This window comes from Solirubrobacter deserti, from assembly GCF_027587175.1.
Taxonomy (GTDB): Bacteria; Actinomycetota; Thermoleophilia; order Solirubrobacterales; family Solirubrobacteraceae; genus Solirubrobacter; species Solirubrobacter deserti.
Genome location: NZ_JAPCID010000025.1, coordinates 1 through 57198 on the forward strand (window position 1 = coordinate 1; position 57198 = coordinate 57198).

Annotated in this window: 51 protein-coding genes, 1 pseudogene and 1 other annotated feature (1 of these 53 only partly in view); of the genes and pseudogenes, 18 read left to right on the forward strand and 34 right to left on the reverse strand. The window is 69.5% G+C overall.

Translation table 11 applies throughout. The annotated features are described in order from the left end of the window. Positions 1-139: 139 nt before the first annotated feature. Both OJ962_RS17835 and OJ962_RS17840 read right to left on the reverse strand, forming a co-directional pair. Entirely contained in the window at positions 140-901 is a 762-nt protein-coding gene (locus tag OJ962_RS17835) for a hypothetical protein (RefSeq protein WP_202958070.1), read from the reverse strand. 37 nt (positions 902-938) lie between these two features. Further along, entirely contained in the window at positions 939-1376 is a 438-nt protein-coding gene (locus OJ962_RS17840) for a MarR family winged helix-turn-helix transcriptional regulator (protein WP_270006505.1), read from the reverse strand. 88 nt (positions 1377-1464) lie between these two features. Between OJ962_RS17840 and OJ962_RS17845 the strand changes: the two genes are divergently transcribed. Next, the gene (locus OJ962_RS17845; RefSeq protein WP_202958069.1) at positions 1465-1884 is read left to right on the forward strand and encodes a nuclear transport factor 2 family protein; all 420 of its coding nucleotides are present in this window, start codon (positions 1465-1467) and stop codon (positions 1882-1884) included. On the opposite strand, the gene OJ962_RS17850 is transcribed toward OJ962_RS17845, so the two are convergent. From OJ962_RS17850 to OJ962_RS17870, 5 genes are all read right to left on the reverse strand, one after another. Further along, complete coding sequence (locus OJ962_RS17850; protein ID WP_270006506.1) at positions 1865-2188, reverse strand: LPXTG cell wall anchor domain-containing protein; 324 nt, start codon at positions 2186-2188, stop codon at positions 1865-1867. The genes OJ962_RS17845 and OJ962_RS17850 overlap by 20 nt on opposite strands. A gap of 56 nt (positions 2189-2244) precedes the next feature. Beyond that, positions 2245-2592, reverse strand: coding sequence for a PadR family transcriptional regulator (locus OJ962_RS17855; protein WP_202958067.1), 348 nt, complete (start codon positions 2590-2592; stop codon positions 2245-2247). Between the two features lie 31 nt (positions 2593-2623). After that, positions 2624-3415, reverse strand: a complete 792-nt coding sequence (locus OJ962_RS17860) for an alpha/beta fold hydrolase (protein WP_202958066.1) — start codon at positions 3413-3415, stop codon at positions 2624-2626. Positions 3416-3485: 70 nt separating this feature from the next. Beyond that, a complete protein-coding gene (locus OJ962_RS17865) occupies positions 3486-7172 on the reverse strand; it encodes an alpha-L-rhamnosidase-related protein (RefSeq protein ID WP_202958065.1) in 3687 nt (1228 codons plus the stop codon). 179 nt (positions 7173-7351) lie between these two features. Beyond that, the gene (locus tag OJ962_RS17870; protein ID WP_202958064.1) at positions 7352-8899 is read right to left on the reverse strand and encodes an RICIN domain-containing protein; all 1548 of its coding nucleotides are present in this window, start codon (positions 8897-8899) and stop codon (positions 7352-7354) included. Positions 8900-9234: 335 nt separating this feature from the next. Here OJ962_RS17870 and OJ962_RS17875 point away from each other — a divergent pair, with 335 nt between their 5' ends. The 4 genes from OJ962_RS17875 (at position 9235) to OJ962_RS17890 (ending at position 13123) form a co-directional block, all read left to right on the forward strand. Further along, a complete protein-coding gene (locus OJ962_RS17875; protein WP_270006507.1) occupies positions 9235-10239 on the forward strand; it encodes a GHMP family kinase ATP-binding protein in 1005 nt (334 codons plus the stop codon). Continuing rightward, positions 10232-10843, forward strand: coding sequence for a D-sedoheptulose-7-phosphate isomerase (locus OJ962_RS17880; protein ID WP_202958063.1), 612 nt, complete (start codon positions 10232-10234; stop codon positions 10841-10843). The genes OJ962_RS17875 and OJ962_RS17880 overlap by 8 nt, the downstream gene beginning before the upstream one ends. After that, complete coding sequence (locus OJ962_RS17885; RefSeq protein WP_202958062.1) at positions 10840-11391, forward strand: D-glycero-alpha-D-manno-heptose-1,7-bisphosphate 7-phosphatase; 552 nt, start codon at positions 10840-10842, stop codon at positions 11389-11391. The genes OJ962_RS17880 and OJ962_RS17885 overlap by 4 nt, the downstream gene beginning before the upstream one ends. A 127-nt stretch (positions 11392-11518) precedes the next feature. Further along, positions 11519-13123 (forward strand): hypothetical protein, encoded by a 1605-nt coding sequence (locus tag OJ962_RS17890; RefSeq protein WP_202958061.1) that lies wholly within the window; start codon positions 11519-11521, stop codon positions 13121-13123. Here the strand turns inward: OJ962_RS17890 and OJ962_RS17895 are convergent. From OJ962_RS17895 to OJ962_RS17915, 5 genes are read right to left on the reverse strand one after another with little or no spacing between them, the layout of a single operon-like run. Next, a complete protein-coding gene (locus OJ962_RS17895) occupies positions 13090-14565 on the reverse strand; it encodes an ArnT family glycosyltransferase (RefSeq protein WP_202958060.1) in 1476 nt (491 codons plus the stop codon). The two genes, OJ962_RS17890 and OJ962_RS17895, sit on opposite strands and share 34 nt — an antisense overlap. Further along, the gene (locus tag OJ962_RS17900) at positions 14546-15664 is read right to left on the reverse strand and encodes a glycosyltransferase family 4 protein (RefSeq protein ID WP_202958059.1); all 1119 of its coding nucleotides are present in this window, start codon (positions 15662-15664) and stop codon (positions 14546-14548) included. Before OJ962_RS17900 ends, OJ962_RS17895 begins: the two co-directional genes overlap by 20 nt. Further along, positions 15661-17019, reverse strand: coding sequence for an oligosaccharide flippase family protein (locus OJ962_RS17905; protein ID WP_202958058.1), 1359 nt, complete (start codon positions 17017-17019; stop codon positions 15661-15663). The genes OJ962_RS17900 and OJ962_RS17905 overlap by 4 nt, the downstream gene beginning before the upstream one ends. 19 nt (positions 17020-17038) lie before the next feature. Further along, positions 17039-18448, reverse strand: coding sequence for a glycosyltransferase family 4 protein (locus tag OJ962_RS17910; protein WP_202958057.1), 1410 nt, complete (start codon positions 18446-18448; stop codon positions 17039-17041). Then, positions 18445-19155, reverse strand: a complete 711-nt coding sequence (locus OJ962_RS17915; RefSeq protein ID WP_270006508.1) for a glycosyltransferase — start codon at positions 19153-19155, stop codon at positions 18445-18447. Before OJ962_RS17915 ends, OJ962_RS17910 begins: the two co-directional genes overlap by 4 nt. A 561-nt stretch (positions 19156-19716) precedes the next feature. On the opposite strand from OJ962_RS17915, the gene OJ962_RS17920 reads away from it, so the two are divergent. From OJ962_RS17920 to OJ962_RS17935, 4 genes are all read left to right on the forward strand, one after another. Then, the gene (locus OJ962_RS17920; protein ID WP_202958055.1) at positions 19717-20433 is read left to right on the forward strand and encodes an STAS domain-containing protein; all 717 of its coding nucleotides are present in this window, start codon (positions 19717-19719) and stop codon (positions 20431-20433) included. Further along, complete coding sequence (locus OJ962_RS17925; RefSeq protein ID WP_202958054.1) at positions 20426-20836, forward strand: hypothetical protein; 411 nt, start codon at positions 20426-20428, stop codon at positions 20834-20836. The genes OJ962_RS17920 and OJ962_RS17925 overlap by 8 nt, the downstream gene beginning before the upstream one ends. Positions 20837-22396: 1560 nt before the next feature. Then, positions 22397-22900 (forward strand): tyrosine-type recombinase/integrase, encoded by a 504-nt coding sequence (locus OJ962_RS17930; RefSeq protein ID WP_202958052.1) that lies wholly within the window; start codon positions 22397-22399, stop codon positions 22898-22900. Continuing rightward, complete coding sequence (locus OJ962_RS17935; protein ID WP_202958051.1) at positions 22870-23325, forward strand: site-specific integrase; 456 nt, start codon at positions 22870-22872, stop codon at positions 23323-23325. The genes OJ962_RS17930 and OJ962_RS17935 overlap by 31 nt, the downstream gene beginning before the upstream one ends. 291 nt (positions 23326-23616) lie before the next feature. Here OJ962_RS17935 and OJ962_RS17940 read toward each other — a convergent pair whose 3' ends face one another. Together OJ962_RS17940 and OJ962_RS34450 are read right to left on the reverse strand one after the other, a co-directional pair. Next, positions 23617-24600 (reverse strand): tyrosine-type recombinase/integrase, encoded by a 984-nt coding sequence (locus tag OJ962_RS17940; protein WP_202958050.1) that lies wholly within the window; start codon positions 24598-24600, stop codon positions 23617-23619. 218 nt (positions 24601-24818) lie between these two features. Beyond that, positions 24819-25082 (reverse strand): helix-turn-helix domain-containing protein, encoded by a 264-nt coding sequence (locus OJ962_RS34450; RefSeq protein WP_407697518.1) that lies wholly within the window; start codon positions 25080-25082, stop codon positions 24819-24821. Positions 25083-25725: 643 nt separating this feature from the next. On the opposite strand from OJ962_RS34450, the gene OJ962_RS17945 reads away from it, so the two are divergent. The 3 genes from OJ962_RS17945 (at position 25726) to OJ962_RS17955 (ending at position 29079) form a co-directional block, all read left to right on the forward strand. After that, a complete protein-coding gene (locus OJ962_RS17945; RefSeq protein WP_202958047.1) occupies positions 25726-26862 on the forward strand; it encodes a hypothetical protein in 1137 nt (378 codons plus the stop codon). Positions 26863-27466: 604 nt separating this feature from the next. After that, on the forward strand, positions 27467-28624 hold the full coding sequence (locus OJ962_RS17950; protein ID WP_202958045.1) for an ImmA/IrrE family metallo-endopeptidase: 1158 nt from the start codon (positions 27467-27469) through the stop codon (positions 28622-28624). Next, a complete protein-coding gene (locus OJ962_RS17955; RefSeq protein ID WP_270006509.1) occupies positions 28621-29079 on the forward strand; it encodes a hypothetical protein in 459 nt (152 codons plus the stop codon). Before OJ962_RS17950 ends, OJ962_RS17955 begins: the two co-directional genes overlap by 4 nt. On the opposite strand, the gene OJ962_RS17960 is transcribed toward OJ962_RS17955, so the two are convergent. Continuing rightward, on the reverse strand, positions 29059-29928 hold the full coding sequence (locus OJ962_RS17960; RefSeq protein WP_202958043.1) for a DUF6602 domain-containing protein: 870 nt from the start codon (positions 29926-29928) through the stop codon (positions 29059-29061). The genes OJ962_RS17955 and OJ962_RS17960 overlap by 21 nt on opposite strands. A 76-nt stretch (positions 29929-30004) precedes the next feature. Beyond that, positions 30005-30835 (reverse strand): abortive infection family protein, encoded by an 831-nt coding sequence (locus OJ962_RS17965; protein ID WP_202958042.1) that lies wholly within the window; start codon positions 30833-30835, stop codon positions 30005-30007. A 204-nt stretch (positions 30836-31039) separates the two neighbouring features. Here OJ962_RS17965 and OJ962_RS17970 point away from each other — a divergent pair, with 204 nt between their 5' ends. Beyond that, the gene (locus tag OJ962_RS17970) at positions 31040-32404 is read left to right on the forward strand and encodes a hypothetical protein (protein WP_202958041.1); all 1365 of its coding nucleotides are present in this window, start codon (positions 31040-31042) and stop codon (positions 32402-32404) included. 676 nt (positions 32405-33080) lie between these two features. Here OJ962_RS17970 and OJ962_RS17975 read toward each other — a convergent pair. Further along, positions 33081-34250: pseudogene (locus tag OJ962_RS17975) on the reverse strand (IS3 family transposase). After that, positions 33902-34016 (reverse strand) — a sequence feature (AL1L pseudoknot). Its footprint overlaps the pseudogene before it by 115 nt. 335 nt (positions 34251-34585) lie before the next feature. On the opposite strand from OJ962_RS17975, the gene OJ962_RS17980 reads away from it, so the two are divergent. Both OJ962_RS17980 and OJ962_RS17985 read left to right on the forward strand, forming a co-directional pair. Next, complete coding sequence (locus OJ962_RS17980) at positions 34586-36829, forward strand: DNRLRE domain-containing protein (RefSeq protein ID WP_202958040.1); 2244 nt, start codon at positions 34586-34588, stop codon at positions 36827-36829. Between the two features lie 79 nt (positions 36830-36908). After that, positions 36909-37466, forward strand: coding sequence for a hypothetical protein (locus OJ962_RS17985; protein WP_202958039.1), 558 nt, complete (start codon positions 36909-36911; stop codon positions 37464-37466). A 195-nt stretch (positions 37467-37661) separates the two neighbouring features. Here the strand turns inward: OJ962_RS17985 and OJ962_RS17990 are convergent, their stop codons facing one another. Both OJ962_RS17990 and OJ962_RS17995 read right to left on the reverse strand, forming a co-directional pair. Beyond that, the gene (locus OJ962_RS17990) at positions 37662-37862 is read right to left on the reverse strand and encodes a hypothetical protein (RefSeq protein WP_202958038.1); all 201 of its coding nucleotides are present in this window, start codon (positions 37860-37862) and stop codon (positions 37662-37664) included. A gap of 495 nt (positions 37863-38357) precedes the next feature. After that, the gene (locus OJ962_RS17995; protein WP_202958037.1) at positions 38358-38765 is read right to left on the reverse strand and encodes a hypothetical protein; all 408 of its coding nucleotides are present in this window, start codon (positions 38763-38765) and stop codon (positions 38358-38360) included. A gap of 278 nt (positions 38766-39043) precedes the next feature. On the opposite strand from OJ962_RS17995, the gene OJ962_RS18000 reads away from it, so the two are divergent. Then, a complete protein-coding gene (locus tag OJ962_RS18000; RefSeq protein WP_202958036.1) occupies positions 39044-39388 on the forward strand; it encodes a hypothetical protein in 345 nt (114 codons plus the stop codon). A gap of 261 nt (positions 39389-39649) precedes the next feature. On the opposite strand, the gene OJ962_RS18005 is transcribed toward OJ962_RS18000, so the two are convergent. Next, positions 39650-41926 (reverse strand): hypothetical protein, encoded by a 2277-nt coding sequence (locus OJ962_RS18005; RefSeq protein ID WP_202958035.1) that lies wholly within the window; start codon positions 41924-41926, stop codon positions 39650-39652. A gap of 543 nt (positions 41927-42469) precedes the next feature. On the opposite strand from OJ962_RS18005, the gene OJ962_RS18010 reads away from it, so the two are divergent. Further along, entirely contained in the window at positions 42470-43525 is a 1056-nt protein-coding gene (locus tag OJ962_RS18010; RefSeq protein WP_202958034.1) for an IS110 family RNA-guided transposase, read from the forward strand. A 191-nt stretch (positions 43526-43716) separates the two neighbouring features. Continuing rightward, a complete protein-coding gene (locus OJ962_RS18015; protein ID WP_202958033.1) occupies positions 43717-44100 on the forward strand; it encodes a hypothetical protein in 384 nt (127 codons plus the stop codon). A 5-nt stretch (positions 44101-44105) separates the two neighbouring features. Here OJ962_RS18015 and OJ962_RS18020 read toward each other — a convergent pair whose 3' ends face one another. The 14 genes from OJ962_RS18020 to OJ962_RS18085 form a co-directional block, all read right to left on the reverse strand. Then, the gene (locus OJ962_RS18020; RefSeq protein WP_270006510.1) at positions 44106-44450 is read right to left on the reverse strand and encodes a hypothetical protein; all 345 of its coding nucleotides are present in this window, start codon (positions 44448-44450) and stop codon (positions 44106-44108) included. Positions 44451-44467: 17 nt separating this feature from the next. After that, entirely contained in the window at positions 44468-45013 is a 546-nt protein-coding gene (locus OJ962_RS18025) for an RNA polymerase sigma factor (protein WP_202958031.1), read from the reverse strand. Further along, a complete protein-coding gene (locus OJ962_RS18030) occupies positions 45010-45276 on the reverse strand; it encodes a hypothetical protein (protein WP_202958030.1) in 267 nt (88 codons plus the stop codon). Before OJ962_RS18030 ends, OJ962_RS18025 begins: the two co-directional genes overlap by 4 nt. After that, positions 45273-45596, reverse strand: coding sequence for a hypothetical protein (locus tag OJ962_RS18035; protein WP_202958029.1), 324 nt, complete (start codon positions 45594-45596; stop codon positions 45273-45275). The genes OJ962_RS18030 and OJ962_RS18035 overlap by 4 nt, the downstream gene beginning before the upstream one ends. 192 nt (positions 45597-45788) lie before the next feature. Next, on the reverse strand, positions 45789-46697 hold the full coding sequence (locus tag OJ962_RS18040; RefSeq protein WP_202958028.1) for an ArdC-like ssDNA-binding domain-containing protein: 909 nt from the start codon (positions 46695-46697) through the stop codon (positions 45789-45791). An 87-nt stretch (positions 46698-46784) separates the two neighbouring features. Then, the gene (locus OJ962_RS18045) at positions 46785-48551 is read right to left on the reverse strand and encodes a ParB/RepB/Spo0J family partition protein (protein WP_202958027.1); all 1767 of its coding nucleotides are present in this window, start codon (positions 48549-48551) and stop codon (positions 46785-46787) included. A 514-nt stretch (positions 48552-49065) separates the two neighbouring features. Continuing rightward, on the reverse strand, positions 49066-50340 hold the full coding sequence (locus OJ962_RS18050) for an AlbA family DNA-binding domain-containing protein (protein ID WP_202958026.1): 1275 nt from the start codon (positions 50338-50340) through the stop codon (positions 49066-49068). 319 nt (positions 50341-50659) lie between these two features. Then, a complete protein-coding gene (locus tag OJ962_RS18055; RefSeq protein WP_202958025.1) occupies positions 50660-51136 on the reverse strand; it encodes a hypothetical protein in 477 nt (158 codons plus the stop codon). Positions 51137-51395: 259 nt separating this feature from the next. Next, on the reverse strand, positions 51396-52307 hold the full coding sequence (locus OJ962_RS18060) for a bifunctional DNA primase/polymerase (RefSeq protein ID WP_202958024.1): 912 nt from the start codon (positions 52305-52307) through the stop codon (positions 51396-51398). Positions 52308-52407: 100 nt separating this feature from the next. After that, entirely contained in the window at positions 52408-52821 is a 414-nt protein-coding gene (locus OJ962_RS18065; protein WP_202958023.1) for a single-stranded DNA-binding protein, read from the reverse strand. 296 nt (positions 52822-53117) lie between these two features. After that, complete coding sequence (locus OJ962_RS18070) at positions 53118-53609, reverse strand: hypothetical protein (RefSeq protein WP_202958022.1); 492 nt, start codon at positions 53607-53609, stop codon at positions 53118-53120. Continuing rightward, complete coding sequence (locus tag OJ962_RS18075) at positions 53606-54127, reverse strand: hypothetical protein (RefSeq protein WP_202958021.1); 522 nt, start codon at positions 54125-54127, stop codon at positions 53606-53608. Before OJ962_RS18075 ends, OJ962_RS18070 begins: the two co-directional genes overlap by 4 nt. Then, positions 54127-55311, reverse strand: coding sequence for a 3D domain-containing protein (locus tag OJ962_RS18080; protein WP_202958020.1), 1185 nt, complete (start codon positions 55309-55311; stop codon positions 54127-54129). The genes OJ962_RS18075 and OJ962_RS18080 overlap by 1 nt, the downstream gene beginning before the upstream one ends. Further along, positions 55308-57198: the 3' portion of a VirB4 family type IV secretion system protein gene (locus tag OJ962_RS18085; RefSeq protein WP_270006511.1), read on the reverse strand. 692 nt of this gene lie beyond the right edge of the window; only the last 1891 of its 2583 coding nucleotides appear in the window; its start codon lies beyond the right edge, outside the window — the gene reads right to left on this strand; it ends in the stop codon at positions 55308-55310. The genes OJ962_RS18080 and OJ962_RS18085 overlap by 4 nt, the downstream gene beginning before the upstream one ends.

The following is a 57198-nucleotide window of genomic DNA, read 5'->3' on the forward strand; positions in this document are numbered from 1 at the left end:
CCCCGCGGGGGCGCCGCCCCCCGTCCCCCGGGGGCCGCGGGTCCGCGCGGGGCGCCCCGCCGGGGGGGCGGGGGCCGGGGAGGCCCACGCCGCCACGAGCACGCACGCCGAGGCGATGGTGAGCCTGAGCTTCACCCGCTTACCGGCGCGTCTTCTTCTTGGCCTTCTTCTTGGCGACGGCCTTCTTCTTCTTGGCCGCCTTCGGCTTGCTCGCCTGCTCGCGGCCCTCGAGGATGCGCCGCGCCTGCTCGCTGAAGGTCACGCGCTCGGCGTTCGCCCCGGCGTCGCTCATCGCGAGCAGGTGCTCGTTGCCGGCCAGCGGGAGCGTCTCGACCGACTCGACCGTCATGGTCTGCGTGTAGCTGAGGCCGTCCTGCGTGCCGGTCGTGACGCGCTGGTAGGGCGCGAGGTTCTGCGCGTCGACGATCATCGTCGTGCGCGTGCGGCCCTCGGCGGGCGCGCCGGCCGAGGTCGCGAGCGTCAGCGCCGGGCGGCCGAGGAACGTCGTCTCGCCCGTCTGGACCAGCCAGCCCTTGCTCATCATGGCCCTGATGTCGCCGCCCTCCGACGACAGGGTGCGCACGAACGTGCCGCGCGGGGAGTTGGCGCTTTCGCCCGTGAGCGTCCCGATCTCGTCGCGCACGGCGTCGAAGGCGGTGAACTTCAGCGGCTCCTGCGCGGCTTCGGCGCGCAGCGTGCCGTCGGCGGCGGTGACGACCTGGCGCGCACGGTCGGCGCTGATCCAGCGCTCGAACCGCTCCATGCGGGGGACGACGCCCTCGATCGAGTAGTTGCCCTCGAAGCTGATCGTCGTGACGCTGTGCTCGATGGTCGAGGCCTGTGCGGCGGCCGGGACGGCGAGGAGCGTGGCGGCCGCGAGGCCTGCGAGTTTCAGTCTCATATGAAGGGAGACTCCGCTGGGCGCGGAGCGTCCCGGACTATCTCGCGTGATGCTCGAGCAGCCGCGCGAGAAGGTGTGTGAGCGTCGCGCGCTCCGCGGCCCCGAGCGGGCCGAGCAGTTGGTCCTGCACGGCGTCGAGCGCTTCGTCCAGGCGGCGCAGCTGCTGGTGGCCCGCCGCGGTGAGGCTCACGATGTTGCGCCGGCGGTCACCCGGGTCCGGCGCGCGCTCGACGAAGCCGCGTTCCGACAGCTCGTTGATCGCCGCCACGACGTCGCTGCGGTCCATGGTGCAGCGCCGGCCCAGCTGCACCTGGGAGGCCGGCCCGAACTCGCCCAGCGCGGCGAGGATCCGGTAGTGGTAGCCGCGCGCGCCGGCCTCGGCGAAGCCCTCGGACGCCAACCGGTGCGCGTGCACCGCGAGCTGCGTGAGCAGCCAGCTCGGCCGTGCGCTCAACCGCTCAGGTGTCTCCGCCACGACGCACAGACTACATCGTTGGTATCACCAATGGATCGGTGTATAGTTGGCGCTGCCAATGTTGGACCCGCCAACCAAGGAGCCCCTTATGACTTCCGATCGTGTCGAGGTCGCCTCGCTGTTCACCCGCCTCTCGCGCCTGCTCGACGACAAGCGCTGGGACGACGCGGGGACGATTTACACCGAAGACGCCACGGTGCAGTCGCCGCGCGGCGGCGAGCTCCGCGGCCTCGACGCCCTCACCGCCTTCTTGAAGCAGTCGGACGTCGAGGGCGTAAACACCCAGCACGTCGACACGAACGTCGTGGTCCACGTGGACGGCGACGAGGCGACGGCCGAGGCCAACTCGCTCGTGTTCTTCTACCGCGAGGGCGAGGCGCCGCACCGCGAGAGCGGGCTGCGCCTCAGCTGGACCGCGGCGCGCACGCCCGCCGGCTGGCGAATCACCACGTCCCGGATCGTGCCCGCCTGGATCCGGGAGCGTGAGGTCATCGGCGCTGGCGCCTGAGGCCGAACACCGCCGCCCCGCCGATCAGCATGAAACCGATGAGCCCGAGGCCGGGTGCGTCGTCGGCCTGCGCGAGGTTCAGCGTCGCGACGCCGAGCCCCACGCCCAGCGCCGCAACGATCAGCCGCCGCACGCGCAGCCGCTGCCGCCACTGGACGTCCGCGGCGACGCCGCGCACCAGGCGCGAGAGCAGGCCGAGAGCGATCCGCCGCTCGCTGTGGCCCGCGTCGCGCTCGTGAGCGATCTGATCGTGCACATCGGCGTCGAGCTCGCCGATCCGGCGTTCCGCGAGCGCGCGCGGCAACCCGCGCGTGTAGAGGCGGACCCACCACGCGACAAGCCGCGCGACGCGGTCCGGCGTCATGCCGGCCTCGGGGCGATCCGGGGCGCCGGCGCCGGGGTGCGTTCGTCCCGCGCCGCCACCTCCGCGCCCTTGCCCGTGAGCTCGTACAGGCGCCGGCGCGGCCGGCCGTCGGCCGCGCTCGCGTCCTCCCAGCTCGAGGTCAGCAGCCCGAACTCCTCGAGCCGGCCGAGCGCCTTGTAGAGGGTCCCGTGGCCCGTCAGCGACCCGCCACCGCTCTCATCGCGCAGGGCGGTGGCGAGGCCGAACCCGTGGAAGCTCGGCTGTCCCGCGCGACGCAGGCGCAGCGCGGCGGTGAGGATCTCGGACTCGAGCGGGAGCAGGGTCCCGGGCTTGCGCCGTGGCATGACGCAAGAATAGGAAGATATCTTCCTATTGTCAATCCAGGAACGTGCGCACGGCCGGCAGCACCAGATCCGTACGCGCGATGCCGGAGAAGTGGGTGCTGCCGGGGAACACGGCGAGCTGGGACTCCGGCACACCCTCGAAGTCGCCGTTGACGTCGCCCCCGCGCAGGCGCAGGAAGTGCGCCGCGTGCTCGATCTTGACCATGTCGCAGTCGCCGATCGTGATCAGCGTCGGCGCCGTGATCGCGCGGATCTCGTCCTCGGTCCACCCCGGCGTGTGCTCCATGATCCCGCCGAGCTTGTCGAGCAGCGTCTGCAGATGCTCGCGGTCCGGGTGCGGCGACTTGGCCATGTAGACCTGCTCCATCGGCGTGCCGGCGATCATGTCGACCGTCATCTCCATCACGACCTCGGTGTTGCCCCCGCGGTCGCCGTCCGGCGAGAACGACGTCGAGGAGACGACGATCCTGCGCACGAGCTGCGGGTGGTGAACCGCCAGCTCGATGGTCACGGCGCCGCCGACGCTGAAGCCGAACACGTCGACCTGCTCGAGGCCCAGGTGCTTGAGCACTTCCACGACGTCGTCCGCGAGCGCGGGGATCGCCAGCGGGCGGTCGATGTCGTTCGTACGCCCGTGCGCCTGGAAGTCGATCGCGATCACGCGCCGATCCGCCGCCAGCCCCGGGATGAGCGCGGCCCACTGCTGCTCGATGTCGAACAGCCCACCGTGCAGGAGCAGCAGCGGGAAGCCGCCCTCGCCGTAGGTCTCGTAGTACACGTTCAGGTCGCCAACGGGGATGTAGCCGGTTTCGGAAGCGTTCATGTCCCCAGGACGCTAGGCGCTCGCGAAACTCATCGAAGGCGCCGGCACAGGGCCGGCGCCTCGAGTTCTCTTACGGCGACGTCGTCGACAGCGTGAACGTCAGCGTCTTGGAGTAGCTGCCGGTGCGCATCGGGTCCGTGCGCTTGATCAGCTGCTTGAAGCCGACGTCCACCGTGTCGTTGGAGACCGGCGCTGACCAGCTCGTCTTGCTGAGCTCGACGCGCAGCGGCTCGGGCAGGCTGAACGCGCCGTTGGTCAGATGGCCGGGCGCGGAGACGGCCAGCGTCGCGTCGCCCGCCGTCGAGACGACGCTAGCGGTCGTCGACGCGGTGTACTCCTGCGTCACGCCCGGCGTGAAGACCCCGAACGTGGGGGGCGTGCCGAGGCTGAGGCTCAGCGTGGCCGGCACGGTGCCGCCGACCGGCACGTCAGCCGTGGCGCCGAGGCTGAAGTGCGTCGCTCCCGAGCCCACCTCGAACACGGCGCGCCCGCCCTGCTCGCCCACGTAGCGCGGCGCGCCCGCCCCGACGCCGACGTACTTCACGCCGCCCGGGTTCGGGATCGCGACGGTCGCCTTGGTGTTGGCCGGGACGTCAACATCGAGAACGAACGTTCCGTTCACCTTCTTCCACGCCGTGCGGACCGTGCCGCGCTGCGTCCAGGCGGAACCGCTCGCGCGGTGCAGGTCGGCCCTGTCGACCGCGGGTGGCTCGATCCGGACCGTCGCCGCGCCCGGGCTCGTGACCTTGATCCCGAGCAGCGACTCGATCTGGTCGACGATGCCCCACGAGCCCCAGCCGTGCGACATCGACTCGTTGTTGGTCGGCGCGCACGGCCAGCCGTTGGCGCAGCCGGGGTTCCACTGCTCCCACATGTACGTGCCCTGCTGCGCGAGCGTCCGGGCCGGGCCGTCGGCGTTCGGGTCGGTCATGAGCTTGACCACCTGGTCGTAGCGACCCGCGTCGGTCAAGGCCTTGAGCAGCACGTGCCAGGTCATCGGGCCCTGCTTCATCCCCTGCGCGGTGATCGCGTCGGCCAGCCCCGCGACCTTGTCGGCCGGCGCGACGCCGTAGTAGATCGGGTACGTCTGGGCGTGCTGGGCCGTGTTGTCGATCTGCGGGTTGCCCGCCGCGGAGCTCAGCCCGTCCGTGTAGAGGCCGTCCGGGCGCAGCAGCTTGGCGTTGATCGCCGCGCTCAGGCTGTCAGCCCAGGCGTCGAAAGTGGCACCATCCTCGGGCTTGCCGAGCACGCGCGCCACCTTCGCGGACGCGCGCAGCGTCCCGACGGCGTGCGCGTTGTGGATCGTGCGCGCGGCGTTGTCGGCGAACGTGTAGCCGTAGCGCATCGGCGCCGGCCAGTCGATGATCCCGTACTGATAGGAGCTCGTCCCGCCCAACAGGTTGTAGACGAGCCCTTCGGCGTTGCCGGACGTGGCGATGTTCGTCTTGACGTAGGTGGCGATCGCCTTGAGGGCGTCGTAGCTGTCCGCGAGCACCGACGCGTCGCCCGACTGCTCGTAGTAACGCCACACCCAGTCCGGCATCATCAGCGTGTAGTCCGGGATGTCGCGCATGTTGTCGCCGTTCGGATAGACGGCGTTCACGCGGCCCGGCGTGCCGATGCTCGGGTACGAGCACGGCAGCTGCGCCGCGGTGCAGTAGCCGTTGGACGCCGCCTTCCACGAGTGCGTCGCGCTGTAGATGATCTCCCGGATTGCGCGCTTGGTGGCGTTACGGTCGCCCGCGGCGATCATGTTCGCGTATGAGATGTCCACCGTGTCGCCGGTGAACTGGCCCTTCTCGCGCGTCGGCGTGTCCAGGAAGACCTCCTGCGAGGAGTCGATGCCCGAGTGCTGCATGAGGTCGAAGACGGCGTCGAGCGTCTCGTTGTCGGAGTCGAACGTCGCGCGCCGCTCGTCGTGGACGGCGCTGAACTGGATCACGGCCGAGATGTCGTCGGCGGTCAGGTCCTCACCCGCGCCCGGCGGCAGGATCTGCAGGTAGCGCCACCCCCAGTACTGGAACGGTTGCGCGACCTGGGCGCCGTCCTTCTGCGTGTACCAGAAGCCGAGGTTGGAGCCCTGCGTGTCGTGTGTGCTCGTGCCGGCGCGTGAGCCCTCGACGAAGCGCGCGGTCGCATGGTCGCGCTCGAGCGGGGCGTCGAGCGTGATGCCCGTGCCGGTCGCGCCGGCGGTCCCGACCTCAGTGATCGTGCGCGTCTCCGGATCGCCCGCGCCGTAGCCGTTGGCGGCCTGGTCGACCGTGATCCGGTCGCCGGGCACGAAGTTGGAGACCGAAGCGACCTTGAGGTTGCTCTCGCCCTCGGCGGCCGGCGCCGCGAGCGTCGTGTTGTTCAGGCGGTAGCTCGTCTGGACGACGACCTGACGGCCGGCGACGCCGCTGGAGTAGGCGATGCGCGGCATCGCCGACTGGACCTTGCCGAAGTCGGCGACGATCGAGCCGTCGGCGAGCTTGGTGAGCGTCTTCGGCTTGACCGTCTCGTACTCGAGGCGGCTGATCGCCGGGTCCAGATGGCTGAACGTCTCGCGCAGAGGGTTCAGCGGCCGCGGGTGCGGGCCGATCGCGTACGCGGGCTGCCAGTTGGTGTCGTCGAAGCTTGTCGTGTCCCAGCCGGGCTGCTCGCCGCGGGCGTCGTAGCGCTCCGCGTTGTCGCCGGAGTCCCCGTTGCGCCGCGTGATCGTGGCGTTCGTGTACTCGCTGGCCTTGGAGACCTTCCAGGTGCCGTCGGTGACGAACGTCTCGCGCGTGCCGTCCTGATGGTCGACGACGGCCTTGATGATCAGCCCGCTCGGGCCGGCGTGGTCGAGCACGGCCTGCCCGCTCGCGCGTGGGGTCTTGAGCGGCGTGCTCAGGTCGATGCCCGTGCCGTTCCCGCCGGCGGTCCCGATCTTCGTGACCGTCGCGGTCTCCGCCGCCGCACCGGTGCCGACCGTGATCTGGTCGCCCACGTCGAAGACTGAGACGGACGCGACCTTCAGGTTCGTCGCGTCTGCGGGTTGCGCCGCCGCCAGCGTCGTGTTCGAGATCGGGCCGTTCGCGCGGCCCTGGCAGGTGCACGTCCAGTAGTGGTAGAGCGCGCCGAGCGCGAGCGGCTCACCGGCCTTGACCGCGTCCGTCACGTCGAACGCGTAGTACTGCGCCTCGGTCGGGTGGTTGTAGTTGTCCCCGACCCCGACCGCCTTCCCGTTCACGTGGATGCGGTAGTTGCCCATCGCCGCCGCGTACACGCGGGCGCGCGCGACTGGGCTGGCGTTGAGCGCGGGGAACGTCCTGCGCGCGAGCGTCCAGTCGTCGGTCGAATCATTGCCCGTGGTCACGCGGCGGATCCAGTTCGCGCCCGACCAGCCGTCGTCGGTAAGGCTGGTCTCGAAGGACGCGGTCGCGGGCGGCGACTCGACGCCGTCCTTGTCCCAGGTGCGGACGCTCCACCGGTACGCCTCGCCGGGGGTGAGCGCGGGCCCTTGATAGCGCACGTACGACTGGCGGTCGGACGCGGTCTTCCCGCTGTCCCACACGGCCGTACCGTCGGCCTTGCTGACCGTGATCCGGTACGCCGTCTGCACGTCGTTGCCCTTGTCGCTGGAGGGCATCCAGCCGAACTGCGGTGTCCCCTCCACGTTCAGCGGCCGCGCCTCGTCGCCAACCGTGAGCTGCGTCGGCGGGCCAGCAGCCTTCGCGACTCCGGGAACACCCAGGCACAGCGCCACCACAACGCCGCCGACGGACCAGCGTCTCATCGTCTCTCCCCTCGCCTTACTGATCGAATTCGATCGTTCGAGGGAGTCCTACCGCTATAACGCGCAAAAGTCAACGCCAACCGCACGCGCGCGGACCATCGACGCCGCGTCGCATCAGACTCGACGACCGGACAGGCGATCAGCGGTGCGCGCTGCGGAGACGGGCGCGAGCCCGCGGCTCACACGTCCTCGCGCTGCACGGGCGTGATCACGAGGCGCTCGTTCAACGCCCCCGGCGTCTGCGGCCACTGGATCACGTCCCCGCCCCACGCGGTGGTGGCGCCCGACTGGTTGATCACCAGGCCGCTCGAGACGTTCTCGATGATGCTGTAGGACCCGTCGGCCGCGACGGAGTGGAACTCCCACCGCTGGCCGAGGCCTCCGTCGCACGGCCACTGGAGCAGCCCGCCCGGGCTCTCGGACCAGATGTCCAGGCACTGCCCGCTGAGACGGTTGACGATCTCGAAGCCCTGCGTTCCCCGGTGCACGAACTGCCACTGTGAGTTCACGTGCTCCGGCGCGTACGGCCACTGGATGATCTTCGCTCCCGGCGTGCTGGACGCGCCGTTGACGTTCATCGCCTGGCCGCTGTGCACGAAGGTGAGGGTCTGCCATCCCGTCGGGAGCGGCGGCTCCGCTTCGCACGGCGTCGCCGTGCCGTCGACGATCCGGTACACGGGTCCCGCGAGTGAGACCGCCAGGATCCTCCCGCACGCGTCCTCCCCGAACGAGCTCAGCGACGACACCGACAGTCCGACGGGCGCGTCGGTCGCCGGGTTCGACAGGTCGACGGAGCGCAGCCCGGATGCGCAGAAGTCGCCGTAGAGGTAGCGCCCCCGCAACGTGGGCAGCCCCGGGTCCCGGACGACGTACCCGCCGGTGATCGCGCAGTAGCCTTGCCCGCGGGTCTTCTCCAGCGCCGGCATCTTCGTGGAAGCGCCGTTGCAGCCCGAATCGCTCAGGTGCGGCAGCGACCCCTCGAAACACGGCCAGCCGTAGTTGCCGGCCACGCCGACGTTGACTTCCTCGACGCGACTCTGGCCGACGTCGGCGATCACGATCTCCCCGCTCGGGGCGAACGAGAAGCGCCACGGGTTCCGCAGCCCGCGCCCGAGGATCTCCGGCGACCCGCCCGGCTCGAACCGGATCAGCTTGCCGAGCAGGCTGTTCGGGTTCTGCGCATGCCCGTACTGGTTGTTGCCACCACCTCCGTCGCCGGTCGCGATCCACAGCTTCCCGTCGGGCCCGACCTCGACCTGGCCGCCGTTGTGGTTCGACGCCTGCGCATGCGGGATCGACAACAAGACGCGGCCGCTCGCCGGGTCGGCGGCATCCGGGTCGGTGGCCGAGCGCCGGTACTCGCGAACCTGGACGTCACCGCCCTGGCCCGACGTGCCTGCGGCGGCCGTGGCCGTCAGATACACGTAGAACCGTCCCGACGTGGCGTAATCACGCGCGAACGCGATGGACAGCAGCCCGCGCTCCGACGCCGTCGACAAGGTGATCGACGTCAGGTCCAAGAACGGCGTCGTGCGGACGGCGCCATCGACCAGCACGCGCACGACCCCGGCCCGCTCGGTCACATAGACGCGGCGCGGATCGTCCCGCGCGCCGGTCGCGTACGTCGGCTGCGCGAACGTCCCGAGCGTCACCAGGGACGGAGCGGCCGCCGCGGGAGCGGCGAACGCGAGCAGGGCAAGAAGGACCAATCCCGTGAGTCGCCGCATGGCCGCGCACGATCGCAGACGCGGCCCTCGGCCGTCGCGCTCGAGACTGCCGCGGCCGAGGCCACGACCTAGACGTATGTCTGACTGAACGTCCGGCTAGGTACACCTGTTACCTGAGCATCGGGACGCCACTCTGGACCGCGGGAGAGCAGAAGCGACTCGCGACAGGGGATTTGCAGGTGACGGGACAGACAGGGGTCACGGACGGCCGTTGGGCCGCGGGGCCGGATATGCGCGCGGGCCAGTCCGCGCACGGACGGCCGCGGGCGCATACCTCGGCGCCCTCGGGTGCCAGTGCGCGGGTCCGCCACTCCGCCGCGACGGGCAACGGACGCGTGATCCGCGCGAAGGCGCCGCTGCGCGTCAGCTTCGCCGGCGGCGGGACCGACGTCCCGCCGTTCCCGGCCGTGGAGGGCGGGCTCGTCCTCAGCGCCACGATCAACCGCTACGCCTACGGGGCGCTTCGCCCGCGCACGGACAACCAGATCGGCGTCGAGAGCGTCGACTTCGGCATGTCCGTCAACTACGAGCACGACGACGACCTGGCCTTCGACGGCAAGCTCGATCTCGTCAAGGCCGCGATCCGCAAGCTCGGGCGCGGCGGGTACGACCTGTTCCTGCACTCGAACGCGCCCCCAGGGTCGGGCCTCGGCTCGTCCTCGGCGGTCATGGTCACGCTCATCGGCCTGCTGCGCGAGTTCCACCGTGAGCCGCTGACCGACTATGAGGTCGCGCACCTCGCCTACCAGCTCGAGCGCGAGGACCTGGGCATCAAGGGCGGCCTGCAGGACCAGTACGCGGCGGCGTTCGGCGGCTTCAACTTCATCGAGTTCGAAGGCGACCGGGTGATCGTCAACCCGCTGCGCATCTCGGCCGACGTGATGCATGAGCTCGAGCACAACATGCTGCTCTGTTACACGGGCAAGACGCGCTCCGGCGACCACATCATCGAGGACCAGACCAAGCGCTACGAAGGCGGCGAGGAACGCGCCCTCGAAGGCCTGCGCAGCGGCAAGGCGCTGGCCGTCGAGATGAAGAACGCGCTGCTCAACCGCCGCCTGAACGAGTTCGGCGACCTCCTGGGCACGGCCTGGGAGGAGAAGAAGAAGATGTCGCCGCGGATCGCCAACGACTTCATCAACGAGCTGTACGAGACGGCCCGCGACCACGGCGCGCTGGGTGGCAAGGTCACCGGCGCCGGCGGCGGGGGCTACATGCTCTTCTACTGTCCGTTCCAGCGCAAGCACCACGTCGCGAATGCCTTGATCGCCCTCGGCGGAGAAGTGACGGAGTTCGAGTTCACCCCCGAGGGCCTGACGACCTGGAGCATCCATGAGTAACGTCCTCTCCCTCGACACGATCCGCCACCGGGTCCGCGAGAGCATCGCGCTCAAGGAGGCGCTGCTCGACGAGCGCCTCGTCGGCTCCCTGGCCACCGTGGCGGACATGATCATCGCAAGCGCGCGCGAGGGCGGGAAGGTCGTGCTGTTCGGCAACGGCGGCAGCGCCGCCGACGCGACGCACCTGGCGGCCGAGTTCGTCGGGCGCTTCAAGTTCGACCGCGACCCGCTGCCCGCGCTCTCGCTGTCGGACAACGGCTCGTCGGTGACGGCGATCGGCAACGACTACGCGTACGAGCTGACCTTCGCACGCCAGCTGAAGGCGCTCGGCCGCCCGGGCGACACCGCCATCGGCATCTCGACGAGCGGCACCTCGCCGAACGTCGTCGAGGCGCTGCGGACAGCGCGCGCGATGGACATGCGGACCGTCTCGTTCACGGGCGCGCGCGGCTTCAAGATGGCCGCACTCAGCGACGTGAGCATCATGATCCCGACGCAGGACACGGCGCGCGTGCAGGAGGGCTACATGCTGTACGCGCACATCATGTGCGAGCTCGTCGAGCAGGCGATCTTCGGCGCGACGCGCCTGCAGCAGGCTGCGTGAAGCCACTGCCGTTGCCGTCGGCCGTCCTGCTCGACCGGGACGGCACGATCAACGTCAAGGCGCCGGAAGGCGAGTACGTGACCGCCCCCGCCGGCCTGCGGCTGATCGCAGGCGCCGCGGGGGCGATCCGGGCCTTCAATCGGGCCGGCGTGCCCGTCGCCGTGGTTACCAACCAGCGGGGCATCGCGCGCGGGCTGATGTCCGAGCAGGACCTCGAGGCGGTGCACGCGCGGCTCGAGCAGCTGCTCGAGCAGGAGGGCGCGTTCGTCGACGCGATCTTCCACTGCCCGCACGAGAAGGGGACGTGCGCGTGCCGCAAGCCCGGCACCGAGTTGCTCGAGCGGGCGCGGCGCCGCTTCGGGCTGGCGACGCTCGCGGACGCCGTGATGATCGGCGACGCTGACTCCGACGTCCTGGCGGGTCACGCGGCCGGGGCCCGCACGGTGCTGCTGCGCGCCCCGGCCGCCCCGAGGCCGGTCGAGGCCGACGAGGTCGCGGTCACGCTCGCCGAAGCCGCCGAACGACTGCTGGCGCGCCATTTCGCATAGGGTCCTGCGGCGTGGATTGCACGCCGTGGTACTCAGTAATCCGGTTCTTCGGCAATAGACGCGCGTCCCGGGTTCGCGCGGGAACTTCAGGTTTTTGGACTCTCGGGCCGATAGGTACCGGAGTCCCATGACCCGCGCTCCCCGCCTGGTTCTCACGGCCCTCGGACTGGTGGGTCTACTCGCCGTCAGCTCCCCGGCCGCGGCGGCGGGCGCACCGCTGCGACTGCGGCCCGCCGAGCCGGTCACCACCAAGGTGACGGTCACGGCGCCGGCCACCGTGCGCCTGCGCGCGCGGGTCCGTGGCTGTGCCGAGGCGCGACTGCAGCTGCGAGCCGCCCGCAGCTCCACCGCCGTCCGCGTCAGCTCGTCCCGTTATCGCTCCTTCAGCGGCCTCGCGCTGGCTGAGAGCGGGCGGCTGCAGGCCGTGATCTCCGCGCGCTGCCCGCGCGCGCGGGTGGAGATCGCCTCCCTGGCGGCCACGAGCCGGGCCCGCATCTCGGTACGGCCGCCGAACGAGGCGCCCGCCCCGGCGGCGCCCGCGCCGACCCCCAGCGCCACGCCGACCCCCAGCGCCACGCCGGCCCCGGCGATCGTCGCCAGACCGACGGCGACGCCCAGCCCTCCCCCGTCGGCGAACGTCGCGCGCCGCTGGGGGCTGATCGGCAACCGCACCACGGGCGCCGCCGAGGTGCGCCGGGCCGGCGTGACCGTCAAGGTCGTGCGGCTCTCGTGGAAGGACCTCGAGCCCAAGGAGGGCCAGGTCTCGGCCGCGTACGTGAACGCCAAGAAGTCCGAGATCGCCACCTTGCGCGCTGCCGGTCTGGACGTGATCGTCGACAGCGGCCTGCACGACACGCCGCAGTGGATCCACAGCCGGGCCGACAGCTATCTCGTCAGCCAGTTCGGCGAGCGCTGGACGGCGAACACCGACGGCGACCTGGCGATCGACAAGAGCGACGCCAACCTGATTTTCAACCCCGCGCTGCGCACGATCGCCGCCACCTACCTGCGGCGGATCGGCGAGACGTTCGGCTCGACGATCCATGCCATCCGGATCGGCGGCGGCCGCTGGAACGAGCTCGGCTACCCGCCACCGAAGACCAGGACCAACAGCAACTCCTACTGGGCCTACGACGCGCTCGCGCAGCAGCAGAGCCCGGTACCCGGCTGGAAGCCCGGCGACGCGTCACCGAACGGCGAGGCCCAGAAGTTCTACAGCTGGTACCTGCGGGCGCTCGTCGACTTCCAGCAGTGGCAGATCGACACGGTGCGCACCACGTTCAAGGGTCCGCTGATGGTGCTCTATCCCGGCTGGGGCATCCGGCCCGGCCAGGCCGCCGCGGCGGTCGCCGACCGCCTGCGCAACCGCACGCCACCCGAGATCAACGCCGAGATCCAGCGCGGCTTCGACTGGACCAGCCAGGTCGCGGCCATCACCGACCCGCTCGTGTTCCCCGCGACGACCTGGGTCGACGCGCGCTTCGGCAGCGACACGGCGGACGCGACCCAGTGGCGCCCGCCGCACTTCCTGCGCTCGATCGCCGGCCCGCAGGCGACGCTCTGGGGCGAGAACACCGGTCAGGGCACGCGCGCGGACCTCGAGTTCGCGGTCGCTCAGACGGTCAAGTACGGCCTCGCGGGCATGGTCTGGTATCGCGAGGAGGAGCTCGGCCTCAACGGCTGGGCGACGCTCAACGACTACCGCGCGACCATCGCCGGGTCGAGCTCGTAGAGGCGTAGCTCGCCGAGCGTCCGGCCGCGGGCCGAGAAGATCACCTGGCCGTTGCGGTCGAGCCACTGCTGGAGGTGCTCGTCCGCGAGCCCGAAGCCGTCCTCGATCAGCCGCGTCGAGATCAGCGCGTAGCGGGCGTTCTGCTCCTGGATCTGCTGCGGCGTCGCCCACTCGCCGACGTCCGCGCCACGCTGGACGAACTGCGCGATCTCCTCGGTCACCGCCACGCGCGCGTGCCTGGGCAGGTGGCGTGCCGTCCACTGCTCGTACGCGAGGTAGGTGTCGTCGCTGCCGCTGCGCAGGGTCCCCCACGAGCCGGCCGAGGCCACGATCCAGAGGCCGCCGAGCGCGACGACGGCGGCCCGGACGACGACGGGCCGCGCGGCGATCGCCGGCACCAGGAGCGCGACGCACGCGAGCGACGGGACCGCCATGAAGTAGAACATCTGCTCCTCGAGCGTGCCGATGAAGACGCCGTAGACCAGGTACGCGGAGGCGCACAGCTGGATCGCGACGAGCACGGTCACGCCGGGGTGCGCCGGCCCCCGCCGGATCTCCCGCACCCGCGCCAGCGCGGCGAGCGTGCCGATCCCGCACAGCGCGTAGGACGCGCCGTAGTACGGCAGGTTGCGCCGCAGCGTCTCCACGAGCGTGACGCCACCGCCCTCCTGGTTGAAGCCGGTCTCCTGGCGCGCGCCGATCAACCGCAGGAAGCCTGACGCCTTCTCGTCGAGCAGCGCCGGCAGCCCGCCCGTGGCCAGCACCACGGCGAGGTAGGCGATGTAGGTGGCGCACGCCAGTAGGGCCGCGGTCAGCACGAGCCGGCGCAGGGAGGGCACGAACAGCGCGATCAGCAGCATCGGCAGCACGGTCAGGTACATCGCCGTGTCCTTGGACAGCATCGCGAGCCCGAACGCGACACCCGCGAGGGGCGCGCGATAGCGGTCACCGATCCCGCGCACGGTCAGCGCGGCCGCGCCGGCGACGACGAAGAACAGCGTCTGCGCCTCCAGGAACAGGCGCGTGTCGAAGCGGATCACGAACGGGTCGAGCGCGTACAGCACGCCCGCGACGATGCCGGGGATGAGCCCGGCCGTCCGCCAGACGAGCGTGAACAACATCGCGCACGTGCAGGTGCCGATGACGGCCGGGACCACGCGCAGCTCGGTGATCCGGCCGACGCTGTCCGGGCGCACGCCGAAGAGGTCGATGACGCCGCCCAGCAGGTAGAAGAAGCCCGGTGGGTGCAGGTTGAACGCCGCTCCGTGGAGCTCGACCCCGTTCCCGGAGGCGACCGACTCCGCGATGCGGCTGTAGGTCACCTCGTCGATGTGCAGCTCAGTGGCGGTGCGCAGGCCGATCAGCCGCAGCGCCAGCGCCAGGCCGGCGACGAACAGCAGCGCCGGCAGCCAGGTCCACGCGCTAGCCGATCGCTCGCGCATACACCTGCTCCTGCTGCACCGCCAGCTCCGCCCACGCGCTGGCCGACGCGATCGTGCGGCCCTGGCGACCCAGCTGTTCGCAGCGGCTCGGGTCAGCGAGCAGCGCCTGCAGCTCGGCGGCGTAGGCTTCGACGTCGAACGCCGGCACGAGCACCGCGGCGCCCTGTCCGACCGTCGTCCGCAGCCCGTCGATGTCGAACGCGAGCACCGGCGTTCCACACGCCATCGCCTCCAGGGCGGTGATCCCGAACGTCTCGTAGCGTGACGGGACGAGCGCCACCTGGGCGCGCGCGTACAGCTGCCACTTCTCGGCGCCGTCGATCCGTCCCAGCATCGAGATGCGCTCGGAGAGCCCCCGCTGGCGCACCATCGCCGCGAAGCGGTCGGCGTTCTTGCCGTCGCCGGCGACCACGAGCCGCGCCGGGCTCCCGGCGGGCAGCCGCTCGAACGCGTCGAGCATCAGGTCCAGGCCCTTCTGGTCGATCTCGAGGCGGCCCACGAACGCGATCAGCCCCGGCTCGCGGGTCACACCGGGCTCCAGCGCGGCGGCCACTTCCTCGCCGTCCACGCCGTTGCCGATCGTGTGGACGTCGGCTTCGGGCGCGGCCGCGCGCAGCTTGGCGGCGATCTCGGGCGAGACCGCGATCAAGTTCTCATGGCTGCGCGTGCCCCAGCGCTCGATGGCGGTGAGCAGCCGCGGCGGCAGGTGGTACTGGACGGCCTTCTCGCGCGCGAAGTAGCCCTGCACGAGCCCGACGGTCGGGCGCCGCGTCCAGTGCCCGACGCCCATGCTCGACCAGGGCGGAGCGAACTCCTCGACGACGAGGTCGGGACGCAGGCGGCGGATCGCGCGCCGCGTCCACAGCGGGAGGCTCGCCTGGTAGCTCAGGAGGCTGACCGCGTATCCGCGCGGCACGCCGATCTGCGAGTACGTGACGCCGTCCTCCTCCCGGGCGCTGAGCGCCTGGTGGGCGGCCGTCACGACGTGGACGTCGTGGCCGTTGGCGGCCAGCCGGCGATTGATCTCCCGGTTGCGCAGCGATCCGCCGCCGCTTCCAGGCCGGCGATGGTCCTCGAGGGCGAGGTGAAGGATTCTCATGGACGTCGGTACTCCGCAAGCAGGCGCTGGAGCGCGTAGGCCGCGACGACGGCCGCGGCGGCGCCCCACAGGAAGGTATGTCCGCGAGTGAGGACCAGCACACCGCACATCGCGATCGAGGGCAGAAGGTCGGGCAGCAGGTTCCAGCCGGCGCCGGGCCAGCGGCGCACGCTCTCCCAGGTGAACAGGGCCGCGGTGGTGACGGCGCCGGCGACCGCGCCGATCGCGAGACCCTGCGTCTCGGCGGCCAGCGCGCCGGCCGTGACGCCGGCGACGGTGACCAGCGCCCCGGCGAGGCCGAGCTGGAGGCTTCGCGCGAACGCGCCGACGGCCTTCAGCGCGCCGGCCAGCAGCGTGGCGACGGCGAACGCGAAGCCGCCGCACAGCGTGTACGGGAGCAGCTCGATCGCGCGTTCGTAGCCGGACGGGACGGCCAGCTCGAGCAGCGCGGCGGGCGCGGTGATCGCGATCAGCGCCGCCGGCGCGCCGACGATCAGCAGCCGGCGCAGGCTCTGGCTGACCACGCGCCCGTCGTGCGCGTCGCGGCTCAGGCGCGGGAAGATCGCGACGGACAGCGCGACGCCGAGGAACAGCGGGGCACGCCCGACGGTCGCGGCGAGCGTGTAGGCGGCGAGGTCGGCGTCGCCGGTCAGCAGCATCGCCGCGAGCACGACGTCCAGGACGCCCATGCCGGTGATCAGCGCCTGCACCGACGTCATGCCGAGCGTGCCGCGCAGCAGGCCGTGGACCGGACGCGCCTGCGGGGCGGCCCGCAGGTCATGGCGCATCACGTAGGCCGCGGCGGCGAGGACGATCAACGCGCCCGCGCTCGCACCCGCGAAGGCGCCCGCCGGGCCCGCGCCCAGCTGCACGAAAGCGGCGCCGAAGGCGATCTTGCCCGCCACCTCGCCGAGCACGATCGCCGCGAGCAGCCCGAAGCGCTCGAGCCCCTGCGCCCAGCCGACCGTCACCGTCGAGAGGAAGACCGAGAGCGTCGCCACGCCCAGCGCCACGAGCGTCGCGGCGTCGGCGAACGGCAGCGCGAGCGCGCACACGAGCGCCGTGGCGACGACGCCCTGGGCGGCGTTGGCGGCGAACGAGAAGCGCAGCAGGAACGACCGCTGCTGCGGCGCGCGGCCGTCGCGGGCGATGGCCTGCGCGAGGACCCATGGCACGCCCGCCGCGGCGACGGTGCCCGCGATCAGCAGCAGCGCCTGGCCCGCGGCGAACGCGGCGAAGTCGGCGCCGGTGAGCAGCACCGTCAGGACCAGCGTGAACGCGTAGTTCAGCCCGGCGGCGCCGACGGTCCCCAGTGTCACCCACGCCTCGGCGCCGCGCGCGCGGACCGGGCTCACAGCAGCAGCGGCCACAGCGTCAGACGACGACGAGGTCGTTGCCCAGCATGAAGTCGAGCGGACGCGCGACCTGCATCATCACATCCTCCGGCGGGAGGCCGAGCCGGTGCAGGACGGCCGTCGCGGTCGTCTCGTCCGCACCCGGCAGCAGCACCGTGACGGCGCGCGCGTCCGCCGTCCAGCGGTCCGTCCGGCGGGCGACCCGCGCGACCTGCTCGAGGTCCACGCGATGGCGCGGGATCTCGATCCGGATGCCGACGTCGGAGCCCCCGCGCCGGTCGGCGCCGGCACGGCCGAGGCGATCGCGCTCGGCCAGCAGGCAGCGGGCGAGCAGGTCGGACGTCGTCAGCCACGAGAAGCCGGCCGCCCAGCGCTCGGCGCGCTCGGAGATCCGCGCGCGCCGCTCGGGGTCGCCCATGCGCTCGAGCGCCTGCACGAGGGCCGGCGCCAGCGCGCTGGGGTCGCGGACCAACCAGCCCGTCTCGTCGTGGCGGATCGAGTCGCGCACGCCGGGCACGTCGAGGCCCACGGCGGGCACGCCGAGCGCCGCGGCCTCGATCACGGTCAGGCCCCAGCCCTCCGACGTCGAGGTGATCGCGGTCGCCCACGCGTCCGCGACCAGACGGCGCCGCTCCTGCTCGGAGACGAAGCCGTGGAAGGTGACGATGTCATCGACGCCGAGCTCGGACGCGCGCTGCTCGAGTGCCGGGCGAGCCGGGCCGTCGCCGACGACGTCGAGGCGCACCCCGGGCAGCGCGGCGCGGACCTCGGGCAGCGCCTCGAGCAGGATCTCGACGCGCTTGTGCGGGACGAGGCGGCCGACGGACACGAGCCGCGGCGCGGCCGCGCGCTGCTGCGCCGGGCGGTCGGGGCGCTCGATCCCGCTCGGCGTGACGTGGATCGAGCCGCGCAGCTGCAGCACGCGGCGCGCGTCGGTGCGCGTGGACGGCGACACGACCGCGAACGCGCGGCGACCGTACACGCGGCGCGTGAAGCGGCCCTCCAGCTGCCGTGCGAGCCAGGCCGCGGGCCGCGGGAGGTAGAGGCCGAACTGCTGCTGATGCACGTGGTGGATCACGCACACGATCGGGGTCCGCTTGGCGGCCGCCAGCGGCGTGAAGAAGGGAATGCCGTTCTGGCAATCGATGACCGCGTCGATCGACTGGCGGCGGCGCAGGATCCACAGCAGCGCGCGCGGGTACACCGTCAGCGCGTTGCCGAGCCGGTGGATCCGGACGCCGTTCATCGTCTCCTGCGCGGCGTTGCCTTCCGAGCCCGCGGTCAGCAGGTCGACCTGCGCGCCGGCGCGCGCGAAGTGCTCGGCCACCTGATGGCAGAACACCTCCGCGCCGCCCTTGCTCGGGTGCTTGAGGTCACGCCAGTTGCAGACGACGACACGTGCGCCGTCGAACCTGTCGAGCGCCGTCATGCCGGAAGGGTGGCCAGGCGGGAGCGGACGTTCATCAGCTCGCGGACCGCCCGCGGGCCGTCGACGAACGGGTTCAGCGAGGAGCCGTCGATATCCGTCCAGGCGACGGGGACCTCGGTGATGGTCAGGCCGTCGCGACGCGCCAGCGCGAGGATCTCGACGTCGAACGCGAAGCCGCTGGCCTCCGAGCGCGCGAACAGCGCCTTCGCCGCGTCGGCGTCGAAGAACTTGAACCCGCACTGCGTGTCGGCGATCCCGTCCACGACCAGCCCGGCGAGGCTCCGGAAGACCATGCCGCCTAAGCGGCGGACCACGGGCTGCGCGGTGACGTAGGACGCGCCCGCGACGCGGCGCGAGGCGATGACGATCGGGTGGCCGGCGGCCAGCAGCTCGACGACCGGGCCGATCGTCTCGATCGGCGTGGCCAGGTCGGCGTCGCAGAAGCCGATCCAGCGCGCCCGCGTGCTGACCATGGCGCGGCGGATGGCCGCGCCCTTGCCCTTGTTCGCGCACGCGATGACCCGGATCGGCACGCGCGTGGTCGCGATCTCGTCGATGCGATCGAGCGTGCGATCGGCGCAGCCGTTGTCGACGACCACGACGCACGAGTGCAGCGGCTGCCGCTCGAGGTAGGCGACGAGCGCTTCCAGCGTCTCGGCGATCCGCGCCTCTTCGTTGTAGACGGGCACGACGACTTCGAGATCCACCTGCTCCCGCGGGCTCCGGCTGCACGCCACCCGCCCGGCCCGCCCCGTCTGTGCTGCTCTACCGCTCGCGCGAAAGCGCGGCGTCTTGGGGAGCATCATGCTCTCCGACATCAAAGTCCTCCGAGAGTTCCTACGCGTGTGTGTCCGCGCGAGCCGGCTCTCCTCCAAGAGCGGTCCCCCGAGCTCGCGAGGTCCATCGCCAGGCAGGCTAGGTGTGCGTTTCGGAGGGCGTGATCGGCCGTTCGTCCAATCGTCGGCTTTCCTGGTCATCGGTTCAGGTTTGACCTGACGACCGGCTAGGGTCGTGGCGCGTTTGCAGGCAGGCTGGAACGCAATGGTCGACACCAACCGTGCTGGCGTCAGCCAGCCGGAAAGGAGTGTTTCGACGCGGCGGTACAGTGCTCGTGAGGGCTAGGTGGTGCGGTTCGGTCTTTGGACGGGGCACCCCAACCGGACTTCGGTTTCTTGCGATGCAACCTGGAGTCTCGAATGTCTTCTCACAGTGCGTCCGATGGGCCCGGGGGACCGACAGGCTTCGTCTGCGATTGGTCGCCGACCGGGATGGACGCCGCGACCGTTCGTGCTGCCGGGAGGTTGGACTCGGTCACCGCGCCGCAGCTGCGGCTGGTCCTGGACGCGGCGCTCCAGCACGCGCGACTCGTAGCGATCAACCTGCGCGAAGTGTCGTTCGTCGACAGCACTGGGCGGCGCCTGCTGGTCGACGCGACGCGCCGGGCGCACAAGAGGGGGTCGCGGCTGGTGGTGATGGACGCGTCAGCGGAGGTTGAACGCTCGTTCGCCTTGGCCGAGACCCGCGCACTCCTCGACGTGCTGCCAGGTGCTCTCGGCAGCACACCGAACGTCGCCCGCGAGCCGATCGATGGGGTTGATCCGCTCAGGAACCCCGTCAATGCCCGGATCGTCACCGCTCGGGTGATGGACACAGATGCTCGTGCACTGTGGACGCACGGTGCGGACGGCACGATCCGACGAGCATGGGCGCCTGATGCGTTTGACGGGACGCTGATGCCCCCGGGCGCCAGAGTTGAGATCTATCTCGATCAGCACGGCGCCGTCAACGGCTGGTGGCACACAAGCTCCAGACTGGCGATCAATCAGCGCCATCTGGCCGCCGTCGATGGCGGCCCGGAATTCGCCACAGGGGCGCTCGTCTGTCAAGGCTCGTGCGAACTCCTTTGGCAGGCGCCGGCCGCCGCGCAAGTACTCGGCCACGACGAGCGATGCCTGACCTGCGCAGGCCCTCTTGCCCTTGCCTGACTCTCGCACCCCGCTCTCCGGCGAGCAGTTGCTGGACGCCGCCTCTGACGCCATCCTGAGCCTACATGTGCGCGAGCACGGATACCTTCCGGCTACCGCCGAGACCGTCATGCTCGGCGAGGATCTGCTGGCGTGCACCATGGCCGGAACCTACGGGGACCCGGGCGACCCGTTGGCTGACTTCGGGCGAACCGCAGAGCTGCGCCGTACCGACGAGAACCTCAAACGCAACGCCGACCACACCTACGTCGACATCATTCAGCGCCTCTCCGGACGGACCGTCCTGGCATTTCTTCTCAACTACGATGCCGGACCTCACCGCTGGGTCGCGCTGTTCTGGCTCGCACCCTCAACGCCCAAGGGCCCCGGCGCGTCGTCTGTCTCCACCGACGGCCCTCGTTAGGGCACGGCGGCACCGTCGCAACGACCCACCGCCACGTCACTCGGGCGGCTGCGCGCACTGCGGTCGGCGCCGCACCGAGCGGTCGCGGACGCCTGTCCAGCCTCCGCGTCAAGGGCCGTCGAAGTCGATCCGTCGCTGGCGCTCCGCGTCCTGTGCAGCGACAGTCTCGCGGATCTGCCGCGAGATTCGGTCGAACTGGTCCGCGGTTTGTCGATGCGTCAGGTGGGGGCGCACTCGGAGCGCCCGGAGGCCGACGAGCTCGGAGAGGTCGGTGACCGCCTCGAGCTCGTCGCCGCAACCGGGACACAGATCGGCCGCGCGGCCGCTTGCGACGTTGTCGTGCCAGACACGGGACCGGCAGTGCAGGCACTTCGAGTGCGGCATCAGGCGCTGGTTCTCGGCGTCCGCACCCCGGACTCCCGCGTTGCGGGCCGCCGATCGCGGCGGACACCGTCGGCGCGTCTGCGAGCTCGCGTGCTGAGGACGTGCATCGTGCTTTCTTGCAGGGACCGGCGCTGCGTCCCCGCGGCTGCTCGTGGGCTGGCGGCATGGCAGCGCCAGCAGTCGTCCGACTGTCGGGCCATGGGGGCACGACATCCGTCGCACAAGCGCGGTTCGTGTCGGTCAAGCATCGGTGCTCCTATCTGAGCTCCTTCAGATTGACGCGAGACGCAGCGGGCGAAGGGGCGGTCCCAGAGCGTCCCACGAGCTTAGGCGTCCCAGCTTTCGCGCGGGTAAGCGCCTGACAGGGACCTAGTTCGCCCAAGATACGCTCGGTGCCGTCCAAGAGCCTGAGGGACGAATCGTCTGGACCCGAGCGACGCCCCGCCCCGTCCTTACGCCTCAACGTCGGATCAGTTCGCCGAGTCGCATGAGCACATGCGCAATACGGCCAGCCGGCGGGCCCCGATGCAGTAGTTCGGGCCTTGCCGTGGAAGCCTCCGCGGCATTGCAGACGACTCCGCCCAGCAAGCAACGAAATCGCCCGGGCGGCCGCCGTCCGCCGGCGGAGACCAAGGACGCCTAGTCGGTCGGTCGGTGAGGCCGTCGAACGCGCCCGCCGCGAGTTGAGCGACCTGCGCCGCAAGAGCACCGATGACGTCTGAAAGCAACATCACGGGCCCACGTGGCCACAGCCAGCAAGATCCCTACGGGTGGATCCGTGGGTCCTGCGCATGGGGATGCCGATGGAGGAGGTCGGTACCGCGCCGGCGGGCGCCGGGCTCCCGCGCGACGAATGGACTGACACGCGTGTGCAGACCCGCGTGCTCACCGTCGCTGCCGGCGCCGATCTCGAGTTTCACCGCGACGACGTCGGAGAGCCGATGCTGAGGCCGCTTTCAATAGGATCGCCGACCAGGCTGCCGAGCAGGCCCGAGAGGAGTGGGCCGGTCGAGTGCGAGGCGCGGCGGCATGACTCGTCAGCGGGGGCAGATCTACCGGCAGCCGAGCGGGCTGTGGGCGATACGCTACCCCGACGCCTAGGCCAACCGCCCGCAGCTGACGGGCTACCGGACCAAGGCGGAGGCGCGTCAGGTCCTCGAGGAGCTGCTGCGCGAGGTGCGGCTCGGTGCTTCCTACCGGCCGAACGCGAGGCTGCGGCAGCTCTACGAGGCGTACCTGGAGCAGTACGACGTGGCGCCGTCGACGGTGGCGTTCCTGAAGGACAACATGAAGCCCGCGCTCGCGACGTTCGGTGATCAGTCGGTGCGCGATCTGCGGGTCGACAAGATCGCGGCGTGGCGCAAAGGCCTGCCGGAGGGCAAGCGGTACCGGTCTCTCAGGAGTCTGCGTCAGGTGCTCGCCGGGGGTGTGCGTTGGAAGTGGCTGGAGGACAACCCGGCGGCGCTGATCAAGAATCCCGAGCCCTGGCCGGGCGAGATCGATCCGTTCGAGAGCTGGGCGGAGATCGACGCGATCTTCGACGAGGTGGGCGGCGCGTTGGTCCAGTTCCTGTGCGGGACCGGGGTCCGGCCCGAGGAGGCGTTCGGCGGTGAGTGGCGCGACGTCGACCTCGAGCGCCGCATGTCCGGGTGCAGCGCGCGTATTCGAAGGGCCGGCTGAAGGACTTCGCGAAGACGGCCGGCTCGACGCGGGCCGTGCCGCTCCGAGCGCGAACGGTGGCTGCGCTGGAGCAGATGCCCGGCAAGCGCCGCGGCATCCTCTTCCCCGCGCCCGAGGGCGGCAGGATCGACATCAACAACTGGCGCAACCGCTCTTGGACGCCGAGTCTGGAGGCCGCGGGCGTCAAGCATCGGCGGATCTACGACCTGCGGCACACGTACGCGACGTGGTCGCTGGCGGCTGGGATCGACATCTTCACGCTGGCTCGCCGGATGGGTACGAGCGTGAAGATGATCGACCGCACGTACGGCCACCTGGTGGCCGGCGCGGACGCCTACGAGCGCGAACTGCTGGACGCGTTTGATGCCGTTCCTGAGCGGCTTGGACGCTATTCGGACGCGGAGGCCGAGCAGGATGCGGCGTGAATCCGAGCCCAGGAACGAAAAAAGCCCTGCAGATGCAGGGCTCTTCGTTGCGACGGGAGCGACGGGGCTCGAACCCGCGACCTCCGGCGTGACAGAGTCGCGGCTACGGGCTCGAAACGCCTGCAAAGGGCGTCATTGAAGATCCGTGGCCTCATGCCTGCGTCACCTTTCTGCGCGCCCGCACGGCGCCGCAACCGTGCGCAACGGTCGCGTCGGGCTTCCTCAAGCGGGCGCAGGACTCGAGCGAGGAACGAAGCACCGTGCTGATTCTGTCCTGCCGAGCAGACGGACTCAAGCCGAACTCCGGTCCGCAGGAGCTGATCCTTGGCTGACGAGCGCGGAGAGTTCCGCCAACGCCTGAGCGCGGTATTCGCCGGTAGCGTGCGCATAGACCCGCGTCGTCGTGTTGGTGATGTCCTGGCCGCCGGCTCGGATCGAGTGGCCCATCCACGCTGAAACCTCGATCGCCGGTATCCCGGCTGCCAGCAGCCGGGACGCGAAGGTGTGGCGCAGGTCATACAGGGTGAACGCGACGCCGGCGCGCTCCTGCGCGGGCGTCCAGACGCTCCGATAGAAGTTCCGGATTGACCAGAGCTTGCCTCGCGGCGAAGGAAACAGGACCGTCGACAAGCCGGATATCGAGCCACCATGAAGCGCTAGCAGCGCCCGCGGGCAGAGGGTCCAACGGCCTCGCTTCTCGCGTTCGGGAACGTGATGGGTGCCCTTCAAGCCGTTCATGAGGTGGCCGTAGCGATCGACCGTCTGATGGAGATAGATCAGCTCGCGGTCAAGGTCCAGGGCGTCAGAGTTCATGGCGAATAGCTCGCCGGGTCGGCACCCGGTCAGCGCCGGCGCCCAGCAGACCGCGCGATAGTCGCCCGGGACTTCCGCCATGAACGCGTGAATTTCCGCCGGCGGGACCGCTCTCCGTTGAACCTGCCCGCGCAAGGGAGCCAGGCGCGGATCACCTGCTCGCACGCGAAGGCGCGCGGCAGGGTTGGCGTCGATCAGTTCGACATCGACGGCATCCCCAAGTACCGCGGATAGGGCCGAGAAGGCTCCATCGATCGTCGTTTTGGCTAGCCGCTGTCGTAGGAGAGCGTCCTGGACGTCACGGAGATCGCCGCGGCGCAGTTCGTCAAGCGGGACCTCGCCGGCAGTTGCCAGGTGCGGCAACACGTAGCGACGGATGCGCTCGAGATTGGTCGCTTGCGTCCTCGGATGACGCGGGAACCGCTCCGTCCACTCGTCCAGGAACGCGACCAGCGTCGGCACACGCGATCGCCCAGGACCTGTTCGGTTGAGTTCACTCACCAACGTCGCGGTATGGGCGACCGCGTCGCCCTTGCGTTCAAAGCGCCCTGCTTGCCGAACCGCTCCATCGAGATCGACGTATCGGGCACGCCACAGCCGCGACTCGCGGTCGCGAATGGGTTGGCGAACACGCGCGACGCCGTGCGGCTTGAACGAACGGCGTCGATCCGAGGGCGCCACTACGCAGCCGGGCCGAGTTGGCGATGATTCGCGATGAACGCCTCGACATCGTCGTTCGTGAAGCGCACCTGGCTTCCGATGCGTACGCATGGCAGCCGCCCCGCCTTGACGAGCCGGTCGATCGTGTCTGTCGACAGCCTCAGGTGGTTCGCCAGCGACTCTCGGTCAAACAGCGGCCGACAAGGGCTCGGGATCACCGGCCCTTGCCCAACCGAGGACCCCTGCGGGGTTGCGAACGCCTCGTCTTGCCCTACGTATGCCATTTCAACGCTCCTTCCGGCGGCCGGACGCGCGCTGATGAGGACTCAGGCGGCGCCTAGCAAGCTATCTCGTCACTCCTTAAGCCCGCTGAGAGACGGCGGCGCGCAAACGGATTCGCCGGGCGGGCCACCGGCGCGGGTGCATCGCACACCAGCTGAGGCAGTCGGGACCAACCATCGGCATGGGGACGGCAAGCGGCCAATCGGCCGAACACAACTGCGTCGAGGTCCTGGTTGGGGACACTCCGGAGCGCGAGGTCACGGCAGCAACGCCGAACCCGACGAAGCCGAAGAAGACTTCGAAGTGGAAGACAGACGCGGAGTACCTCCTCGCCCATGAGACGATCGCCGACGGCAAGTGGACCAACCAGCCCCGGCTCAAGAACGAGAAGCGCGCCGCCTTCATCCGCCGACTCCTGCCGGTCACGTTGCGCAGGACCAAGCCGTCGAGGCGGGCACGACCGGACCCGGCGAGTAGCGATCGCCCGTCGCGTCCGCGGAACGGTCACGAACGCGCATCTCCGGGGCGAACCGTTGGCGCGGGCCGCTCAGAACCCAGGTGCGACGCGTCACCGCGCGGACCGGCCCGGCTTGCGCGGACAGCCCGGCGGCGTGGTCGCCGCACATTTGAGACGCTGCGCCGATGATGCGTCGAGCGCTGGCCGTCACCGCCTGGGGGCCCGAACGGTTGGACATTTGGGCTGTCCACCCGATCAACAAGGGCGCGCTTCAGAAAACGTGGCAGCCGAGTCAATGGGAGCCGCGTGAACTGGAATGGCACGGGCGGCCTGCGCGATCCCAGTTCGCCTACTTGCTCACGGTCGTCTCGTGGGGCCGAGGGCGGCTGGATCTGTTCGGCGTCGGCCGTCGGCGCCTGGATCCCCCCGAGACGCAACACCAGCTTCTGCACAAGGCCTGGGTGGGCGGGCCGGACTGGTGGCCGCACCCCGAGTGGAATGCGCTGGGCGGGACGTTCTGGACCGCCCCCGCTGTGACGTCGTGGGGACAGAACCGGCTCGACATCTTCGCCCGAGCCGGTGGGGGCCACATCAAGCACAAAGCGTGGTACGGCGGCAAGGAGTGGGACCCGCCGGGCGAGGAGTGGCGGTTGCTCTTCGGCAGGACGATCGGCGAGCCAGCCGCGGTGTCCTGGGGTCCCGGCCGTCTGGACGTCTTCGCTCTGGGGCACCTGGGGCAGATGCAGCACAAGTGGTGGTCGCGGACGAACGGCTGGGGTCCGTCGCAGACCAGATGGGATGACTGGGGCGGGCGCTTCTTGAGCTCGCCGGCCGCGGTGTCCTGGGGTCCTGGCCGGCTCGATGTCTTTGTCGTGGGAGAGAACCGGCGGATGCTCCATCGCGCGTACGTCAACGGGGTCTGGTGGCCGTCCGAGCTGCCCAGCGGCGACGCCGACTGGGAAGACATCGGCGGCAGCTTCTCGAGCGCGCCGTCGGTCGCATCGTGGGCGCCCGACCGGCTCGACATTTTTGCCGTCGGGACCTCCGGGCAGATGCTGCACAAGGCTTGGGCGGGCGGACCGCACTGGTACAAGTCGCAGTACGAGTGGCATGAGCTCGGCGGCGAGTTCTCGTCCGCACCGTCGGCGGTTTCGTGGGGACGCGACCGCCTCGATATCTTCGGACTCGACCCGCAGAACCACGTGCTCCACAAAGCTTGGGACGGTCGCAACTGGCATCCGAACGAACTGAGCTGGGAGCGAATCGGCGGGCCGATGCTGAACGCCAACGAGGCGGCGCTCGCCGAAGCTCCGGCGCAGGCATAGAACCCGACCGGGGCGGCGACGACTCCGAACCTGCGAGTGCCGGAGAGGACATGCGGACGGTCCCACGCCCCGCCCCGCACGGGCAGGGCTTTGTTGCCGAAAGGTTCATCGAACGCGGTGCGTCGTCCTGGAGAACTCGCCCGGTGACACGCCGCGCAGCCGTAGGTCCGCAACGAAGGATGTTCGATCGATCGCCGTCGCGCCTCCAGCTTCCACGTCACCTTCCGCGATTTCGGCGATGCGGCCCGCGAAGGGCGCCACGGCGTTCGGTGACACGTCCGGGTGCCCACGATCGGGAAGCGCTAGATCGCGCATACACGGGGCCGAGGGCGAGTGGTTCGAACGCCGCACGGTCAGCCAGGACCTGCCCCAGCTCCCCACCTGGCCGGCGACTGCACCTAAGCATCTTGTCGGAACCACCGGACGGCCACCTCGAACACCGCCGAATCGCGTTGTCAGCCGTCCGCGGTGCCGGCGGTTCCGCCAATGGCGCCTTGTCGGAACCGTGCCAGTGTGTGAAGACGTCGGGCGCTACGAGTGCACAGCCAAGGCCGTTGCGCGCGGTCCGGCTTGACGTCCGACCGGGCGGCGTATCCTCACCGGCGTGGCGCGCGGCGAACTCGTCCCGATCCGGCCGGTAGTCCTTCAGTGGGCGATGGACGAAGCGGGCGTGTCCCGCCGCGGATTGGCCAACGCCCTGAAGGTCGATGTCGCGAAGGTGGATGCGTGGCTGGCGGGGACCGAGCAGCCGACGACGACGCAGTTCCGTGGGATCGCGACGCACGTCAAGCGCTCCACCTCCACGTTGCTTCTCGCGCAGCCACCGGCGGCCGGCGTGCCGCCGTCCTTCCGGCATCCGGCTGGCTCGACTCTCGGCCGAACAATCACCCGCGAGGAGTCCGCCGCCGTACGTTCCGCACGTCGCGTTCAGACCGTCGCGCACTGGATCCTGGAGCGCACCGAGCACGACGAGCAGCACGCCGCGGTGCCGACCCTGGAGGCGCTTAGCGACCCAGCGGAGGCCGCCAAGACTCTGCGTGCCTGGCTCGACTGGTCGGAGCAGGTGCAGTTCACCGCCCGGAATCAGTACGAGGCATTGAACGAGATGCGCACCCGGCTGGAAGAACGCGGTGTCCTCGTCCTGCACTTGCGGATGGGCAAGGACGGCTGTCGCGGGTTCTCTCTGCCCGACCCGCTCTCTCCCGTGATCGCGGTCAACCGCACGTACATTCCCGCGGCGCGGCTGTTCTCCTACGTGCACGAGCTCGTGCATCTAGCGACACGGACCGAAGCGATGTGCATGACGACCGTTGGCGGCAATCAGCTCGAGGCGTGGTGCGAGGCCGTCGCCGGGAACCTGCTGTTGCCCGAGGATGCGACCCGCCGATTCATCCAGAGGGAACTGGGCGTAGAGACAGTCTCGACCGTTACCCAGGTCGCACGTGTGGCCAATCGCTTCCGATTGAGCCAGCGCGGCACCGCATACCGACTCCAGCTCGCCGGACTCGGCGTGGGGAACCTGTTCGCGATGGTCCACGCCGCGACGGATCTTCCCGTGCCACGGGACGACGACAGCGGCCCCAGGGAGCGCACCGCAGTCCGCCAATACCGACAGCTTGGCGCCGCATTCTCGTCGTTGATGCTCGAAGCGGAATCGCGTCGGCTCCTGTCATCGCACGATGTCTTGGACTACCTCGAGATCCCTGCGGCACAGCTCAACGACTGGCGCACGCTCGCGCGCGGTGAGCCCACGGCAGCGTGATCTACGTCCTGGAGGCACGCGCCGTGGCGGAAGTGTTTGCGCTGCGGCCGGTGAACAACATCCTCGATCACCTCACGGACCTCGTAACCGGCGGGTCAGTGACGTTCGCCAACGACGTGATCGCCGATATGCGGCAGTCCTACGACGGCGACCACAGCCTGACGTGGACCGTGGCCGTGAAGGCGTCCCTCTTCGAACCAGCGGTGCCGTGGACGGAGAAGCAGGACGTTCAAGACGCCTACCCGGAGCTCGTCGACCCGAACACGGCGCGCGAGACCTGCCTGCCGGCCGTGCTAGCGCAGGCCCGTCGACTCGGCAGCCCCTCCACGCCGTGCTGCATAGTCACCGAGGACTTCGGCGAGAAACCCGGCCGGATGTCGCTCGCCGCAGCGTGCGCAGCGGAGGGCATCCGCTGCATCTCCGCGGCCGACTTCCTAGATGAAGTCGGTCTGTAGGTCGCCCTGCGCCTCGACCGCATGGAGAGCTCGCGCGTCGTCGCTGAGGTAGGCGCTCAATGTCGGGGCGGACGCCCCGCGCGCTTCGGCGCCCGCGCGCACTAACGCTTCAACGAACAGCAGCAGCGTGCGCCCCGGGTCGCCCAGATACCGCTTCCCGTCGCTGTGGCGGACGACGGGGTAGATCATGCCGCCAACCGCCCGTTCCTTCTCGCCCTTCTCGGCCTCGATATACGCGCCAGTCCATGCGCCTGCGGCGTCGCGCTCCTGAAGGAGGCAGTTCCCGACGGTGTACTCCTCGCTCGCGAATACGGTCGCCGTGCCCGCGAGCATGCACAGGTTCAGCACACAAGCAAGGTCTGGTGCGTCCGTCGATTCATGAGACCGGAGATGCCCGGCCAGGGTCTTCGGAGATGGCTCGCAGTCGTACGCGAGCAGCGCGAAGAGCGGCCGGGTCCCGGTAACCGGCTCGAGCTCGGCGAGCTTGGCCTTCTTCTCCCTGAAGTCCTTCGTAACGTCGGGCGTGGACAGCGTCGTCTTGACCTCGATCGATGCCACGACGGTCTCGACGGGGTACAGCAGCTCGGTGGCCTGCGCGAAGATCGCCGGTTCGTCCGACCGCTCCTGGATCACGATGTCCATCTGCGCGGAGTAGCGGCCGTGGCTGTCGATCAGCAGGCCACTTCCAACCTGCCACCTGGACGGCAGAAACGCCTCAAGGATGCGCGCCAAAGCAAGCTCGTTGGCGCGCCCTCGCTCGCCGGCATGGCGGACAAGTTCCGAGAGGACTTCCACCTCTGCGCGCAGACGTTGAAGTACCCCAGCCCAGTAGCGCTCAACTATCGACACGCAGGAAGCTTCTCACGCTGTGCGCGCGTAGGCGGGTTATGCCTATTTCGCGGCCAGCGATTGGGCCCGGGCGTGCTTACGGCTCCGTCTCGAGCTTGGCGCTCAGGTAGTTGAGCAACGAGTAGCCGACGTTGACGACTAACATCGCCTCGGGCTGGCCGAGGAGCTCGAGGTTGGGATGCGCGACGCTCGCCCGGTTCCGTAGAGGTCCAAGCGCGTCGAAGATGGCACTAGCAGCGTTTAGAACCTTCTCGATGTCCTGGCTCCGAGGCCCCAGATCCTGCAACTGCGGATGCCCTCGCCTAAGAGCCTTGAAGATCGCCGTCATCGACGCGTCTGGTGGCGTCACAACGCCACCCGCCTCGCAGAGAGCCAGGAGGTGGCCGTGCAGAGCCGTGTGGACTCGGTCGACGGCGCTCGTTGGCCGACCCGCCCGCACCAAGCTCTCGGCATCGGCGAGAGCGTGCAGGACCACGTCGCGCGTTACGCTCGGAGTGAGGGCGCTCACGGCTGCGCCGGACTCAAGGCGCCGGATCCACTCGAGCATCTCCGCGCCGACCCTCTCCCGTTGTGGCGGAGAGTCGCTGGCACCGACCGGAAAGCGCTCCAACACGCCTCGCAGGATCTTCGCCTGATCGATCGGGTGACGCGTCGAGAGGATCTCGATGAACCGTTCCCGGGTCGTCCCCTCGTAGCGGTAAGGGTCGACGTCGAGATCGCAGAACTCCGGGTAAAAGTCGGCGTGGGAACGGTAGCTGAAGTCCCCGAGGTATCCACCGCTGACGCCGATGTACTGGTTGACGACCTTCGTCACCTCACGCAGCGACAGGCCGTCGCGACGCGCGTCAGAGGCGCCGGCCTTCTGCTTCTCCGGCGCCGAGTCGTTGGGATCTGCGATGTAGCCCACGCTGAGATTCTGGCCGCGGGACCGGACTGCTCGCGCGTAAAACCTAATGGCTGGCCGATCGTCGTCCGCGCGCCTCCGAATGGGGCTTATGGCACGCGCCCAGCAACAGTCGTGTCTCGGCGCTTTTTGCGTACCACGTCCTTCGGGACAGCCGAGCGGCCCACAGGTGGCGAGCCCTTGAGTGCTCAGGAGTAGACTACCGACATGCTGACGCTTCGAATGCGGCGGGTTACGACCGAAGACCCACTCGACGGTATTGAGGAGCTGCTCGCTGAACTCGGAGACGCGTATCGGCCACTGCTGCGTGACACTCTTCGCTTTCAAGCGGATGGCCTTGGTATCGACGCTGAGCAGATCCAATCGACGGCGCGTACCGACCAGTATGGGGAAGAGACCGAGTTCGGTGAGGTGCTGGCTGTTCCGGAAGGCGTGGTGGCAGTGCAGATCAAGGCCGAAGCTCGGCGCTACCTGCCGGCGGTGCGAACAGGACGCAGCGGCAGGGCTCGTTCTCGCGAGCTCAGCCTTTTCGGCATTGGGCAACCTTCGGTCGTCGAACGCTTGGCAGAAGTCGCAGCTGCGTTCGAGCAACGGTTCTCGCTGGAGTTGGAGCCGTTCGCGTACGAGTCGGATCGTTTCACAGCGCTCAAAGAAGAAGGTATGACGCCTCCTGACGCGCCTTCGGATCGAGAGAAGGCGGGCGCGCAAGTCCTCGCGGATCCCGTCGTCAGACGCGCCGCCGTGTCCGTCGCGTCGTCCGGAGGGTTGCTGGTGGGCGACCTCCCTAAGCAGCTGCCGCAGGAGGACCGCCACCGAGCCGCTGACGTCCAGGAGACTTTGGAAAGCGAAGGCCTCGTCGACGTTGAGCTCGTAGTGATTTGCAAGAGGACTTCCGCGCAGGTCGCGCGCGTGCCTTCGCGCGACGCGCTCGAGCAAGCCGCAAGCGCGGGTCTCAGGTGTGCGTGCGGGAAGGCATTGCTGGACGAGCGTGTCGAGGAGGCCCTGAGCCTTGCAGCGCTCGGACGTCAACTGCTTGACGGCAGCTGGTGGCTCTCGGTGCTACTCATGGAGGAGCTCAGGGCGCTCGGCGTTAGCTACGAATCGATGCTGATCGAGGCTAAGGACGGCGGCGACGAGATGGATTGTTTCGCCGATATCAGCGGCGAACTGACGTTGTTCGAACTCAAGGACAAGGAGTTCAGCCTCGGCAACGCGTACTCATTCGGTGCAAAGATCGGCATCTACCGGCCCGAGCACGCGGTGATCGTCACGACCTCTCACGTCGGCGGAGATGCCAGGGAGCACTTCAAACGATCCCTCACGGCCGACACGTACGATGAGTTCGGACGAGCTCGCGGGGTACGTCGGATGCGATACGTCGAGGGCGTCCAAGACCTCGCGTCCGCGCTCGAAGAACTCGCCGATGAGATCTACGGAACGGACGCCCAGACCATACTTCGGCGTCTGCTTCCGATGGCTTCGGTCGACGCCGGGACAGTGATCTCTGCCATTCGCAGCAGGTCAAAAGACGATGAGAAGACGATCGAAGAACCTGCCCCCACGGACGGGTAGACAGTCAGGACGGTCCGCATCCTCTTGGACCGAGGCGATCGAGGCGATCGAGGCGATCGAGGACTTGTAGCGTCGCCACGCGACGGTACACGCTCGGCTCGCGAACTGGCCTTACGTCGAGTTGGGTGAGCCTCCTGGCTCCCGTACCGTCCCCCGCGGTGCAGGTTTCGCGTTCATTCCAGCTAGCCAACTGCATCGTGCTGCTCGTGGCCGCCGTGTCCCTCGCATGACGGATGGCCGAAGCTCTTTACGCGAACTGCCTCGCAGCCGCGAATGTGCGCGCTGCCTTCCCCACTGTGCCAGTCACCGACCTCGCGAAGATCAGCCGCACGTACGAAGACGAGGCGGACAAGGCGGCCGCTCGAGAAAGACGACTGGTCGCCGGTCACTCACGATTGCCGTGAGCCCGCGCGATATCCCGCACCCGTGAACACCGCGTTGTCTCGTGCGCTGCCGCTGACCGCCTGCAGTCTTGTCGACGCCTGCCTTCTGAATCTCGAGCGCTGGTCCTCGGCGCCCGTCGGTTCGGGCCTTGACCGTTCGTGTTCGTGGGCCGCGTCTTCTCAGTACGCGTCCACTCGACAATGTTCCCGTCAACGAGCCGGCGAGTTGTTGCCTCGCGCGTGGCGGGAGGCTTCACGATTCTGAACCGCCCCGGCTTTGATGGAGGCCGTTTCTATTGGGTTTGAAGTTGCTTGTAGGTACTGCTGTTCGAACTGCGCTGGGGCAAGTCTGCCGCAGGCAGAGTGCAATCGTGCGTTGTTGAACCAGTCGACCCACTCCAGGGTCGCGAGCTCGACGTCGGCGAGCGTCTTCCAGGGTCCTTCGCGGCGGATCTTCTCGGTCTTGAACAAGCCGATCGTGGTCTCGACGAGGGCGTTGTCGAGCGCGTCGCCGACACTGCCGACGGAGGCGTCCACGCCGGCGTGGATCAGGCGCTGGGTGAAGGCGAAACTGAGGTACTGGCTGCCGGCGTCGTTGTGGCAGATCAGGCCCGCGCCGGCCGGGATCCCGGCCCGCTCGCGGGTCCAGAGCGCCATCTCCAGCGTGTCGAGCACCAAGCTCGTGCGCATCGTGGTGTCGGCCTTCCAGCCCACGATCCGGCGTGAGAACGCGTCGATGACGAACGCGACGTAGACCACGCCCGACCGCATCGCCACGTACGCGAAGTCCGCGACCCAGAGCCGGTTTGGGGCGGTCGCGGTGAAGTCACGCTCGACCAGATCCATCGGTCGATCCCCTCGTCCGAGATCGTCGTGCGCCTTGCCTTGCCGCGGACGACGCCCGCCGAGCCGGCCCGGCGGATCAGCCGCTCGACCGTCAACGCGCCACCGGCACGCTCTCGGCCTGCAACGGCCACCACACCTTCCGGGCACCGTAGCGCCCGCGCGATGCCGCATGCACACGCTCGATCTCAGCCATCGGCTCGCGATCGCGCAGCGTCCGCGCGCTCGGCTCGGCCCGGCTCCGCGGGCTTTGACGGCGTAATACGTCGACCGGGCGATCGCAACACCCGGTAGATCGGCTCGGTCCCGAACATCTCGCGGTGCTCGTCGATGAACACCGCTAGCGCTTCGGCGGTTGCGGGTCGAGCTCCCGCGCGAAGAAAACCGACGCCGCCTTTGAGGATCTCGTTCGCCCGCCGCAGCTCGCGGTTCTCGCGCTCGAGCTCCTTCACGCGCTCGACCTCAGCGGTTGCTCACGCCCGGCCGCGCGCCGCCGTCGACCTCGGCCTGGCGGACCGCTTGCGCAGCGTCTCGTTCGTCAGCCCGAGCTTGCCGGCGAGCGAGGTGATCGCTGCCCACTGCGATTTGTAATCGCGCTCGCGCTCCGACACCACCCCCACCTCAGCTACCCAAACATTAAGTCTTCAATATGTCGTCATGCGAACAAGAGATGCTTCAAACATGAGAAATGATTGACTTGATACGCAGCAATCGCTTTGGTTCGCCATCGCTGAGCAAGTGAATTCCTCTGCGGACGGCGAACGAAAGGCGATGTATGTTAAAGGGTTCGGCAAGTCGGTCACTGTCGCAGATGAGAGCCGCCGAGCGATGGCGCAGGCGGTGTGCCGTAGCCGCTGTAGTCCTCACGGCCGCGTGCGGCCTCGTGAGTCCGGAAGCTCATGCCGCGCGTCAGACGGTCACGCTGAATCCCGCGCTGACGTGTGAGATCTCGACGATGAGCAGCCAGGCCTGCGCCAACCAGGCAACGCCGCTCGTCGGGAAGCTGGCTTGGTCACCGTGGAACGACCGCTACCGCGCGGTGGCGAAGTTCGACTTCAGCCAGATCCCCACTGGCAGCGAAATCGTCTCCGCCCACGTCGTGGTCGACTGGTCGTGGTACGACACGCCATCCTCGAGTTGGATCTACCTGCACGAGTTGACAGCGCCGTTCACCGCCGGCGCGACGTGGACCAAGCGGGACGGGGTCAACTCCTGGGCCAGTGCGGGCGGCGACTTCCTGGCGCAAGAGGCGGCGCCGCCGGACGCGGGCTACAGCGGCGAGGACACCGAGTGGGGATCGTTCGAGATCACCAACCTCGTGCGACGTTGGTACACCGGCACGTCGCCCAACCACGGTGTGCTCTTCAAAGCCGGGGAAGAGGGCCAGACCGCCAACGACGTCGTCGAGATGGAGAACCTCCGGCTGCTGCTCACGTATGCGCCCCCGGACACCGCCGCGCCGGGTGTCGACGCGGGCGGCGAGCTGGTTGGTCTCGACGGCCGGTACACGAAGCAGACCTCGGCCGTAGTGGCGGTCTCTGCCGAGGACGATTCGAGGGGTGTGTCAGAGCTCCGTGTCGTCGACGCCGGTGAGGCGAGCCTGGGCGGCGCGCTCCTGGATTGCGGCAGCCCCCGCGTGTGCGACACCGAGGTGAGTGAGGCGTTCGCGGTCAATCTGGCGGGTCTGTCCGGCGGCAAGCACGTGCTGCGTGCCACCGCACGCGACGACGCCAACAACGTCGGGACCTCGGAGAGCTGGGAGATCATCATCGACCGTCAGGCTCCGGGCATGGCGACCGACATCGACGCCTCCAAGCGCTCCGGCCAGCCAGCGCAGGTGCTGTGGGTCGAACCGGAGGATCCCGACTTGGCAGACGGGAGCCCGGGCTCCGGGACGTCGAGTTTCTCCTACCGCTACCGGTTGAACTCGGGCGCCTGGTCGGCGTGGACACAGACCACCGTGCCCCGGTTCGCCGTCGACCCGGCGGTGGTTGGTCATACGATCGCCGTCGAGATCAAGAGCATCGACGCTGCGGGCAACGAAGGCCCGGTGGCCTCCGCGACGACAAACGTCGTTGTCAACGACTCGACGGCAAGGTCCAAGTTCAGCATCGGTGAGCTCGTCACGGACGGGGCCCAGGCAAGGACCGCCGACGACCCCGAAGAGCCTCCGGTCGCCTACGAGTGGGACTTCGATCCCAATCAACCCGACGTCATCACCTTTTGCACCCCGAAGTTCGGGATGCGGCATTCCAAGATCGGGACCGGCGTGCGCAACCTGTACAACGCAGTCCGCTTCTACGGGACGATTCGCTGCTGGAACAACGGCCTGAACTCGAACGAGAAGAAGCTGTCCGCTCAGTCCGGCTACCGAGCCGAAGTGTGTCTGTACTCGGTGTCTCCTCGTCGCAGGCTCGGGGAATGCGTCACGGAGAAGGCCAGCCCTCGCAAGAACTCCGCGCTGCCCAAGGACGACGACATTCCCGGCATCATCGACGTCTGCACCGCGGGCAATCGCGACTACGTCATCGAGGTCGAGATGGTCGGGTTCGGTCCGACCATCGAGGCCGCCGAAGAGGACGAGCTCAAGCCGCCGGGATTCAAGACGCTGTGGCCGTTCAACTGCAACGAGCCGGGTGCCTGGCGCGCGATCGCCTACGAGGATCGCGACGACGAGAACAAGAATCCCGGGTACACGCTCGGGGGCCGGATCGTCGAGCCCCCGTGTTACAACAGTCCGAACTTCCCCGGCAACCCCTGCGACGACCATCCCACCGGTGGGAGCCGCAACGGCACCCTCGGATGGAACGCCCATCACATTATTCCCGCCAACGAGGGCGCCAACGTGACGAACGTCAAGGTCGTCCAAGCGGAGCGCGCGATGACCTACGCGTACTCCTGCGGGCTCTCGGCGAACAACGCGCCCAACGGCGTGTGGCTGCGCGGGTCATCGCTCTGGAGTCCCACGCACGGCTACAAGAATCTCCTCAAGAACCATCCCACGGCGGCCAAGCGCCCGAGGCACGCGCTGCACCGAGAGGATGTCTATGAGGCGGTCGCCGATGCGCTCGATGCACACGCCGACCTCAATGGCACCTGCCACGACGCAGCGGCGCTGTCCTCGAAGCTGCAGGGCATAAAGGACGGCATCGCCGACGCCTCGTGGCCCCATCTGCCGGCGACCGCGAACCAGCCGTGACCGAGCGCAACCGCTGACCGATGCGTCGTAGCCGGAGTCGTCGCGAGACGGCTTCGGCTACCGTGCGGTGACTCGTCCCATGAACCTGAACGAAGCAGCCATGCAAATGCGACGTCTGGTGCTTGACGGCGATGTCCCCCTGACGCCCGAAGGGCCGGAGGCAGCCCTTTACACCGGACCCGGAAACGGCGCGCAGATCGCCTGGAGAGCGTTCCGAGCCGTCGCGGTCCAACCGGCCTTCGACCCGATCGTCCAATGGGGAGAAATGCAGGCCGTTTCCGCCGGTGGCTTCATGTTCGAGGCCAAGTTCGCGGCCGCGACTCCGGCGCGCAACGCCGATCCCGCGCTCCCTGAACACTACGAACTGCTGTTCACACGCCAGTTCTACATCAGCGACATCGGCGACATGCTCGGTCTGCACCTGACCATCCGCGTCGACGCGTCGGACGAGTTGCGCGCGCTCTCGGCGTCGATCTTCGGGGAGAACGCACCGTCGTCGGACCCCAACGACGAAGCCGCGTTCATAGCGGGCGCCGAAGCTTGGGTGGCGCAGGTCGAAGCCAGCCGCGCCTTCTCCGTGCCGATGAGCCGCCACCCCGCGACCGACTTCATGTTCGGGCTCGATGCAATCGGATAGAGCTCTCCGGGCGGCCTCCGCCGCGCCGGAGCATGGGAGAAGCCGCGGCCGATGACCGTTCGCGAAACCGGGGACCTTTGCTGGCAACGCCGCTGACTGGCCTTTGGAATGAGCTACGGGCGACTAGCTCTGCTTGGTAGGTCTCGGCGGTAGACGAGCTGCGGAACAGCTACACGTTCGACGCGGGCGCGACGCTCAAGGCGTCGGGACGATCTCGCCGATGTCACTAGCTACCGGTCGCGGACGATCAGTGGCCATTTCCGTCGGCAGGCGCGATGCGGTGCTGTCCGGGGTGAGGACTCCCGAGCCGATCCGCTCGCCAATCCGCACCCGCTCCCGAACGACGACCACGCGGCCCTGCTGTCGGCCTGTCTCCTGCTGGGCCAGCAGACGCACGGGGTCACCTCGGTGAGCCTACGGTCGAATAACGCGCGAGCCGCCGGTGGCCGCGGTCGGCGCTAGCGTCGTGGCCGCCGCTCGATATCACGCAGTCGCCGGGATGCGATCGGGTTCGACGGCTCGGCTGCGAGCGCTTGACGGAAGCAGTCGATTGCCCGCTCGACGGCGCCAAGGGCGAATCCAAGCGACAGGATCCCTGGGAACTAGCTCAAGAATCGCCGTATTGACGGCGATCGCCTCCTCCGGGTGCCCGGACTGCGTGGCGCGGCCTCGGAGCTGCTCAAGATCCGCAGGTAGCTCGGCGCGTCGCGCTTCGATCCGCGCCCGAGTCGCCGCCTTCCGCGCTTCGATCGCCTTGATGTGCGGAGCCAATCGCGCACACGCGGCGGTCAGATCCGCATCTGTGAAAAGGTGCTTGTACGGCTTGCTCTCGTCGGCGACTAGCGCCTCGCAGGCGAGATCGAGCGAGTCAGCGCCGCAATCGCGTCACGCTCATCCACCGGGCGCCTCCGTTCCGATTTGCTCTAGCCGCGTCAGCCGTTCCTCGAGCGTGCGAATCCTCTCCGACAGGCTGGCCAGTGTCGGCAGAATCAGCCGACCCTCGGGCTGCGCCGCCAGCAGCGCGCGAACCTGCTCAACGAAGCCCGCGTCAGCGGCGAGCTCCAGAGCGGTTTGCCGCGGACGGCCGCGCGAGCGCAGTGCCGGGTCTAGAACGTCGAACGCCACGAGCTCCGCAGCATGTCGAGCGTCATCGTCATGGAACACTTCGGCAGTCCACCAGTCGATGTAGCGGACCAGCTCAATCTTCACGCCAACCGCCGAAGCGCCGGTGACCACGCTGGAATCCCGGCGGACGACATGTTGCTCGAGCCGTCGATGCAGGTTGCCCGCGATCCCCACGTAGGGACCCAGCCGCGTCCCACTCGCTCGCCGCCATACATCGCATAGATGCCCGGGGTCCGAGCGACCTCGGCGATTGTCTCGACCTCCCTCGTCATAGCGGCCAGCACACACTACGCACGAGCGCCGTGTGACGCGCAAGCATCCAGAGTCCGGCGATCCCCATCGTGACTGCCGCCGACCGATCGTAACAACCGCAACTTCAGTTATCACCCCGGGGGCGAAGTTTGTCGGAGCCGACCTATGACCCCTAACGAGTCGTTCGCTAGGAGGTTTCCATGCAGCGTCGCATCACCCGTACCGCCCTGCTCATCCTCGCCCTGGCCGCCGGCGTCGCCGGCTCCTCGGCCGCCCACCCGGTCAAGGACCGCTCCTGCGGCCTGATCCGCGACGCTGATCGCATCCAGATCGGCGTCGTCGTCCAGCGCGGCCCCGTCAAGTGCGCGCTCGCCAAGAAGGTCATCCGCGCCTACGCCCGCTCGAGCGCGCCGTGCGAAGGCTCGGCGTGCGTGCGCTCCCACCACGGCTTCACGTGCGCGAGCGCGAACGCCGCAGACTTCCCGCGCCTGTTCAGCTGCGGCAAGGGCCGCGCGCAGGTCGCGGCCATGTCGACCGCGGACTGAGCTCGGTCGGCGGCGGCCGGTCAGACTTTCAAGATCCGGCCGATCGGCATCACCCGGCCGGGGGACGTGCCTCGCGGCTAGTCGGGCCGCGCGCTAGTTCCGGACCATGCCCGTGGTGTGGTGCGGCGCCCCCTTGGTGGGGGCGCCGCCGGCCACCGTGTCCCCGTGGCCGCCGCTCTAGGGGCGGCTTGCCGTAGTCGCCGTATCGGGCGCGGGTTCAGTCCACCCGAGGTCCGCGACGTCGACGGCGCGAGCGGGCAGTCAGCGGTTCGCGACGACCGAATGCACGGTCGAGTCCCAGCGTCCATAAGTCGCGTGGTAGAGCCTCCCGCTCGGATCGCAGTTGACCCCGACATCCACCCACCCGGCGCAAAAATCCACGTCGAACCATCGGCTCATCGCCACTTGACCCTTTGGGTACACGGTGGATCCAACAGTCCAATTGCGAACGTCGTGGAACTCGCCGTCTTCGGGAGGCAGCTTCGTCACTTTGTAGCCGAGTGCCGTGTACTTAAGGTTCATGTCAGAATCGAGCGAGTTCTTGAAGTTCTCGCGATCCCAGCTCGTGGTCTGCTTGCGCCGGTTGTAGCACCAATGGATCGTGTGGGTGGTGGTTCCCATCTGTGGATCGTTGTCCCCAGGGGCGTCCATGAAGAACGGCCGGGTCCGCGTCGTCCGCACGCAGCGAACGTTCGGTGCGCCGCCGGCAGCCGTCGCTGTTAGGTCGTCATCCGTGATTTCAAGAGCCGTCTGGGTGAGCGGCCCGGGCATTCCCTCGTCCGTCGTTAGGGTCGTCCCGGCCCCGAAGATGACTGGGCGCTGGGCCATGTAGTCGTGAAACGCGAGCTGGTCGCTCGGGGCCATTCCACCCAGGAACGCCTCGGCGCCCGACCCTGCTACGGAGCCGAACGCATCGAAGGCTGTTCGTAGATCGTCGGTGGCGATCCGGTGATCGGCGCCGCCGTATGACCACGATGTGGGGTAGATGCGCGGCTGGTCGGACGGTGCGATGCCGTCCCAGACGGGCCCGTTGCGGTATCCGTTGTCGCCGAGGGCCGTGCGGACTGCGGCGATCTCGGCGTCGGTGTCGATGCTGTGGTTGGTGCCGCCGTAGACCCACGATGTGTGGTAGATGCCGAGGCGAGCGAACCAGGTGTCGGAGTACGGTCCTCGGGAGCGGACCAAGTAGTCCTGTTCGGCGTCGGTGAGCCGGGACCACTCGTGCTGGAAGTCGTTGCGTGTCGCGAGTCCGTAGCCGAGTTCAGCGACATCTTCGCTGTCGTTGATGACGCCGTCGAGCCCGCCGTAGGAGACGCCGATGTACACGCGCGTCTGCGAGGTACGGCCTTGGCCTTGCCCGTTCGGAGCGAGCACGGGCGCGGGCCGGCCGGATGAAGGCATCCCGTCCGCGAGGTTCGAGAGGTTGTACGCATTCCAAGGGCGACCGCCGACGCCATCTGGAAGCATCTCGATCAGCTGGTTGCCCGTGGCGGTGACGTGGATCCGGATGCGCCCCTGTCCGTCCAGGGCTGCCGCCGGCGCCGAGCGCAGCCGGCCGACGAAGGGCATAAGGTTGCTGAGGTTGTAGGCGTTCCAGGTCCGGTTGTCGGCGTGGTTCGGGACGACTTCAAACAGCGTTCCGTGCTCAGAAGAGACCGCGTAGACATGCGGCATGCCGTTGCTGTCGAGCACGGCCGTCGGCTGACGAACCGGTGGCATCGCCGGATTCGGGTTGCCGATGCCGTTGTAGTGCGCGGTGATGTTGGTGGCTTCCCACGAGCCTTGTAGCGATGTGAGCCGGACTTCGAACAGGTCGCCGCTGTTCGAGGTCGCATAGATCCGTGGCAGGCCTTGTGCGTCAACGATGGCTTTCGGGCTGCGCACCGGTGGCAGCCTCGGGGCGCGAGCTGTGAGGTTTGCTGCATGCCATCCCACACCCCAGTTAGGCAGCATCTCGTACAGGTCGCCGTTGGCCGCCGTCCCGTACACGCGATGGATCCCATTCGGCATCTGCACGACCGTGGGGTTGCGCACCGCGGGCAACCCATAGTTCTGCGTGAGATCGGCGTAGGTCGTGAGCCGGCCTCCGTTCTCGCCCGGCAGGACCTCGATGAGGTGGTCCTGCGCGGTGGTCGCGTAGACGCGCGACAGACCATCGCGGTCGACGAGCGCGGCGGGATCGCGCACCGCGGGGATCCCGGTCATCGCGGCCGAGATGTTGTAGGCGTTCCAGACCCGGTTGTTCGCCTGATCGGACGTGTACTCGATCAGGCTGCCGCCGTTTTGGCTTGTGGTGCCGTAGACGCTGATCCGGTTGTCGTGGAAGATCGCGGCTGGATTGCTGATCGGCGGCGAGCCAGGCACCTGCTGGGTTAGGTCGTACGCGTTCCACGGATTGCCGTTCTGGTCGTCCGGGATGTACTCGAACAGATCGGAGCTGAAGTTGGCGAGTGCCACGGCGGGCATGCCGAAGCCAGCGGCCATAGCCACCAGCCCCGTCGCTGCGACTGCGAGTCGTCGAACGAGCCGCCCGGTCATGCGGCTGGCCAGCCTCGACCGTGACGGAGCAGTGCTGTTCTCACGCGCCCGGACTGGGCGCGCGATCTGGGATTGGCGCAATTTTGTTCCTCGATGAGGCGCATGTGCACGCGCGGCATACGGACCTTTGCTCGGCCCGGGGACACCCTGCGGGCGGCAGGCTACACAGTTCTGAGCGCTAGACGAACGCCGATTGGTCTCGCAGCGAACAAACTAGACGCGCGTCGGACGTTGCGCGCGCTCGTGCTCAAGGTCTCCGTGGATGCCGTTGACCCAGGTAGTCGTAGTTCGCCTCAGTGAAAGGCTTCGCGAGCCGCTTGCGTGATGGGCGGCCGTTGATGGATGGTCCTGTCCGGCGATCGCTTGACTCACCTCTAGTCCCTGCCGTTCCGGCTCGTCCGGGTTGGCTTGATAACGATGTGTCAGCGCTCGCCGGTTCAGGACGCTCGAGCGTGGCTTGATAGGAACGTGGCAGCGCGCCCCGACTGAGGTCTGTCCGCTCGAGGTCCGCTTCGTCTGAGGTCTATCGAAGGGACGTCTTGGATGATCGTGATCGGCATCGACCCGCACAAGGCCACGCACACCGCGGTGGCGATCGATGGGTCGTCCGCCCGCCCGCGCGGCGAGCGGACCGCACGGGCGCGCCAGGACGGCTTCGGCGAGCTAATGGCCTGGGCGCGAGCGCTCGCCGATGAGCGCGTGTGGGCGCTGGAGGACTGCCGGCACGTCTCGGGCAGCCTCGAGCGCTTCTTGCTTGCGCACGGCGAGACCGTGATCCGCATCTCGCCGCAGCTCATGGGCGACGCGCGCCGTGGCCAGGCCCGCGAGCGCGGCAAGTCTGACCCGATCGACGCACTGGCCGTCGCGCGTGTAGCGGTACGCGACGGGATGGACTCGTTCCCGCACGCCCAGCTGGCCGGCCGCGAGCTCGAGATCCGTCTGCTGCACGACCACCGCGCGCGCCTGGTCGCCGATCGCACCGCGCTCACCAACGATCTGCGCTGGCACGTGTTCGACCTCTGGCCCGACTACGAGATCGCGCCCCGCACCTTGAGCCTGCTCGTCCATCAACAACGACTCGCCCGGCGCCTGCAGGCAGCGGAACCGACCGCACGAGTGCGCGTCGCACGCGACGAACTACGCCGCGTCCGCGAACTCACGCGCGCGATCAGCGAGCTCGGACGCGAGCTGGCCAAACTGGTCGCCACCGTCGCGCCCGCCCTGGCAGGCGACCGCGGCAGCGGACCGATCCTCACCGCCGCCTTCGTCGGCGAGATCGCCGGCATCACCCGCTTCGCGACCGCCGCCAAGCTCGCGCGGGCCGCCGGCGCCGCGCCCGTACCCGTCTGGTCAGGGCGAAGCGACGGTCGCCTCCGTCTGGACCGCGGCGGCAACCGACGCCTCAACCACGCGCTGCACCTCTACGCACTCAGCCGCATCCGCTTCGACCCCGCCACCGCCGCCTACATCGCCAGACAACGTGCCCACGGCAAGACCCAACGAGAAGCCGTCCGCCTCCTCAAGCGACACCTCGTCAACCGCGTCTGGCGGCTCCTTCAAGCCGACGCACCACCCGCCCCAGCCGCCGTGAACTGCTGATCCCTTGACATAGGAGCCTCGTTATCGCACGCACCGCCGGCCCGAGCGAGCACGGCTTGCAGGATCTCAGCGGCAGGCTCGTGGTGACCGGCGACATGCTGCCGCGTCTGCATAGCTGCGCACGCGCGCAGGTGAGCAACGGACGTTGAGATGGGCACGCCCTGCCGCAACGCGTGCGAACATGCGTTCGCATGACGAGCGACGGATCGCCTTACACCCGGCTGCAGCGCGCCATTCGCAGCGGGAACTTGCCGCTGATTCATGCGACGGCGGCGGAGCTGGGTTGGGTGCCGTTGCGCGACGCGCTGGCGATCTTGTTGGTGATCGACGCCAAGGACGAGGAGCGTTTTGAGGCCGCGGCGGTGCGCTGGGCGGGGCGGCTCGCGTTGGAGGCGAGAGAGCTGCGACTTGATGAGCTCCGCGGCGCGGTGCAATCGCTGGACGCGCTGCCGGACGAGAACGCCCAGCGCTCGCTGCTGATGCTAGCCGAGCGCGCGCAGCGTCCGTTTGGCGCCGGCGGGCCGGCCACGGCGACGCGCCGGTCACAGCAGGGGCGACGGCGCGGCCTGGGTTGACGCGGCTACGGCGCGCGGCGCGCGCGGCTTTCGCATCCGCGGCGGCGTTGCGCAAGTAGCTCGCGTTCGGGGACGCCGAGCCACCGGCTGAGTTCGCCGAGGTCCCAGGCGTTGGGCCCGCGTTCGGTGATCTCGCTCGGAATCAGGCTCGAGCGCGCGAACGCCCTGGCGTCCGCTTCCAGATAGGGGCCGGGGAGCCTGCGGTTGAGGATGGCGCCGGCGTACACGCACATCGCGAGCACGAACGGCAGGTCGGGCGTGCCGCAGTCCGGGGTGTCGAGCAGGAAAACGCGGCGCCGGGTGCACAGCGCGCGCGGCCGGTGCCGGTAGGTGACCATGAGGATGCCCATGTGGTTTGTAGGCGCCGTCACGAGAAATTTGCCCCCTCGGCGCGGCGCAGTTGCGCGCGGCCTTCGGAGAGACGGCGGTTCACAGCGGTGTAGGAGCTGGCGTTCAGGGCGGCGATCTCGTGGTAGCCGTAGCCGAGCGCCTGCAACCCGAGGGCTTGACGCTGTGGCGGCTTGAGCGCGTCGAGGCTCTTGACGCGCTCGCGATGCAACTCGGCGGCGAGCGCCTGGTGGAGCGGGTCACCGTCGAGACCGGCCGGGTCGGGCAGTTCGTGCTCGAGCTCGCGGTCGGGCCAGAACAAGCCGGCGGGACGCTCGCGATCCTCGCGGGCCATCCGCCAGGCCTCGTGCAGCGCGACCGTCGACAGCCACGCGAACCCGCGTCGATCGAGCGCGACGTCGTCGCGGCGGACCAGTTGCATCCAGGCGTAGGCGCAGGCGTCGTCGACGACGACGTTCCCGGACCCGGGCATCAGGTAGCCGATGCGACGCTCCAGGCGGCGGTGGTTGGCCGAGAAGAAGTCGGCGATCTCCGCCCGCCGCCCGCGGCTCACGGCGGGGCTCATCGGTCGCCCCCGAGCCAGTCGGGCAGCAGAATGGCGGGTTGGCCGCGGTCAACCGCGTCGCGCACGTAGGCGCTGACGAGACCTTGCATGGCGGCGCGGCTTTCGATGTGGCGCTCGACGAGGTACACGCGGCCGCTGGTGTCGCTGTCGGGGATGTCGCTGATCGCGACGCGCCCGTTGATGCGCTGGGCGCACAGGACACGGGTGGTGCCGTTGGGGAGCTGGTAGCGCGCGAGCTCGTGGCGGTCGCCGGCGACGCTCATGACCGGGCCTCACGGTCTGCGTCGGTGGTGTGGGCCCAGTGAGCGTCGGCGCCGTAGCCGCAGATCTCGTCGTTGCGGATGGCGACGGCGTCTTCGGGGAGGCCGAGCTCGCGGGCACGCTCGAGGTCGGCGCGGTAGTCGCTCAGGTCAGGGTCGCGCGTCGCGCTGAGCATCCGCTTGATCTCGCGGCTCGCCTGCGCCTTGGTGGCGGGGTAGGCGAAGGTCTGCGCGCTGGTTTGCGCGAGGCGCCGCAGCAGACCCAGTTGCTTGGGGGTCGGGGCGTCCGCTGCGGGGCGGTTGGTGGGTTGGGGGCTGGGCATGCGGTGCCCAAAGCCGCGGAGGGTGCGAACGCACGCGCCACCTGCGCGCGCGAACCCGTGAGTCGCGTTCCCGTCAGGGCGCAGGTGGTGCGGCGGATTGCACCCGCAGTGGCAGCATCCGCGCAGCCCAGTCCTCTGCCCCCCCAACCGCTGGTGGCGCTGCACGCCTCGACCGCTTGTGCGGCCCGGCGCCTAGGCGGCGGCCGGTTCCTCGACCAGGTCGAGCGCGTCTTCGAGCCGGCGCGCGAGCCGGTCGATCAGGTCGGCGATCCGGTCAAACGCGTCATCCGGGGTGTGCTCGCTCCAGACCGCGAGATACGGGACCGAGTTGTCGGCGGTGTTCAGGCCGAGAAAACTGCAGACGGTGAAGGCGACCGATTCGGCGACCAGCTCCTCGGTGGCGTAGTCCAACGTCGGGTCGTCGGGCTGGTGGTCGAGCCGGACGAGCGCGTGCGCGAGCTCGTGCGCCAGGGCGGCGGCTTGCTGGTTGACCGAAACGGCCGGGTTGATCGCGATCCGCCGCTCGGCCGGATGGAAGTAGCCGTCGCAGCCTTCGCGCATCGCCTCGCGTTCGACCGTGACGCCGATGCCAGCGGCGAAGGTTTCCAGCTCGGGAATCGCCCACGCGAGCGTGTCGCCCTCGATCGGGGCGATCGGCGGGTCCAGCGGCGCCGGCATCGCCGGCGCCGGGAGCGGTTGAACTTGGGCGCGGTCGAAGACCGGCTCCAGCCGGTAGAACGCGCGCGGCTTCTCGGTCGCGGTTGCGCCGGCGTCCCGCCACGCCTGCAGGCGCTTCTTGGACGGCTCGCAGCGCGCCCACACGCGAATGCGGGCGTGTTCGCCTTTGCGCACGCAGTACCCGAGCGCCAGCCACGCGCGAAACCCCGCGACCCGGGTCGCGTCGGGGTCCTGGAATGCGATCAGCAGCTGGTTGCCCAGGCTGTAGCGGCGCAGGCCCGTGCGGGCGCGCACGCGCAGCCACGCTTGCCAGCCGGCGCTGGTGCGCAGCTGCGCAACCGCGCGGACGCTCAGCTCACGGTCGCGGGCACGGCGCTCGGCACGCTCGGCTTCGCTCAGGCGGGGGCTCGTGGATCGAGACATCGAGCAGCAACCTCCAGAGGAGGAACGAGAGAAGGGAAGAGGAGCACCGCGCAGGCGCAGAGGCGCCCGCGCGGCTGAGTGGGGTGGTTAGGCGGCAGCCGACTCGCCCGCGGCGGGCCCGGTGTCGGGCTCGACCTCGGCGACGTCGTCGGGCTCGTTCTCCTCGGCGCTGTCGTCGGCCTCGTGGTCCGTCATCTCGTCGGTCTCGACCGCGGGCGCGGCCGCACCGGACGCGGCGGCAGCGGCGGCGCGGTGAGCCTGCTCTGCTTCGGCGTAGGTGGCGTGGGCGCGGTTGACGGCCTGCTCGAGCCGCTCAAGCGAGGCGGGCAGATGCGGCCCGCAGAGCTTGCCGAGCGCCTTGGCGGCGGTGTCCGTGCGCGAGCCGAAACGCGTCGCCGGCATGCGCTGCGCGGTCGGGAGGACCAGTCGGCTGGCGTAGTGCTCGGCCGCGATCACGACGAGCGCGCGGCCGTAGAGCTCGCCGGCGGTCTTGGCGCCGTCCAGGTAGCGCCACAGCCACTTGACCGGGGCTTCGGGGTTGCGCGAGTCGCCGTAGTCGATACGGAGGCGGCCGGGGGAGCCGTCTTTGCGGGTCTTGGTGACGTCGGTGCGGAACTCGCCGATCACCAGCCGGATGCCGTTGGCGGCCAGGCGCTGCACGCGCTCGCCGGTCTGCGTGTACGGCGAAGCGTCGAAGTCCGGGCCGAGCAGGGCGTAGACGAAGAACCGCGCGACGCGCATGTCGGCGGGGTCGACGACCGAGAGCCCGTCCAGCAGGCCCTGGCCGAGGTCAAGGTTGGCGCCGTGCGCTTGGTCGGCGAGCTCGCGCAGGGCGCTGTCGCGCTCGCGCGCCGCGGCGGCCAGCGGGTCGTCGGCTTGCTGGGCGAGGCGCTCGGTCCGCGATTGTGCCTTCTCGGCGGCGGCCGCGGCGACGCGCGCCTCGAGTTCTGCGACGGCGCGTTTGATCGCCGTCTTGGTGAGTTCGCGGTACAGGCCGCGGTCGACGATCACGGGGCGGCTGCGCTCGAACTCGACCAGCACGCCGGCGGCGCGGGCCTGGTCGACGTCCTCGTCGCTGAAGCGCACCTCCGGCGTGCCCCAGGCGTGACGGTCAAGCTGCTTGTAGAGCACGCAGGCCTGCTGGTAGAGCGCGTCGGTCTTCTTGCCCAGCCGCAGCTCGGCGATGGTGTCGGCGCGGATCGCGTTCAGGTGCGCGGCGAACACCTTCGTGTCGCCGTGGCGCAGGGCCGAGTCCAGAACCCAGCCGGGCTCGCGGGCCAGCCGCTCGGCCGCCCACCCGTTGCCGTCAGCCAGATAGGCCAAGACCGCGTCCAGCAACGGGGCACTGACCTGCCCGATGGCCAGCAGCTGATCGACCGCCGACAGCGCGATCGCGCCCTCGCCGACCATCGCCTGCGCGGCATCGGGCAGATGCAGCAGCTTCACGCGCGCGGCCACGCGCCGCGGGCTCCAGCCGAGCGCCTGGGCGGCGCCGTCCTCGGAGAGGCCGCGGGCGAGCATCGCCTGCACGGCGCGGGCTTCCTCGCGCGGGTCCAGGGCCTTGCGCGCGATGTTCTCCACCGCCCGATCGGCGTCCTCGCTCTCGCCGTCGCGGACCACCACCTCCACCTCGGCCAAGCCCAGCTGGGTCGCGGCGGCGTGGCGATGGAAACCGGCCACCAGGTCGAAGTCCTCCGGGTGCTCGCCGTCGGCGCTGGGGCAGACGACCAGCGGGACCAGCAGGCCCTGCAGCGCGATCGAGGCGGCCAGTGCGTCGACGTGCGCGGGGTCCAGCGCGCGGACATTCTCGGCCACGCGGATGCGGTCCAGCGAGATGCGCAGCTGCGCAGACACGCGAGTGCTCAACTCAGGTGCGGGTGAAGCCATGACGGGGTTCTCCGTCCCTTCCTCTCAGGGCCCGCGCCGGGCGGCGGGCCGATCGCCACCCCTCCGCACACCCGCCCATGCGCTTTGAGCCCGGCACGCCAGCTCACGGCGGGTGTGCAACCGTGAGGGGTGGTCGGCCCACCGCCCGGCCTCCCTACGCCGTCGCCTGTCCGCGCTCTACGACACCGCGACTGGTCGTTGCTCGAGCGGCGCCCGTCAGTTGCGCCGGCTCACGCGGCCGCACCGAGTCGGCGTCGTAAGACCACTTATCGAGCGTCCGTCGCGATGCGCAACGTTCGGACACGCGACTGAGCCCCGTTCGCGCGGCCGGACGAGCTGCCGCACCGCCCTATTCGGCGGAGATCGAATTGCGCGCTTGTCCACGAAAGGACGCTTTCGATTGCCGTCAAAATAGGTCGGCCGAGGGCCGCTTTCGTCGAGGGACCGGTACCCACTGCGGTCCGGCCGAAGAATGCCTCCGTCAAGCCGCCGAGTCCCACTCGGGTATGCCTGCGCTGCGTGCGTACGCATTCATAGCCCGAACAGCGACTGCTTGCACTTCCGTCTCGTCCGAGGGAATGTCGATGTCGGCAGAAATCGAAACCCAGTCGCGCGCCGAACTCTCGCCTTCCCCGATCAGCCGGAGCGCTGACGGAAGATAGAAAAGATCCACGTGGCACCGCGCGCGTCCCAGGCACTCAGCCCGCTCGAGCAAGGCCACAGCGGAGCGAATCACGGGTGCAACCAGATCGTTCGCGGCTTCGCGCGTCGTGAATCGCCGCGCACGCCTGGCATCTCTCGGTGCATCTAGTTGAAGCGACGCCCCAGCTACACCCGCTCCGTCAACGACGACCTGCGCCGTCGAATCAAGCCGCTCGCCAACCCCGTCGGCGTGGCGAGTGTGCTGACCTAGCGGAACCGCCACGAAGACGCCGGCGGGGTCGGGCGACACCCAGCCACTCCCGAGCCCGCGCAGCCCCGCCAGCGATTCAACGGAGCTCAGGCATGCACCTGACGCGTCCGCGCTGGTCGACCATCCGAGAAAGCGCGGCGGAAGTGTGTACGGGGCGACTCGTACGACTATCGCAGCCGCACGAGCAGTCCCCACGGTCATCTTGCCGTCTTGGGCGACGCTGAAGGCGAACCCCAGCCCTGTCTCCACAAGCGGCAACGGACGAGTCAGCGACAGAAGCTCGTCGACGCGGGTGCTCGCGTCGCGGCCGCGCGCGGCGAGCGCCATGAGCTGCGCTTGACTTCGGATCTGGTTTGCGGCGTAGACTCGCTGGCTCGCCTCACTGCCGCCGATTCGCGGTGGCCGAGAAGCGTCAGTGTCTCCAGCCACTTCGCGCACGAAGACGGAGCCGGAACGCAGAAGAACATGCGGCGTGTCCGATGATTCATAGACTCGGACAACTCCGACGTTTCCGGCCGGATGAGGAATGATCCGCGCTTCAAATGCCGGAAGAGGATCGATCTCTCGCCGAAGCCGGTCGCGAATGCCGTCGACAAGCGTTGGCGCCGCTTCCATGACCTTCGCCTCGCCAGTGGGTCTCGCGTTCGCAACGCCGATTAGGAGCCACCCGCCCAGCGTGTTTGCGAACGCAGCGACCGCCTTGGCGAGCTGATAGTTCTCATTACCCCGACCGAGGTCACGCTTGTGCTCAACGAACAGTGTCTCGTCGAGCGTTAGCATGCGATCGAGGTCGGCTACCGCGATTTCGGCCAGAGAGCTGCGAGCGAACGAACCGAGCGTCACGTCGACCAGGGACCCCGTGCGCGATACGGCGCGGTGACCCAGGTCAAGTGCACACTCGAATCAGGCCGACATTCATCCCGCAAGCCTAGATTGCGCGATGGACGAAATGGTCGTACCGCCGGCTCGCCACTTCGGCCGCGGCGGCAGCTGTGCGCGGGCGCTCCTGCAAGGTATGGAAGGCAGCCGCGACCCCTACCAGGGTTCTTGCAAGTGCAACATCTTCGCGGCACCCGACAACGCCTGCCAATCCGCCGCTCGGGAGCCGCCATCCCCAAGGCTGTCCGTCCGAGCACTCTGTTGGGCTACCGGCGCTGGACCCTCAGCTCGCGGCGGCCACTTCAGCAGACCGCAGGATCTCGCCATGGCAATGCTTGCAGCGCGTGGCCTCAACGTGCGCCTTCTCGATGCAGAGCGGACACTTCGCCGTTCTTGCTGTGATCTGTCGATACTTCTCCCTACCCGCCACCACTGCCGCAGCTCCGCCGTTGACCACCGCTATCACGGCGAGAAAGATCGCCGAGGACCGATCGATCGCGGCGGCAGCGATCAAGAGAACGAAGAAGAAGACGGCGAAGACGCCCATGAAGAGCTGCTGCTTGGCCAGTCCGCGCCGACCTCGCCAGAGCAGATACGTCATCAGGAGGACGTACAGGACTGCGGCGACGTACCCGTAGGCGATTACGACGTCGAGCCAATTCTCGAGAAGCCAATCCCAGCCCGCAACCAAGGCGAGGAGCTTCGCTACGCCAACAATGGCCCCGGCCACCCCCGAGATGATTCCTAGGGTCTTCTGCACCGTGCGACCTTAGTCAGTCCTCGAAGGACATGTAAAGAGCGCTTAGTCCACGGACATTGCACCCGGTTGGAATAGTGGCGGGCCGCCAGAAACGCGCTGGCGTCGTCTACGAGCGCTGAGTCTCTTCGCCAATAGAGACGGATAGGGACAGCGAGCATGCCGGCGGGTTCGCCGGGGATTCAATGCAGTTCGGCGTCGGGCGGCCGCCATCGCATAACACCCCTTATCGAGCGCGACCCCGCGCAGCCGTGCGAGGTGGTCACGCGACGTCGGCCAGCGGCCGCGGATGCGCTCGGCCGGCAGCCAGGCCTGATGCGATCGTCGCGTCGGCTTCCGTAGGACCGAGCCCGGATTGTCGGGCGGCCGTGCCGAGCGCGTCGGCGATGAGGCTGGGCTCGCCGAGGCCGGCGCCGACCAGCTGTCCGAGCCGGAACGCGGCCCGGTTGAGCGTTGCGTTGCGGGTCCCGGTCGGTGCCCGGGCGACCGCGGCGCATTCGCCGTCGAGCGCGGCCTGCAGGTACCGGGCTCGGCGGTCGCCTGAGCGGGCGATCGCGGGCGGCAGCACCGCTCGGGCGGGCTCGTCGGGCGCGGAACCGGCGAGCAGCTCGGCCAGCCATGGGGGCAGCGGTGCGAGCGCGTGGGTGTTGGCCCAGCGGTAGAGGTGGCCGGTGGCGTGCCGGCTTGGTGGCGCGATCACGTACCCGCCTCGGGCGCGTACGTCGAGCCCGGGACCGAGTTGCGCAGCTGAGCAGTCGAGCAGGTGCGTGTCTGCGCAGAAGTACAGGTGCGCGCCGCGGGCGGTGATCGCGCAGCGCGTCGGTGGCAGGGGCGCGTGCGCCGCTTGGAGGTCGAGCAGTGCCCGGGCTCCGTCGGGCCCGTCGACATCGAGGACCACGATCGTGCCGGTGTGCACCCCGACGTTGGCGTCCGGCCAGCGCCGCCACCAAGCGGCGATCACGCGCACGTCCGTGGTAGCCCGTCGGGGCCAGGCGCGGACGCGCGCGTGCTTGCCGATAGCGCGGCACCCGACGCGGCCGCACGAGCATCCGCCCGTCGCGGTCGGGGCGTGGACCGGGAGCACGGGCCAGCCGGCGGCGGCGTAGGCAAGCGCGGCCAGCAGCGGGCTGCTTGTGCCCGCGACCGGCGGGCTGTGCGGGTCAGGAGTGGGCATGTCCGCTGCGGGTCCGGATGGCCTGAGGTTCAGGGTCATGGTCGTTCTCCAGCACGGCCGAGGCACGGCGGCCCGCTGCGGGCCGCCGCGCCGGGCATGGTCAGAAGGCGATGTCGTCCGGGTCCTCGTGGGCGGCGCCGGCGGGGACGTGGTCCGCGTTGCCGTTGGGGTCCTGGTCGCGGGTGGGGGCGGTGAGGAACTGGACCGTGTCGGCGACGATCTCGATCGCTTCGCGGCGCACGTCGTCTTGGGTCCACTCGCGCCACTCCAGACGCCCGTCGATGGCGACCGGCCGGCCCTTGGACAGGAACCGGGCGCAGTTGTCAGCCTGGGCGCCCCAGACGGTGACGTTGAAGAAGTTGGGCTTGTCGATCCACTCGCCGTCGTGCTTGCGGCGCGTGTTGGCGGCGATCCGCATCGAGCAGACGCTCGTGCCGCCGGGGGTGGCGCGCAGCTCGGGGTCGCGCGTGAGGTTGCCGGTCAAGGTGACGCGGTTGATGTTGGTGGCCGACACGGTCGTTCGCCTCCTGGGGCGGTGGTTTGCGGGGCCTGGGCCGGTTGGCTGGTCCCCCTTGCTGTAAGCCGAGTTGGGCCGCTACCGAGCGGCCGGCGGAACCGACCGGCAGGGAGGGAAACCCCACGCGTGCGGGTTGCAGCCGGACCGCAAGCGGCCATGCTTGAAGGCGAAGCAAGGGGGACCTCGAGACCTCCGATCCAGATCCCGCTTCACCCGTCTTGGGGCACCGATCCGGTCACGGCCCACCGCCAGCGCGTCCGTCCTCGCGGCACCGATGACTTGCCGTGCGGGAGTCATCCCAGCGGCACCAGGTAGGTCTCGACGACCGCGCCGATGATAACCAGCGCCACGACGGTGGCGGCGGTCAGGGCTAGCCCCGTCGACGTCCGCGTGGTGGCGCGGCGGGCGGTGATCCACGCCGCGACAGGCAAGGCTAGAGCGCCGAGCTCGAACGGCAGGTGCGGCAAGAAGCGCCACAGGTCCGGTTGTTGCGCGAGGGCGCTGCCGAGGATGGCGCCGTGCAGCAGCACCTGGCCGGCGGCCAGCGCGTCCCCGACCGTGCGCGCGGCCGGGATCCTCGGCCACTCGAGCGCCACCAAGGCGAGCGGCCACAGCGCCACGACCGCGTTGTGGCGAGTCAGCGAGAGCACCGAGCCGATCGACTCCGGCAGCGCGTCAACGGGCTCGTCGACGTGCACCACGTACACGCCGACCGTGACCAGCAGCGCACCGGCCGCCGCGGCGACGACCAGTCCCCAGGCCACCAACCGCAGCGCTCCGGTCACCGCGGTTCCTCGGTCGCGAAGACCGTCCAGCGCGTGACTTGCCACTCGCCGTGGCTCCGCTGCAAGAGGACCTGGTTGCGTGTCTCCCCCACAAGCGTCCCACGGCTGGTGGCGGTACGTTCTCGCAGAGTCACCAGCACCCGGGCTCGTGACCCGCGAACCGCCGCGACTTGCTCGACAGCCACAACGGTCGAGCGGCTGCTGGCTCGCTCAATCCGAAGCGCGCGCAGCCAGGAGCGAGTGGGTCGGGTGCGACGGAGCTGGCGACGGTAGTCGGGAGCGGCGAGCGCGAGCTCGCGCCGCCACGCTGTGAGCCGCGTGCGCGAGGTCCAGTTGGTGGCCGTCAAGGCGTACGCCGTCGCCACCCGGGCTGCTTGGCGGTCCGCCGGCGGCGGACCGGGCGTCGCGTTCGCCGCTGGCGCCGGCTTCGGTAGCTCGACCGGTTGCGTCGCGTTGGTCGCGGCGACGCCGACGGCCAGGCAGCCGACCAGCAGCGGTATGCGCAGTCGGCGATCCATCAGATCTGGAAGGTCTGTACGCCGGTAAAGGCGCAGCCGGGGCGCAGGCCGATGTGGACGTGGTCGTGGTGGTCGCCGGTGCGCCAGATCACTTGGATGCGCCAGTTGTGGTGGCAGACGTCGTGCCCGCCGCCGGCTTGGGCGAGCCGCCACGCTTCGGTTTCGGGGACGCCGGCGGCGCGCAATCCGGCGGCGGCCAGGCGGGTGCCGAAGCCGCCGCCGAGTGGGAAGCGGTTGGCGACGGAGCCGAAGTCGGCGCCGAGGCCGACCCAGTGGTCGGAGATGCGGCCGGAGCTGCTGTGCTTGCTGTGGTTGGTGCCGGTGGTGAGCACCAGCTCGCGGCCGGCGATCCCGGCGACGCGCTCGAGGAACTGGATGAGCTCGGGCCGGACCGCGCGGCCGGTCGCGTTGGCCAGCGGCGCGATCGTCACGCGGCCTTGGACGCCGGGCAGCGCCAGCGCGTCCGGTTCGCCCGCGTGATCGGGCTCGGTTGCGGCGCACGCGGTCGCGGAGACCGGGGCGATGTCGAGCACTTGCGGTGCGTCGTCGTGTTGCGGTGTGGGGCTGGCGGTGGTGTGGCGGTGGCCCCAGCGGTATTGGGCGAGGCGTCCGCGCCAGTCGTAGAAGTCGATCCGCTGGCCTTGGATGGCGCCGCCGGTGTCGGCGGCCAGGAACGGGCCGTGCCAGCCGAACGGGTTCGGCCATAGGTACACGAGCGTGCCGTGGCCAATCAACCGCGGGTCGACGGCGATCATGTACCAGCGGGGCGAAGCGGCGCCGATCCGCAGACCGCCGCTGGTGGCGATGCCTTGGCCTTGGATGCCGCCCCACGGCGGCCCGTAGCTGGTGGCCAGGTACTCGCCTGAGGTGACGGTGGTGCCGGCGTACGGGCTGCCGGTGCGCACGCCGTCGATCTGTGCGCGGGTCAAGCCAGTGCCGGCTACGCCGCCGAGCGAGCCCGGCCCGCTGAACTCGGCGGCGGTCTGCGTGTCTGCGCCGGGTTCGCATTGCTGCACGGCGCCGGCCAGCAGCAGCATGATCCCCAGCACGAGGGCGATCAGCAGCGCCAGCGGCACTGCCAGCAAGAGCAGCCACCACGACCCGCCTCCACCGCCCTGGTTGCCCGAGCTGGTGAGGGTGCGTGCCGCAGCGAGGGCGCGGCCGGCGGCGGCGAACGCGCTCACGACCGCGCCGCCGGGGTGTCGCCGGCGAGTTGCTCAGCTTGAGCCCGGTGCCAGGCGGCGTCGACGAGCAGCCGCATGGCGGCCCAGGCGTCGCCGCCGCTTTGTCGGAGCGCGAGCTCGCGCAGCGGTTGGTCGCGTTCGGGGTCGGCGCTGCAGGCCCAGTACTCGATGTCGGAGAGCTGGATGCGGACGGTCGCGCGCCCGTGCGCTTCAGAGTCCAGCAGGCAGGTGGAGTGCTCGCCTTTGCGGGTCTGCAGCGCGCTGATCTCGGCCAGATCCTCCGCGTGCAGGTCAAGCGTGTCGGCGATCTCGGCGAGCTCGTCGTGCGCGGTGTGAAACAGCAACCGCAGCACTGAATTGCGCAGTAGCGCGCGGCCTTGGGGGTTGGCGAAGTCCGAGAGGTGCTGGCTGATGACCAGCAGCGCGCAGGCGATGTGGCGGGTGCGGCGCGCCCACTCGTTCAGCCACGCCCCCGCCGCGGGGGTCATCAGCGGCTTCCAGGCCTCATCGATGGCCAGAAACGTCCGGCCGGCCCATTCGCCGCCAGCGCGATGATCCGTGAGGTGCTGGGCGCGGCGGCGGGCGATCTCGCGGTCGATGTGATCGACCAGCGCGAGGATCACGGGGGCGGCCAGCGCGTCCGGCAACCCGGCAAGGTCGAACACCACCAGCGGCGCGCCCGCCGGGATGGTGGTCGGCCGGTCAGCCAGCCACGCCAGCGGCCCGTCCTGGACGTACGGGTACAAGCGCTCAGCCAGCCGGCGCAGCTCGCCCGCGACACCGGAATCGCCGTCGCGCGTGTCATCGGCTTGCGCCCGAGCAAGTGCGCGCAGCTGCTCGCGCAGAACGCGCTCGCGCGGGAGCTCGCCGGTCTGCGCGCAGTGCGCGTAGCTCTGGTGGATCGCTCGCGCCAGCAGCGAGCGCTCCAGGCCGGTGAGCGCGTGCCCGGTGGGCGTCGGGTCGCCGACCAGCAGCGCGTGCAGGGCGACTAGGAACTCGACCTTGCTCGCCGGGACGTGCGCCGGGTTCGGCGTGTCCCAGGGATTGATGATCGCGTCTTGTTGGCCGGCGCCGTAGTGGATCACCCGCGCGCCCGGGATCAGGGCGGCGAGTTGCTCGTAGTGCCCGGCGTGCCGGGCACCGCCGGCGGCGTGTTCGCTGGAGGAGCGGTCGATGATGTAGCCGGTCGCGCCGCGGGCGAGGTTGCGGGCCAGCAGCGCGTTGGTGGCGACCGTCTTACCGGACCCAGAGGCGCCGGTGATCAGGGCGACGTGGGTGCGGTAGGCGGGATCGAAGGGGTCGACGCGCTCAAGCGTGCTGCCCGGCAGCGCGTACCCCAGCGGCACCCCACCCGGGGAACTGGCGCTGAGGCTGTGCAGCGGCAAGCAGTCGCCGATGTTGCGTTGCGCGAACCGGCGCGTCGCGCCCAACCGGTCGGTGGCCAGCGGCAGCGTGGACACCCACGACGGCTCCGCAAGAAACCGGCCGGTGTACAGCCGCGCGTCGGTGTAGCTCTCAAAGTCGCGCGCCACGCCGGCGAGCAGCTCAGTGAGTTGCTCGCGGTCGCCGGCGGGGCGGCGGATCGCCTGATAGATGGAGACCTCGTAGATCCCCGCCGCTCCCGTCAGGCGCAGTTCGGCGTCGATGTCGGCCGCTTCGCGTTCCTGCTGATAGGCCTCTTCGCTGATCAACTTGCCGTCGCGCTCGCGCCGGCGCAGATCCGCCCACAACCGCCGGTGCCGCAGCCGAAACCGGCGCCGCTGACGCACACGATCGGTCGCGGTCACATGCACCGCCAGCCGCCACGGCGGCGGCAATTCCATCAACGCCAAAAGCCACCACACGCTCGTGTCCCCCGGCGCCCCCGACAGATGCGCGATCGCCTCG

Bases quoted from the DNA above. Each gene is read 5' to 3' on its own strand.
- OJ962_RS17835 (WP_202958070.1), bottom strand. From the start codon at position 901: ATGAGACTGAAACTCGCAGGCCTCGCGGCCGCCACGCTCCTCGCCGTC.
- OJ962_RS17845 (WP_202958069.1), top strand. From the start codon at position 1,465: ATGACTTCCGATCGTGTCGAGGTCGCCTCGCTGTTCACCCGCCTCTCG.
- OJ962_RS17855 (WP_202958067.1), bottom strand. From the start codon at position 2,592: ATGCCACGGCGCAAGCCCGGGACCCTGCTCCCGCTCGAGTCCGAGATC.
- OJ962_RS17860 (WP_202958066.1), bottom strand. From the start codon at position 3,415: ATGAACGCTTCCGAAACCGGCTACATCCCCGTTGGCGACCTGAACGTG.
- OJ962_RS17865 (WP_202958065.1), bottom strand. From the start codon at position 7,172: ATGAGACGCTGGTCCGTCGGCGGCGTTGTGGTGGCGCTGTGCCTGGGT.
- OJ962_RS17870 (WP_202958064.1), bottom strand. From the start codon at position 8,899: ATGCGGCGACTCACGGGATTGGTCCTTCTTGCCCTGCTCGCGTTCGCC.
- OJ962_RS17880 (WP_202958063.1), top strand. From the start codon at position 10,232: ATGAGTAACGTCCTCTCCCTCGACACGATCCGCCACCGGGTCCGCGAG.
- OJ962_RS17890 (WP_202958061.1), top strand. From the start codon at position 11,519: ATGACCCGCGCTCCCCGCCTGGTTCTCACGGCCCTCGGACTGGTGGGT.
- OJ962_RS17895 (WP_202958060.1), bottom strand. From the start codon at position 14,565: ATGCGCGAGCGATCGGCTAGCGCGTGGACCTGGCTGCCGGCGCTGCTG.
- OJ962_RS17900 (WP_202958059.1), bottom strand. From the start codon at position 15,664: ATGAGAATCCTTCACCTCGCCCTCGAGGACCATCGCCGGCCTGGAAGC.
- OJ962_RS17910 (WP_202958057.1), bottom strand. From the start codon at position 18,448: ATGACGGCGCTCGACAGGTTCGACGGCGCACGTGTCGTCGTCTGCAAC.
- OJ962_RS17920 (WP_202958055.1), top strand. From the start codon at position 19,717: ATGGACGCCGCGACCGTTCGTGCTGCCGGGAGGTTGGACTCGGTCACC.
- OJ962_RS34450 (WP_407697518.1), bottom strand. From the start codon at position 25,082: ATGGCATACGTAGGGCAAGACGAGGCGTTCGCAACCCCGCAGGGGTCC.
- OJ962_RS17945 (WP_202958047.1), top strand. From the start codon at position 25,726: ATGCGTCGAGCGCTGGCCGTCACCGCCTGGGGGCCCGAACGGTTGGAC.
- OJ962_RS17970 (WP_202958041.1), top strand. From the start codon at position 31,040: ATGCTGACGCTTCGAATGCGGCGGGTTACGACCGAAGACCCACTCGAC.
- OJ962_RS17980 (WP_202958040.1), top strand. From the start codon at position 34,586: ATGAGCAGCCAGGCCTGCGCCAACCAGGCAACGCCGCTCGTCGGGAAG.
- OJ962_RS17985 (WP_202958039.1), top strand. From the start codon at position 36,909: ATGAACCTGAACGAAGCAGCCATGCAAATGCGACGTCTGGTGCTTGAC.
- OJ962_RS18000 (WP_202958036.1), top strand. From the start codon at position 39,044: ATGCAGCGTCGCATCACCCGTACCGCCCTGCTCATCCTCGCCCTGGCC.
- OJ962_RS18005 (WP_202958035.1), bottom strand. From the start codon at position 41,926: ATGACCGGGCGGCTCGTTCGACGACTCGCAGTCGCAGCGACGGGGCTG.
- OJ962_RS18010 (WP_202958034.1), top strand. From the start codon at position 42,470: ATGATCGTGATCGGCATCGACCCGCACAAGGCCACGCACACCGCGGTG.
- OJ962_RS18015 (WP_202958033.1), top strand. From the start codon at position 43,717: ATGACGAGCGACGGATCGCCTTACACCCGGCTGCAGCGCGCCATTCGC.
- OJ962_RS18020 (WP_270006510.1), bottom strand. From the start codon at position 44,450: ATGGGCATCCTCATGGTCACCTACCGGCACCGGCCGCGCGCGCTGTGC.
- OJ962_RS18025 (WP_202958031.1), bottom strand. From the start codon at position 45,013: ATGAGCCCCGCCGTGAGCCGCGGGCGGCGGGCGGAGATCGCCGACTTC.
- OJ962_RS18030 (WP_202958030.1), bottom strand. From the start codon at position 45,276: ATGAGCGTCGCCGGCGACCGCCACGAGCTCGCGCGCTACCAGCTCCCC.
- OJ962_RS18035 (WP_202958029.1), bottom strand. From the start codon at position 45,596: ATGCCCAGCCCCCAACCCACCAACCGCCCCGCAGCGGACGCCCCGACC.
- OJ962_RS18040 (WP_202958028.1), bottom strand. From the start codon at position 46,697: ATGTCTCGATCCACGAGCCCCCGCCTGAGCGAAGCCGAGCGTGCCGAG.
- OJ962_RS18060 (WP_202958024.1), bottom strand. From the start codon at position 52,307: ATGCCCACTCCTGACCCGCACAGCCCGCCGGTCGCGGGCACAAGCAGC.
- OJ962_RS18075 (WP_202958021.1), bottom strand. From the start codon at position 54,127: ATGGATCGCCGACTGCGCATACCGCTGCTGGTCGGCTGCCTGGCCGTC.